We start from the raw sequence: 57,671 nt of genomic DNA, 5'->3' as shown, positions 1-57,671 counted from the left end.
ACGAAGAAATATACTATGACACCAATAAGAATGATGAATGCCCATAGAAGCAGCGTCGATGCCCAGCGTCCGAATCGATCAGACGGCGCTTGTACACTACGTTTCTTCGTACGCATTAGCGGTTCAATTGTTGGCTCTGGTTCCGGCGTTGGGATGTCGTTGCGGTAATACTGCAATACTTCATCAGGATTCAAGCCTACCGTCTCTGCATACGTCTTCACGAAAGCACGTACATAGAACGAACCCGGCAGAACCTTATAGTCCCCTTCTTCAATCGCTTCCAAGTAACGTTTACGTATCTTCGTTGCTTCTTGCACATCATCCAGAGAGAGATTCTTCTCCACTCTTGCTTTTTTCAATAATTGCCCTAATTCTGACACAACTTCACCTCCTGTCCTTAATTCAAGCTGCACTTGCGTACTGCTTTATGTTAAATTTCGTTATAATTTATCGTAAACGATTCATACGTAATTTCCTCATCCGGGTTACTGCGCAATTCAATAATATAATCGAAGAAATCATAACTATAGCCGGTTTCTTGAACAAATATATCTGGATGCTCAATGACCTTCGTGGATGGCATGTTGATAATTTCATCTAGCAATCCAGCATGCTTCTCATTTGAACGAATTGTACTGACAATACCATCGATAATAAAGATATTGTTTGGATTCAATTCTTCATCCGACATTTGGCTGCGTACGGTCTGCCTGAGCAGTGTCGAAGATACAAACGTCCAGCGCTTCATCGCACACACACTTCCAGCAATGATGGACTCTGTCTTGCCAACCCGGGGCATTCCTCGAAGTCCGATCACCTGATGGCCATCCCGCTTGAATATTTCCCCCAGAAAATCAACCAGCAAGCCAAGCTCATCCCTTGTAAAGCGGAACGTCTTCCGATCATCAGAATCGCGTTCAATATATCTGCCATGGCGTACAGCCAGAATATCAACCAACTTCGGCTGCCGTAGTGCGGACACTGTAATATTGTCAACCTTTTTCAGCATCTGTCCCATGATTTCGATCTTCTCATCATCATCGGTTTGCAGAAGCATTCCTCTTGTCTTGTCTTCCACACCATTAATCGTCAAGATATTCACTTCAAGCATACCAAGCAGCGAAGCAATGTCTCCAAGAAGACCAGGTCGGTTCTTATGTATCTTATATTCCATATACCACTGTTTGTACTCCATGACACACCTCATCCACGGTTATCCGCCGTTTTCCATTCTACAATACATGGGACACAAATTCCACCGGAGTATGGCTAAAAAACGAGAAAAAACGCAATACTTTCTTATTTTCTCCGATTAAGTACCATTATAGCAGGTTCTGAGCATGTATTCATGTCGTTCGCGCCTGGTTATGGGTATGAAAAGAAAGAAAGTTCGTACCAGAACTTCCTTTCTTTAGATATATGGACAAAATGACGAATTACCCGTTTTGATCAGCCAATTTTACCATCAAACGAGCAATCGTTTGCCGCTCTTCATCAGAGCCTACATTCCATAACTCCCTTAATGCACTTTCTTCTGCATTTTTAGGATCAACCTTTTCTTCCAGAAATGATCCGATCTCAAAAGCAAGCTTGGAAATCGTTTCTTCAGACATGCCTAGCCCTTTTGCTTGCTTGACACGCTCACCAAGAAACTTTTTCCACGAGTCGAAGTTTTCAAGTACTGATGACATGAGAACGCCCTCCTTGTGGCCTAGTGTGAATTCATCAGTCGTAATATGTGCCTCTGCCACCGGAATTATACGTTCTGTCTGCAAACAGATCGCTTACATCTGCCATCCACCGTTGGGACTAATAATCTGTCCTGTAATATAACCGGATTCCGGCAATGCCAAATAGTAAATAAGGGAGGCTATTTCTTCAGGGGTTCCAAGCCGTCCTAACGGAATATCTTCTTGCAATGCCATTCGCTCTTGTTTATCCAGATGCTTCACCATATCGGTATCCACTGCCCCTGGAGCTACTGCATTTACGGTTACACCAGAAGGAGCCAGCTCTTTGGCCAATGCTTTCGTAAACGCATTAACCCCGCCTTTGGCCATCGAATACATGACTTCACAAGATGCTCCAGTGATTCCCCAAATTGAAGATACGTTGATGATTCGACCGTACTTCTGCGTAATCATGTAAGGAGCGAACCGCTGGGTGCACATAAACATCCCCTTCAGATTGATATCCATGCAGTCCGTCCATTCTTGTTCTGTCACATCCGTGAACAATCCGTAATAGGCAACCCCAGCATTGTTAACCAAGATGTCGGGTGTAAACCCCAGTTCATCAAGCTTGTCCTTCATTCGATCTAGCTGTTCCATATCTCTAAGATCAGCTGAAATCGTCATTACTTGCGCCCCGTGATTGATGCATTTACGGGCTACCTCATTTGCTGCTTCATGTGAATGCAAATAATGAATAACAATTTTCATGCCGACTTGGGCGAAGCGCTCCGCAATCGCAGCTCCAATTCCTCGGCTTGCTCCGGTAATAAGAACAGAAGTATCTGACAATGCTTTCATACATGTTCTCCCCCTATGGACAAGTATTCTCTTTAGATAAAAAAAGAAGACGCACCTATTGATAGGCACGCCTTCGTATGTTACGGTTGTTCGACAATAGATACTGCCAGCCGATTCCAATCAAAATGATCTTTCAACCGTTGATGAACTTGTTCTAACGTTAGCGTCTCGTATACCGAAAGTATATCAAATAAATCGGTATCACGGAACTTATACTTCGTAAATTCATTGGCAATTGCTTCAGGTGAATTAAGCATGCGCAAGTATGAGCCAATCGATTTGTTGCGAATACGCTCAAATGCTACCTGCTCAAAGCCTGACGCCTTGCGTTCATCAATTAGCTCCTGCACCCGCTTCACTAGGCCATCAGGGTCTTTTGATTCACCGCCGATAATGGAGAATGCATAGTCCGGACTGCAGGTATATTCGCTGCCAAATGAATCTGTCGTCAAACCCTCCTCATACAGGGTCTGATACAACTGCGAACTACTGCCCATCATCAAGTCCAGCATGAGGCGGGTTGTCACTTCGTATTCCAAAAGCGCTCTGCCCTCTAAGCCCGGACGCGGTTCCTTGCAGCCAAATAGACAACGCGGCAGAGAAACGGGCAGCTTCGCCACACGTCTTGCTTCCTTAACCTCAACAGGCTCCTCTTCAAAGATCCGGCGAATGTCGCCCTGTGGCTCGAATGATTTGGCCGCTTGATTGCTCCGCACAAGTTCGAAGATGCCCTTCGGATCAACACCGCCTACAACGAACAGCAGCATATTGGAAGGATGATAGAAGGTATGGTAGCACGTATAGAGCGTCTCCTTCGTAATGGTTCCAATCGATTCGATTGTGCCTGCTATGTCGATATGTACAGGATGGATGTGGTACATTGCCTCAATGAGGCCGAAGTACACTCGCCACGCTGCATTGTCGCGATACATGTTAATCTCTTGGCCGATAATGCCCTTTTCTTTTTCTACATTTTCATCTGTAAAATAAGGTCTCTGCACGAAATCAATCAATGTCTGCAGGCTCTCTTCAATGTGTGAAGTGGAAGAGAACAAATAGACCGTACGATCAAATGAAGTGAAGGCATTCGCAGATGCCCCCTGTTCAGCGAACTTCGCGAATATATCCCCTTCTGGCTCTTCGAACATTTTATGTTCTAAAAAATGGGCAATCCCATCGGGGACTTGAACCTCTTCTTGTCCTTCTACTTGAAAGTGATTGTCAATGGAGCCATATTTTGTGGAGAATGTTGCGTATGTTTTCTGGAATCCCGCTTTTGGCAGCACATACACATCTAGACCATTGTCCATCCGCTCATAATATATAGTTTCTTGCAAATTGGAGTATTGACGTTGTTCCATCGATTAGGCCTCCTCCTTATTGCGCAAGAAATAAATGGTATCCAAGTGGAAGGTCTGCGCGACTTCTTGAATATGTGCAGCTTCAATATGCTCTACCTCATCAATGAGCTGGGATGTTGTGCGCTCTCTTCCCGATAACACTCGATTGAAATCAAAGCCAATCATCTCAAACGAAGAATCATCAATCTCCCGCAATTGATTTGCAATCATGGCCTTCGTCTGGCTAATTTCAAGCGATTGCAGCTGCCCAGCCTTCATCGCATCCAGCTGCTCGATAATAATTTGACGGGCTTTGTCGAAGTTCTCGAACTCAATACCTGACTGAATGGTACAAATACCCTTGTGGCCTTCAAAGCGAGAAGCTGCATAGTATGCAAGGCTGTTTTTCTCCCGTACATTTATAAACAGCTTTGAATGCGGGTAACCGCCTAATATGCCATTGTACATAAGCACGGCAGGATAAGCATCGTCCGCATACGTAATCGTAGATCGAAGCCCCATATTCAACTTGCCCTGGCTAACCTCCAAACGTTCAATGACGGTGTTCGGTTCACCAATACGTGGTACTGGAATAGAACGTGCATATGGTGTCTCCACGTTTCGATCGATACGGAATGAAGCCTCGACACAGCGTTCTACTTCTTCATAGGACGTATCTCCAACAACATATACGTCAATCGCCGCATGCTCTAGCAGCCAGCGATACTTATCGGTTAAGGTCGCTGCATCAATTCCATCCAGATCGTCCCGATTACCAAGCGCATGCAGTCGATACGGTTCATTCTTGCACATTTCTTCCACACAGCGTTCTGCTGCGTAGCGAATTTTATCGTTGACAATAGATTCAATCCGCTGACGCACTGTCTGCTTCTCTTCTTCTACATACTTATTGCGCAATGTTCCATTGTCCATAACTGGTGCTGTAATGGCTTCACCCAAAAACTGAAATGCTTGGGCAAGCAAAGACTCAGATGAACTTACAAATGCATCATTAATAACGTCCATGCGGAACTGGATAATCTGATAATCTACTCGCTTGAACACATCGAAGCCGAAGCCTGCTCCATACAGCTCATCAAGTCGCTCGCGGAACCGAATCGTCTCTGGATAAGAAGCCGTCCCTCTCCGTAATACAAAAGGCGTAAGTGCCGTACTCGTTACGGTATCCTCTTGAAGAGGAATGCCCACATACACAGAGATGGCGAACGTTTTGAAGCGCTTTGTCGGCATAACATGAACACGCATGCCTTTAACCTTTCCCCGTTCAAATGTCGGTTTGCTCACCATATCTAACCCCATTTCTTCCGTGATTGTCACGGTGAATTGCAACCATGTTGCATGTTATATTCAGTGATAATCCAATGTATACCTTCTCGCTTCCGTACACATATGATCAATCGTTCAACATCCCTAACATACCGAAATGGAAACAAAGAAGCAAATGGACTGAACGCCATTGCTTCTTCATCCCGCTTCTGTATGTAGCATCCCGTACCGTCTCATCTCAACCGTCGCTTTTCGGTCACTTGATTACATACAGAAGATATGTTTGCCAATTGTTTTGACTTGAGGTCGAGTCCAAATCCACTTCGAAGTTGCCGTCTCAGGGTTGAAATAGTATAGACAGCCACCAGAAGGATCCCAGCCATTGATGGCATCCTTCACCGCTCGTTTGGCATTCTCGTTCGGTTCCAGCCAAATCTGTCCATCCGCTACTGCAGTAAATGCCCCTGGTTGGAAAATTACGCCATACGCTGTCTTCGGAAAGCTTGGTGACTTCACACGGTTCAATATTACCGCGGCTACAGCTACTTGTCCCTCATAAGGCTCACCGCGCGCTTCGCCATACACGGCATTGGCCATAAATTTTAAATCATTCTCCGACAACCCTAAATTGTTGGAGCCGCTAACATTATTATTTGTTGAGTCAGATGGCTTGTTAGGTGCCGTTCCGCCCGAAGTTTCAGGCTTCCAATTTTTCGTAGCTTTTACTAGCATTTCTTTGGTTTTCGATCCAACGATTCCGTCTGACTTCATACCGAACTTCCATTGGAACCATGTCACTGCATTCTTCGTCGCGGGACCAAAGATTCCATCTGTCTTGCCATCATAGTAACCAAGGAATTTCAATCGACCTTGTAACTCCTTCACATCTTGGCCTTGGGAGCCTTGCTGCAGTGTTGCATTGCTAAATGTGGCTTCCGTCTTGCCCATATGCTTGTACTGGAACGCTCCAATTAGCATGAATACAATACATATCGTGATCCAAATCATCCGTTTTCTCATGCCTAACGTCTACCTCTCTCTTGTGAATTTAACAGGATTGGCAACTTTATTATGAGATAACGGATAGAGATCTATGCACTTACAGCCAACACCTACTGCATAAGCAAAAGAGAGCGCAGGGCGCTCTCTTTCTGTATCCTATTTAGGATGAAATTTTGCTTTGTTGATATTGTTCCAATGTGATCAGCACTTCACGCGGCTTACTGCCCTCATGCGCGCCAATCAAGCCCTGCATATGCATATGATCAATCAGACGACTGGCGCGGTTATATCCGATGCGCATCCGGCGCTGCAGTAGCGATGCCGAGGCTTGCTGCGCTTCGAGCACGATTTGAATCGCTTGATCATACAACTCATCGACCGGTTCATCAGAAGCATGTCCGCTCTCATCGATTTCCGGCACCAGCTCTTCGTTGTATTCCGCCTGCGCTTGACCGCTTACGAACCCAACGACTGCCTCGACCTCTTGGTCGGACAGGAATGCGCCCTGCACACGAATCGGCTTGGATGAGCCCATCGGTAGGAATAGCATGTCCCCACGTCCGAGCAGCTTCTCAGCGCCTGCCATATCCAGAATCGTTCGTGAATCCACCTGGGACGATACACCGAACGCGATACGAGACGGAATATTAGCTTTAATAACCCCGGTAATAACGTCAACCGATGGGCGCTGGGTCGCGATAATCAGATGGATACCAGCTGCACGCGCCATTTGAGCTAATCGGCATATTGAATCCTCTACATCATTGGCAGCGACCATCATCAAGTCCGCGAGCTCATCCACAATAATAACGATATAAGGAAGTACCTTATCGGGTTCATCAGCAACCAGCTTGTTATACCCCTCAATATTCCGAGTCGCCGATTTGGAGAACAACTCATAACGCTTTTCCATTTCAACAACGATTTTCTTCAAAGCAAGCGAAGCGCGTCTTGGATCAGTAACAACTGGCGCAAGTAGATGCGGGATGCCATTGTATACATTCAGTTCCACCATTTTCGGGTCGACCATGAGGAACTTCACTTCATCCGGCTTTGCCTTATACAAGATGCTCGTAATAATCCCGTTGATACATACCGATTTCCCCGAACCTGTAGCACCTGCAACGAGCAAGTGAGGCATTCGAGCAAGGTTGCCTACAATCGGCGTTCCGGCAATATCACGGCCTAATGTAATGGACAACCTTGACGGAGCATCAATGAAAGTTGGCGTCTCCATGACCTCTCGCATCGTAACGATTGATACTTCATTGTTCGGAACCTCGATCCCAATCGCGGATTTCCCTGGTATTGGCGCTTCCATCCGAATGTCCTTCGCTGCTAATGCAAGTGCGATATCATCAGACAGGCTGACAATGCGGCTAACCTTAACTCCGATGTCAGGTTGGATTTCATAGCGGGTAACTGCCGGACCTCGAACGACCTCCAGTACCTTCGCCCGAACGCCGAAGCTCTCCAACGTAGCTTCCAGCTTGCGAGCTGTCTGCATGAAGTCGGCTTGATCGCCGCCCTTCCCACTTCCCGGCTGCTTCGCAAGCAGGTTGAATGGAGGCATCTTGTACGGCTTCGGAGGCGGCTTCTGGACAACGACTGCCTGCCCTGAACCTTCACCGTCACTGAGCAATCCATCTGTCTCCAGATGGATATCACCCTTATCACCTATAAGCTCATCCGCATGGCTATGCTCAATCTGTCCACGCTTCACGTCTTCCGACCTAGGTTGATTCTCATTGTTCCAATCATCTTCAATGTCGTCTGCTGCCTCATCAATAGAAGAAGTGTGCGGCTTGGTAAATCCACCGATTGCTACATCCCCTTGGGAATCCGAATTATCAAAATGATCGACGTCAGCAGTTGCTGTAAAATCACGGAACAATGGAGCACGGGATTGTTCGTCATCCTGTTCAATACGAGCAAGGAGTGCGTTCAGCTTCGAAGCTTTGCTTACCGTATTCATTGCAGCGGCTCCAGCCTCTGGCTGCATAGTGTGCTCTTCATTCAATCTAGCTGCGTGCGGCTTGCTTGTATATACAGCAGAACCTTCGTTGTATTCTTCATCATCTTCTTTGGTGGCGAGGAATCGCTTCTTGCTTGCCTCACTAATTTTGCCGAATATCTGCATAAATACAGGTGTGCGGCCTTGTAAATTCTCATCATCTTCTTCATCATCAATCGCATCATCGAGCATGTAATCGTCGTCTGCGTCCTTCTTCGCCGATTTACGCTGCTTGCTTTCCATTCGTTTGCGCTCATTGATACGCGCTTTGCGCTTCTTCTTCATGACAGCCGCGAATTTCTTCACTTGGGTGCGAATCAGCCTCACAAGCTCAACATAGGAAAGCTGTGTAGCCAGCATGAAACCAATGAAGAGCATGACGATGGTGAGCAGTTTTGTTCCTAATGCACCAAATAATACAAATAAGGTACAATAAAGAATTGCACCTATATATCCGCCGCTAATGTCTTTCTGCAGCATCGTTCCAGCCGTGCCTGTATCGGTTGCTTGCACGAGTTCTAAGTTCAAAGCATTATGTATGTCTTTCAATATGTATCCAGCACTTACTTCATCCGTTGCAGTTGGCAAAATACGTTGTTCTACCGCGTGCACGGTACTTATCATCGTCAAAGCAAGAATAATGACCATGATGCCGCTCTTGCGGGAGTTCCAGCCTGAAGGCCACTGGCGTTTAATCATTACCGACAATCCAATATATATGAACACGAGCGGTATGAAAAAGTACCATTTACCAAGCAGCAAGCCTGATATTTTAGATAAGGAGCGCCCGAACGCCGCCCCGCCAGCCAGCGCAATGACGGAACAGGTAATCAGCAATATGCCATAGATTTCGTATTTCAGGCTCTTGCTGAAGGATTGCTTTTTCTTCTTCTTACGGGCCAAAATGCCGTCACCTCCATCCCTCATTATAACACAGAACAACCGTTCTTCCTATGACCATTCCATAACAAGGGAATTGAGAAAAATAAAAAAGACAGAGCCGGGTAGGATCTGTCTAAATGAGAAATATGGATCAGTGTGGATCACGTGACCTCACATCGCACAAGATAACACTTAGCGTAGAGGAATAATCGTACCGGGTGAAAACCCCGGATCCAGAAAATCATGCATACTTGTGTCTTTCAGCAATCGTTCGATACGAACCGTCGTATTGTCAACCTGCTGTACAAGCAAGGTGCGTCCCTGCCACTGCATTTCAAAAAAAGACGGCTCCTTGTCAATCCCTTGCAGCACTTGCTCCATCGGAATAATTGTGTGCAGCATTATCCTCGCTCCTTTGCTGGCACATACATTGCCTGTGTACCAGTATGCTGCGGATTAGTCCCACACTGTCCACCTAATAGCATTGGCTGCTCAGACGTGTTGGCCTGATGTTCACAATGATTCGAATGTGCTCCATGCTGGGCATGCTCATGATGGCCTTGATTATGTTGTGATTGTTCATGCTGGGCATGCTCATGATGACCTTGATTATGTTGTGCTTGTTCAGGCTGGACGTGCTCATGATGACCTTGATTATGATGGCCTTGATCATGGTGCCCCTCCTTCGAACATCTCTCTGCACGCTTCTCTTCAATCAAGCGATTCAAATGCTCCAATGCAGTACCAATTCCGCCGACTTCATCAATTAGGCCATGCTTGACAGCATCCTGTCCGATTACCGTCGTCCCAATGTCGCGCGTCAGCTCGCCAGTTGTGAACATTAAGTCCTTGAATTTGTGTTCCGAAATATTCGAATGAGCTTTAACGAAGCGAACGACACGTTCCTGCATTTTCTCTAAGTACTCAAAGGTTTGCGGAACGCCAATGACAAGACCCGTTAATCGAATCGGATGAATCGTCATCGTCGCTGTCTCCGCGATTACACTCACATTGGCAGACACAGCAATCGGCACTCCTATACTGTGCCCTCCTCCAAGTACCAAGGTCACCGACGGCTTGGACAGGGAGGATATCATCTCTGCGATAGCCAGACCTGCCTCTACATCGCCACCAACCGTGTTCAATACGATAAGTACACCCTCAATTTTATGATTTTGCTCCACTGCGATAAGCTGAGGAATGACATGTTCGTATTTCGTTGTCTTGTTCTGTGGAGGCAATACGATATGCCCCTCAATCTGACCGATGATATTCAAGCAATAAATATTTGACTCACCAGTTGTCGGAATCGATGCCGTCCCCAGCTGTTGGATCGTTTCTACCGTTGGCGGACCCTTGGGTAGCTGCTGCGGCTGTCCCTGTGGATCTAAAGGCTGTTCGTTCATCATGTTCCATTACCTCCAATTGACCGGTACAATGCCGTCATAGCATGCTTCACCCTGCGATGTTTTATACAGCAGCGGGAACGCAAAAAGCCGCCGTCCCTACCTTGCGGCAGGAACGGCGGCTGATAACGTTCGTGAGCGAGAATGACTGGTGACTGGGATTCTCGCTCACTTCGTTCTATACTTCCATAATGATTGGCAAAATCATTGGACGACGGCGCGTTTGCTCGTATAAGAAACGTCCAAGCGCATCCTTCACATTCGTCTTCAGTGATGCCCATTCGTTCACATTTTCATTCATTAGCTTATGCAGTGTTGAAGTGACGATGCGGTTCGCTTCATCAAGCAGTCCTTCCGATTCCCGAACATAGACAAATCCGCGAGAGATGATGTCTGGTCCTGACAAAATCGTACCTTCCTGCTTGCTGAGTGTAACAACAACAACCAAAATTCCGTCTTGGGAAAGCAGCTTCCGATCGCGCAATACGATATTGCCGACATCGCCGACACCAAGACCATCGATAAGTACATAACCGGATTGAACCTTAGAGCCACGACGTGCAACACCATTTGTAATTTCAACAGTATCACCGATATCTGTAATGAAGATATTCTCGCGCTCAATTCCGACTGCTTCCGCCAAATCAGCGTGGTTGCGCAACATACGGTATTCACCGTGAATCGGAATAAAGTACTTCGGTCTCATCAGATTCAACATCAGTTTCAATTCTTCTTGACTGCCGTGACCAGATACATGAACGCCAGTCTTCGATCCGCCATAGATGACATGTGCGCCTAGTCGGCACAATTCATCGACAGTTCTACCTACGTATTTTTCGTTTCCTGGAATTGGTGTAGCTGCGATAACTACGGTATCACCTGGCAGAATATCAACCTTGCGGTGCGTAGAACGCGCCATGCGCGTCAAGGCTGACATCGGCTCGCCTTGGGAGCCTGTGGACAGGATTACTACCCGGTCAGCAGCCATCTTGTTCACTTCTTCAGGTTCGATCAGCATTCCATCAGGTATGTTCAAGTAGCCAAGTTCGGAAGCGATCGTGACGACGTTCACCATGCTCCGACCAATGACTGTTAATTTACGGTTTGTTGCATATGCTGCATCAATGACTTGTTGAATACGGTGAATATTTGAAGCGAATGTCGCAACAACTACACGCTGCTCTGCCTTCCGGAAGATATCTTCCAGAACGACACCCACACTACTTTCTGATGGTGTAAAGCCTGGGCGTTCTGCATTCGTACTGTCGGACAGCAGTGCAAGAACTCCTCTCTGGCCAATTTCCGCCATACGCTGCAGGTCAGCATACTGACCGTTGACCGGCGTATGGTCAAACTTAAAGTCTCCTGTATGAACGACGCATCCTTCGGGTGTATCAAGACATACACCAACCGAATCCGGGATGGAGTGGTTCGTCTTGAAAAAGCTTGCACGAATAGCTCCGAGCTGAATTTCCGAGTCAGCTGTAATTAGAATTCGCTTTGTTTCACCTAGCAAATTCGCTTCCCGCAATTTGCTCTCAATCAATCCGAGCGTTAATCTTGTTCCGTATACTGGAACGTTCAAATGCTTCAGTACATATGGCAACCCGCCAATATGATCTTCATGTCCGTGCGTAATCAAGATTGCTCTTACTTTATCTCGATTCTCCGTGAGGTATGAAATATCCGGGATGACAATATCTATTCCGAGCATGTCTTCTTCCGGGAACTTCAACCCTGCGTCTACGACGACGATATCGTTACCGTATTGGACGACGTACATATTTTTTCCGATTTCACCTACGCCGCCCAATGCGAAGATGGACAATTTATCAACGTTGTTTTTCTTCGACAATTGGATCTTAACCTCCTATATTCAATTGGCCGTCGTACCAATGAACATCCTTCTTTTGAAAAATATACCGCACCCAGTCACTTGATATCCATTATACATGAACAAAAGTAAAAAACACAAGTCGGCGATTTGTCCTCCTATTGTTGCCGAAAAACACAAAACCGATGCTGGATCTCAGCATCGGCTTCGTAAGTGCGCTATTATGCACATTGTAAAAGTTCTATTTTCCTTTTATTGCTTAATGGATTGAACAAGCTCACGGATCGCTGCAGCCTCATCCGAAGTTGCCTCAACAAGCGGCAAACGGACGCTCCCTACCTCGAAACCAACTAGCTGCAGAGCATACTTCACTCCAACTGGATTCGGGCATAAGAATATTCCCTTAAATACGGGGAACAGTTCGAGATGCAGTCTGGCTGCTTCTTCATGTTGACCAGCCAGATAATGTTCAATCATCGCTTTCATCTGTGCACCTACGAGATGGCTAGCAACGCTGACAATCCCATACGCACCAACGGCCAAAGTAGGCAATGTCATAGAATCCTCACCGCTATACACTCTAAAAGAAGCGGGTGCACCAGCAACGATCTGCGATGTTTGCTCAAGACCAGCACACTCCTTCGTAGCAACTACATTCGGCAGTTCAGCCAAACGTAGCGTCATCTCGACAGAAATGCTCGATGCAGTCCGTCCTGGAACGTTGTACAGCATGATTGGCAAAGAGGTAGAGTTCGCAATGGCCTCAAAATGTCGATACATGCCTTCTTGTGTCGGACGATTATAGTAAGGAGTGACAAGGAGGATGCCATCAACGCCCGCTTCCTCTGCTGCCTTCGTCAAATGAATGGAATGAGCTGTATTATTGCTACCTGTACCAGCAATAATGCGTGCACGTCCATTTGCCTTCTGAGCTGCAAAACGGAATAGCGCAATCTTCTCGTCGTCTGTCAATGTAGGAGATTCCCCTGTCGTCCCACACACAACGATACTGTCGCTCTTCTGTTCTACAATCAAAGCATTCAGCAAACGCTCGAACTCAGACCAGTTTACCTCATTATGTTCATTGAACGGCGTCACCATCGCCGTAATTAATCTACCAAAATCCACTAAAGACTCCTCCTCCTGCGACAATATGCACAAGACCCGGACATCCCTAGCGCTGCGTGCTATCGATTCAGATGGAACTTCGCATGCAGCGCTCGCAAAGCCCGAACCATATCTTCCTTGCGTACAAGAACCCAAATCGTTGTATTGGAGTCGGCGGATTGAAGAATCTGGATTTCTTGCTCTGTCAAGGCTTCTACGATGTGTGCCATAATACCTGGCACCCCATTGATGCCTCCACCGATTACAGATACTTTCGCACAACCCGATAACGATTTTGGCTCGAATCCCATCTCTTTGAGCACATGCAGTGCCCGCGGCGCATCGCTATCAAATACTGTATAAACCGCGCCAGAAGGGGTTACATTAATAAAATCAACGCTAATTTGATTTTGTGCCATTGCCTTGAACACTTTTAATTGCAAATCATATACGCCTTCGCGCGATTCCACCGTAATTTGCGTTACATTGCCGACATAGGCAATTCCCGTTACGAAGCGATCAACGATGTCAGGCTGCATATCTCGGAACCCTTCCGGATTCGTAACTAGCGTTCCTTCTTCATCGCTGAATGTAGAACGAACGCGAACAGGCACCTGCGCTTGCATCGCAATTTCCACCGCGCGCGGATGAATAACTTTGGCGCCATGATGTGCCATGTTGCATATTTCTGCATAACTAACGATCGTAAGCGGCCTCGCGTCCTCTACCAGTCGAGGATCTGCCGTTAGGATGCCGTTAACATCCGTATAAATATCGACAATTTCTGCGTGCAGCGCCGCACCCAATGCTGTTGCAGATGTATCACTGCCACCACGGCCAAGAGTCGTAAAGTCACCTGTTTCTGTTTGGCCTTGGAATCCTGTTACAATTACAACCTGTACATCTTTCCACGCATCAACGACCCGATCCGGAGTAACATCCAGAATACGGGCATTATTGAAGTGGCTATCTGTCTTGAAACCAGCTTGAGCACCTGTTAGCACAGTAGATGTAATCCCCTCACTGTTCAACAAGCTGCACAGGGTTGTAGCCGAGATAATCTCGCCGCAGCACAATAGCATATCCTTCTCACGTGCTGGCAAACTGTCCCCGTTCTGACCGGCCCAATCAAGTAATGTATCGGTCGCATATGGCTCTCCTCGTCTTCCCATTGCTGATACAACCACAGCTAATTGGTAACCCTGCGCCAGTTCCCGACGGATATGGTGTATGACTCTTTCTCTGGCTTCGGGTGTAGACAAGGAAGTTCCACCAAATTTTTGTACTAATATTCGCATATGTTATTTCCCCCAACTAATGAAGACTGACTGCCAGAACGAAATAAAAGGCTATTCAACGAATCACGCAGTGACCAAGCTGAACACACCTTGTCAAGTAAGACAAAAAGGCAGGAGCGGCCTGCCAATTACTGCCGCTCCGAAGCGATGTACTCTGCGATTTGTACCGCGTTCCATGCAGCGCCTTTCATTAAATTGTCGGATACGACCCACATATTCAATGCGCGTGGCTGGGACAGATCACGACGCAAACGGCCAACGAAAACATCTGGCTTGCCTGCAGATTCGGTAGCAAGCGGGTACTTCTGTTCAGAAGGCTCATCGACGAGCGTCAATCCTGGCGCGTTTGCCAACAGCTCGCGCACATCCTCCATTTGGAAGTCGTCCTTCAACTCAACATATACAGATTCAGAGTGGCCATATACGACCGGAATTCGGACGCATGTTGCCGTCACTTGAAGGCTATCATCATTCATGATCTTCTTGGTTTCACGGATCATTTTCATTTCCTCGAGCGTGAATCCATTATCTTGGAACTTATCGATTTGAGGAATAGCATTGAATGCGATTTGATGCTTCACGGGCAAAGAACCAACTGGAAGAATGTCCGGCTCAACTTCATTGCCTGCAAGCACTTCTGTAGATTGACGCAACAGCTCGCTAATCGCTTTGCTGCCAGCGCCTGACACTGCTTGATACGTAGACACGATGATGCGGGAAATACCGTAGCGATCATAGAGCGGCTTCAAGGCTGCTACCATTTGAATCGTGGAACAGTTCGGATTGGCAATAATGCCTTGGTGTTCCTTCACTTTCTCGATGTTCACTTCTGGAACTACGAGTGGTGTGTTGGGATCCATACGGAATGCATTGGTATTGTCAATACATACCGCTCCGCGTTCTACAGCTGCTGGAGCCAACTCTTTACTAACGTCGCCGCCTGCGCTGAACAGGGCAATATCAACGCCTTCGAAGCTCTCCGGTTTCGCTTCCTCAACCGTAATTTCTTGACCGTCAAATACGATCTTCTTACCGGCTGAACGTGCCGAAGACAACAACTTCAAAGATTGAATGGGGAATTGACGTTGTTCCAATAATGCAATGATTTGTTCCCCTACTGCACCCGTAGCACCGACTACAGCAACATTATACCGCTTCTGATTCGTCATCTGTCGTTTCTCCCCTCTATACCCACAATCTTTCAAACATCTATATTATGATAATTTGCGTGGTATGCTATGTTCAGTATAAGAACCGTTCAATTAATACCGGTTGAAGCTGCTTGCCTTCTAATGCTGCATAGCATGCCTCTGGTACCAAGTCCATGCGCGCCACCAATGAATTCGGCTTCTGCTGTGGATTATCTTGGCCGAACGGAACGAAGTATATGTTCTTGGCTACAAGGAGTTTGGCTATATTGGCTGCGTTTAAACCGAGTCCATCATTAGTCGAAATCGCAAGCACAAGAGGGCGCTGGTTGCGCATTTGTGCTTTGGCTGCCATTAGGACAGGGCTTTCTGTCAATGCATTTGCCAGCTTACTCGTCGTATTGCCTGTGCAAGGCGCGATCACCATCACATCCAGCAATTTGGATGGCCCGAGCGGTTCTGCGTCCACAATTGTAGAAATGATATCATTACCAGTAATCTCTTTCAACTGTTTCTGCCAGTGATCGGATTCCCCGAAGCGTGTATCGGTCGTCATGACCGAATGTGATGCAATCGGGATAACGCGCGCTCCAGCATCTACGAAGCGTTTCACCTGAGGCATTACTTCTTCTAATGTGCAGTGTGAGCCTGTTAGTGCATAGCCAACTGTCTTCCCCGTGAAGTTCATTGTCCATTCCCCCGATTCCGCATGTCCTCAAGCAACAGCTGCGTGATACTCTGTGCCAATATTCGTCCAGCAGACTTCGGTGCGACAATGCCTGGCAATCCTGGTGCCAGCATAGCCTTGATCCCCCGCTTCTCCGCGAATCGGAAATCCACGCCACCCGGCAGGGAAGCAAGGTCGATAATCACGGCACGGTTAGGGATTTGCGCTATGACCTGCGCTGTGACTATCATAGTCGGTATCGTATTAAAAAGCAAGTCGATATTTGCCGCCTGACGCGCGAGATCTGCTATGAAAAAAGGCTTGAAACCCATTTCTGTCGCTCTGGCAAAATGTTCATCTCTGCGCACCCCAATCCGCACATTAGCCCCTAAGCCAAGAAGGGTGCGTGCCAATGTGAACCCTGTTCTTCCCATCCCAAGAACGACCGATTCAGAACCATGAAGGGTGATATCGGTGTTCTGAATCGCCATCATAATCGCGCCTTCAGCCGTCGGAATGGAATTGTATATTGCAACATCATCCCGATCGAACAATTCAACAAGCGAGAGGCGGTATTTCGCACACAGCTTGCTTAAATATGGTTTGGCCATCCCCGTAAAGACAACACAGTGCTCCGGCAGTACCGCAATATGCTCTTCCGTCAGCACCAATTCATCCGATGTAAAGATGGCATGAACCTTCCCACTGTCATCAGTTCCTACAGCAGGAAGCACAAGAGCATCCGCCTGCTTCAACAGCTCGATAGAGAGGGATTGGCGCTGTACGCCATGATATGGGTTTTGCAGTTGATCGTACCCAACGATCGTGACACTGGCATCTAATTCAGTCAGCTTATGGATGATCTCAAGCTGGCGAGCATCTCCGCCAATAAACACGACCTGAACTCCAGTCAACATCCTCGCTGATCACTCCTTTCACAAACGTGCACACAACGTATAAAACATCTTATGCGCACGCCTAAAAAGGGTGCAGCCATGTGCAAGCCCATCTCAAGACGCAAAAAAAACGCAGCTGATTTACCAAAACGGTAATTCAACTGCGTCCTGTTTGATCATTATTTTACTTCGTTCCGGTATGGCCGAAGCCGCCTTCTCCGCGTTCCGTATCAGTCAACTCGTCTACCTCGACAAGTTGAATAGAAGGAACGAATTGAATCACCATTTGCGCAATACGCTCATTGCGCTCAATCGTGAAGTGAGTCTGTCCAAGGTTGGCAAGCAAGACCTTCACCTCGCCGCGGTAATCGGCATCAATCGTTCCTGGTGAATTCAAGCAAGTAATGCCATGCTTATAGGCAAGTCCGCTGCGTGGACGAATCTGTGCCTCTAAGTATCCAGGCATTGCCATGCAAAATCCAGTAGGCACGAGTGCGCGATGGCCGGGTGCTAATGTAAGCGGCTCTTCTACCGCTGCATATAGATCGAAGCCTGCTGCGAGTTCGGACATTTTTTGAGGGAGCGGTACATCCTCATTGCCTGGCAGGCGTTTAATTTGAACTTGGTGTGATTGTTGTAACAAGTTGATCCCTCCTGAAAGCCGATATTGCTTTATCATTTGCTCCGACCATTGAACCTGCGAATGGATGGGAAAGCATACGGTTCAATACAAAGGTAACGTCTTCTAGTTTAATCGATTCAATTCGAGCGATGATCTCATCCAACGTGAAATGCTTGCCTAGCATCAGCTCATTTTTCCCTAATCGATTCATTCGGCTGCCTGTGCTCTCAAGGCCGAGGATAAGGCTTCCCTTCAACTGCTCCTTGCCTTTGTGAAGTTCTTCCTCAGACAAGCCCTTCACTGCCAGTTCACCTAGCATATCCAAGGTTAAATCAAGCACTTCCTTCGTCTGCTTCGGTGCGGTTCCTGCATAGAGCGTGAATAGACCGCTATCTGCATGTGACGAATGATAGGAGTAAACAGAATAGGCAAGTCCACGCTTCTCGCGAATTTCCTGGAACAGGCGAGAGCTCATGCCGCCACCGATCAAGTTGTTGAGCAATATCATAGCGTAAAGGCGCGGATCTGTCATCGAACAGCCTGGCAGGCTGAGACAAATATGATTCTGTTCTGTCTTCTTCTTATGATATATGAATTCACTATGGAAGCTTGGTTCCGTTAATATGGCCGCAGGCTCATCATTCGTGAATTGTCCGAAGTGCTTCTCCAGCAATTCGATGATCGAGTCATCAAAGTTACCTGCTACTGCAATGACCGTATTCGAGACCGTATAATGATTCTTCATATATGCGCGGAGATGATCAGGCCCCATTGGTGTCAGGCGTTCCTTCGTTCCTAATATCGGATATGCGAGCGGGTGTGCGCCAAAGGCAGCACGAGTAACCAGATCATGCACCGTATCATCCGGTGTATCCTCATACATCGCAATTTCTTCAAGGATTACATTTTTCTCTTTCTGCAATTCCTCGTCCAGCATGGATGACCGGAAAAACATATCGGACAGCACATCAACCGCTATAGGCAAATGCTCATCCAATACTTTTGCATAATAACAGGTATATTCTTTGGAAGTGAACGCATTAACACTTCCTCCGATCGCATCGAAGGAGTCTGCGATTGCTTTCGCATCAAACCGTTCTGTTCCTTTGAACATCATATGTTCGATAAAATGGGAAATCCCGTTGGTCGTTTCATCCTCATTGCGTGAACCTGTCTTAACCCATATCCCAAATGAAACGGAACGGCAGGTTGGTATTTTCTCCATCACGACACGAAGGCCGTTAGACAGCTGCACTTTTTCCACCGGCAATTCCTCCTCGTCCAAGTACATTCCAAGTATGCCTTTCTAATCCTACCAGAAATCTGATCACCTCTCAACTTCAATCGGAGGCACCCGCTTCTCAGAAAGTGTTTCTCCTACCGTACCTGGTACAATGCCCTTTTGCTTCAATATCCGAATCATTTCCTTCAAGGCTGTACTGGATGGCTCCGTTGGATGCATGAGGATCAGTGATCCCGGTTCTGTCTTCTCTTGAAATCTACGCAGTATCGTAGCCACAGAGGGCTTCATCCAGTCTCTCGTATCAAAGGTCCACAGCACTGTCTTCAATCCGAGTGCATGTGCTGTACGTACCGTCAACATATTGAAGTCTCCTGATGGTGGAGCGAACCATTTATTCTCTACGCCAAGCGTTTGCTTCAGCAATTGCTTCGTCTTCTCAATTTGCTGCGTCTGGTGCCCCTCGCTTAGCTCGCTCATATTCGGATGAGAGTATGCATGATTCTCCATCTCATGTCCCGCCGCCTGAATCCGCTTCGCAATGTCAGGATTTTTCTTCAACCAGCTGCCGTCTAAGAAAAATGTCGCATGCACCTTCTCATCTGCTAGCACTTTCAGCATTGGATCGATGTACTCGTTCCCCCAAGCGACATTGATCATAAGCGCTGCCATCGGCTTATTCGGATTCCCTCGATAGATCGGCTGTGGATCTAGACTCGTCAAGGAGACCTCCGGCTTCACCTCGCGCATGACCATTTTCAATTCAGCCGAACGATCTTTCCCCGAATTGGCAGTGTACGTTCGCTCAATATCTACTTCCTGCCCATTGTATCCGGGTATTGCCTTCCACACCCGATCAATGCGGGCATTAATTGGAGCAATATATCGTTTGGCTGCTTCCTCCTTAATTCGAGCCATTAATGGATCATTCGCAGCCTTATCCTCTACCCCCGATTGGTAAGCATAGCTCACGGCGAGCTCTGCCTTCTTCTCCTGCAAATAGCTTCTCACATCGGGCTGCGCTACTGCTGCCAGCACGATGACAACTCCTGCTGTTACGGCGAACCATTTCTTTAACATTGGCTGCATCCAGTCCATTCCCTTCCAAGATAGTCCTTTTGATTCTATGCGATTTCGGGACGAGTTATTCGGTCTGGAAGCAATCAATGCCTATCATGCAATCAATACCTATTTTTTGCATCAAAAAAAGAGCCAGAAACCAGTCTGCCTCTTTCCTTGCTACGTATGTTGCCTTCTCAGGCTTGTCTTGCTCGCTGTATCCGACTTAGCTTTGCGGCTTAGACGGACGCGGTCCGCGAGGTGGACGATTGCCGCCCCCTTGTGGTGGTCTGCTGCTGCGTGGACGTTCTGTAGTTGCAGCTTCGGAGCTTGCAGTTCCTTCTGTCTGTGCAGGCTGAAGCAGCACTTTGTGGGACAAATTGATGCGTCCCTGTTGGTCGATCTCGACAACCTTAACCTCAAGCTTATCGCCAATTTTCACGACATCTTCGACTTTCTCTACACGCTCAGTTGACAATTGAGAAATATGCACAAGACCTTCCTTGCCTGGAAGCACTTCAACAAATGCACCGAACTTCTCAACGCGTTTCACTGTTCCTGTGTATACTTCACCAACGACAACTTCCTTCACGATACCCTCGATAATTTCACGGGCACGCTCATTGGACTCTGCATTTGTAGATGCGATGAAGATGCGGCCATCCTGCTCGATGTCAATTTTGACACCTGTTTCCTCGATGATTTTGTTGACGACTTTACCGCCGGCACCAATAACATCACGGATCTTATCTGGATTAATATGCATCGTCAAGATCTTAGGCGCATACTGTGACAAGGATTCACGTGGAGTTTGGATAACTTCATTCATTTTACCCAAGATGTGCATACGTCCTGCACGTGCTTGATCCAACGCTTGTGTCAAGATGCTGCGGTCGATACCATCAATTTTGATATCCATTTGAATGGCTGTAACACCTTCAGCTGTACCAGCAACCTTGAAGTCCATGTCGCCGAGGTGGTCTTCCATACCTTGAATATCGGACAAGATGGAGAAGTGTTCCCCGTCTTTGATCAGACCCATTGCAATACCTGCAACCGGTGCCTTGATCGGAACCCCTGCATCCATCATCGCAAGTGTGCTTGCACAAATACTTGCTTGGGAAGTAGAACCGTTAGATTCTATGACCTCGGATACAAGTCGGATTGTATACGGGAATTCGCTCTCTGGCGGAATCACCTTGGACAAGGCACGTTCACCGAGTGCACCGTGACCAATCTCGCGGCGTCCAGGAGCACGAAGCGGACGAGCTTCCCCTACGGAGAATGGAGGGAAGTTGTAGTGATGCATGAAGCGTTTCGACTCTTCCAAGCCAAGACCATCCAAAATTTGCACATCTCCAAGCGCGCCTAGCGTACAGATGCTGAGTGCTTGCGTTTGTCCACGTGTGAACAAGCCAGATCCGTGAGTACGAGGCAAGAGTCCTGTATCACAATCGATCGGACGAATCTCCTCAAGCTGTCTGCCGTCTGGACGAACTTTGTCATGTGTAATCAAGCGGCGAACTTCTTCCTTCACGATATCGTACAAGGTCTCGCTCACATCGTTCATATTCTCAGGCGTTTCTACATACAATTGTTCGAAGTGTGCAGTTGCTTCCTGATTGACTGCATCAATCGCATCTTGACGCGCATGCTTCTCAGGAATACGGATCGCCTCAACGAGACGTTCCTTTGCGAACGCACGAACAGCTGCATTCACATCTGCATCAACTGCGTGCAGCTTCACTTCCATCTTCGGTTTAGCTGCGATCGCAGCGAATTCTTCAATCTTCGCAACAATTTTCTTAATTTCATCGTGACCGAACATGATTGCTTCAAGCATAACCGATTCCGGTACCTCGTTCGCTTCTGCTTCAACCATCATGATCGCGTCTTTTGTACCCGATACAACAAGGTGAATATCGCTCTTTTCCTCTTGTTCAACGGTTGGGTTGATAATAAATTGACCGTCAATACGACCTACAATCACGCCGCCGATAGGGCCATTAAATGGCACATCAGATATCGTCAATGCAGCGGATGTTCCGATCATTGCCGCGATTTCTGGTGGGCAGTCTTGATCCACGCTCATAACCAAATCCACGATCTGCACATCATTGCGGAAACCTTCCGGGAACAATGGGCGGATTGGGCGGTCAATAAGGCGGCTGGCAAGAATCGCTTTCTCACTTGGACGACCTTCGCGCTTGATGAATCCTCCAGGAATTTTACCTACAGCATATAATCGTTCTTCGTAATTGACAGTCAATGGGAAGAAATCTAGATCTTTAGGTTCCTTCGATGCGGTAACGGTACACAATACGACTGTATCACCGTACTCGACTTTGACTGCGGCATTTGCTTGCTTAGCCAAACGACCCGTTTCCAGGACAAGCGTTCTGCCGCCAAGTTCCATCTCGATGCGGTTCATCGGATCCCTCCTTAAGTGGTTCAGTTTATATTCTTCGTTACTACTCCCATTATTTCCTGCATTTCATTTGAAATACCGTCCTGATGGAAGCTTGTCTACTATCACAATATGTAGCATCATATGCAATCACTAAAAAGCAACCCGGTTGCATGCCGCGATAAGAAGCGGCAATGAACAACCAGGCTGCTTTGGTTCGTGCTATTAACGGCGAAGACCGAGTTTTGCGATCAATGCGCTGTAGCGTTTAACATCTTTGTTCTTCACATAAGCCAACAACTTACGGCGTTGACCTACCATTTTCATCAAACCACGACGGGAATGATGATCCTTCTTGTGTGTACGAAGATGGTCCGTCAAGTTTACGATGTTTTCAGTAAGGATAGCGACTTGCACCTCCGGAGAACCTGTATCCGTAGCGTGCGTCTTATGTTCTTCAATAAGCTGTTGTTTACGCTCTTGAGTCATAGCCATCCTATTCACCTCCTAAAATATGTGTTAGTTTACGCCATTAGCCTCGTCATCGACGGTGAGATCGAATAACCAAGCTATGGACAGGTCGTTTTTCACGACAACGTTATTAGTATAGCATCTCCATCTACAAAAGTAAAACAAGTCTTAGCAATCAATTGGTACAAAGATAGAAGGCTAAGAATATTGTGCACAATATTAGACGCCAATTGTTACTGCAGGCGCCTTATCCATCGTGCTTAGACGTTGGCGCGCTTCCTCTGAATCCGCAGTAATCTGTGCGATCAGCTCTTGTATGGAGCTGAACTTGCGCTCTGGACGAATGTAGCTCATCAGGGCAACCGTTACGGTCTCCCCGTATATATCTTGATCAAAATCAAACAGATGCGCTTCAACCGATTGAATGGTTTCTCCCGTCTTGAATGTCGGCTTCAAGCCAATATTCAGCACACCATCATGCCACGTCCCGTGAACCAGCACCTTCACTGCATATACGCCATTCGCTGGGATGACATATGCTTCTTCTGCCCGGACATTCGCAGTTGGGAAGCCCATCGTACGACCACGGGCGTCACCGTGAACAACCTCGCCGCGAATGATATACGTTCGGCCTAGCAGTCGATTCGCATTGACAACATCACCTTGCAGCAGACTCTCGCGAATCCGAGTGCTGCTCACCTTCACTGCGGTCTCAACATCATTATGTGCCGGTATGATATCCACAGTAAAGCAGCCCTTGCCCCATTCCTGCAGCAATTGCGCAGTGCCTTCTCCACCATGACCAAAGCGATAGTCGAAGCCGACAACGACGTGTTTTACCTTCATACGGCAGATCGCTTCTGCGAACTGCTGCGCGGTAACCTTAGCGAATGACAAATCAAAATGTACAACATACAAACGGTCAAGCCCAAGCTGACTCAAAATCCGTTTTTTCTCCGACAATGGCGTAATGAATCGTTCATACTCCGGCTTGCCGAATACTCCCTTGGGATGTGGATGGAAAGTCATCAGACTTACGGGCAATTGATGCTGCTTCCCGTAGTCCAACGCATGCCGAATGACCTGTACATGTCCCTCATGAATACCGTCAAAATGTCCTAATATTAATACTTGCGGCTGCTCCTGCAGTCGCCAGCTCGAATCATCGAGCGCTGCATGTAATGCTATCGTTTCCATTGTAATCAGAGCCCCTGCGTATTATCGATTTGTGGTTAAACTCCCAATCCAGTTACACGGACAGTAAACCAAAGTTCCTACCTACTAGTATGTTCTCCCTTTCACAAGAGTGGACAAAAGCTAGCGCAAGCCGAGTCAATTGCCTGCTCGAATCGCGCACAGCATTATATACATTACTCGTTCGGAAGAAATACCTTCACAGGACGCAATACCGATTGCCCCTGTGGAACTTGGAATATCCCATAGAACGTTCCTTGTTCATCATACAATCGAATCGTACCATTCGTCAAAGGTTTCGGCTGTAAAGCGTGCAAAGGAATTGATCGGCCGGTCAATGCATAGTGGGCAAACTTCTCAGAAACCTGAATTCTAGGCATATCTGAGATTGCATCCTCCACAGATAGTAGCATCGTTTCAAATGTTCCATCCGCGACAGCCTGCTCAATCTGATCGAAGGTTACACATTGTGAAGGAACAAACCCGGCAGATACCGTTCGCATCAGCTTCGCCATTGTAGATGGAACGCCAAGCTTACGACCGATATCAACACATAGTGTTCGGATATAAGTTCCTTTGGAGCACTCAACTAGAAAACGTACTTCCGGTTCAGAGGTGCCTAACTGTACATCTAGAAGATCAATGTTATGGATCGTAACTTGGCGCGCTTTACGCTCCACCGTCTTCCCCTCACGCGCTAGATCATACAGTCGCTTTCCGTCTACCTTAACAGCGGAGTACATCGGAGGCACTTGTTCGATATCCCCGATAAAGGATAGAATCGTCTCACGAATCATCTCTTCCGTCAAATGCGAAGCGTCCGAGCGCTCCAGTACCTCTCCACTTAAATCCTCGGTATCTGTTGATACACCGAATCGGAGGGTTGCCTCATACTGCTTAGGCATCTCCTGCAAATACTCAACGATCCGTGTCGCCTTGCCTATACATAGCGGCAGCACTCCAACAACCTTCGGATCCAATGTTCCCGTATGCCCGATACGCTTCTCCCAAATAAGGCGGCGTACTTTGGCAACTACGTCATGGGACGTCCAGTCCTCAGGCTTCCATACGGGTAATACACCATGATAGTTACTCATAAAGCTTGCTTCACCCGTTCTATTACAATGGTAATGACTTCTTCTAAAGTACCAGTAAGCTTGCAGCCTGCTGCACGGACATGACCGCCTCCACTAAAGGATTGAGCAATCTCAGCCACATTAGCAAGCCCTGCGGAACGCATACTCACTTTTACTCCTGTGTCATCCACTTGCTTAAATAAAAGACCAACTTCTACACCATCGATATTGCGTGGATAATTGACCAAGCCTTCCAGATCTTCATTAAGCGCCCCGGTCTCTTGCATATCCTGAGGAGTCACGTACAACCAGGCAATTCGATGATCCTCGCTAAATGCCAATCTCGACAGGCCGCGTTGTATAAGCTGCATCTGTGCCATCGACATCTTCTCAAGCAATCGATCCGCAATGTCATTGCCGTTAACACCCTGCTTAAGCAGCTCAGATGCGATCGTCATCACATGTGGTGTCGTGTTGCTGTACCGGAATCCCCCCGTGTCAGTTAGCAAGCCAGTATACAGTACTGTCGCTACCTCTAAATCGAGTGTAAGCCCGTAGGAAGCAATCATATCGAATAATATCTCAACGGTTGCCGCAGCATCCTCGCGGATGACTGCAACTTCCCCATAGTGGTCATTCGTTGGATGATGATCAATATTTAAAATACGAGCATCCTTATCGATCCATTCTGCTATTTTTCCGATGCGCGCATAGTCCGCACAATCCACACAAATTACGGTATCAAATGGCTTGACAGCAATGTTTTCAAGTTCTGCATGTACGTTGATTTGATTAGAGCCCGGCAAATAATTTAGCTTATTAGGAACTCCATTCTCATTCACCATGACATAGGATTTGTTCCATTGACGAAGCAGCCAGCCTACCGCCAACGTTGAGCTTATCGCATCACCGTCAGGCTGAACATGTGCAACCACAAGAAAATGATTGCCCTCTTGAATAAAGTTTCTAGCTCTCTCGATCTGCTGTGCATAAGATTGCGTCGTTAGTCCAGTCATTAATAACCTCCATACAGACAAGTGAATCGAGCCTTGGCCCGATTCACTTGTGCGTTCTTATGCTGCTGACTTAGTTATTGTCGCGATCGCGAATTTCACCAAGCAGCTTTTCAATATGGCTACCGTATTCGATTGAAGAATCGATCTTGAACAGCAGCTCTGGAGTATGACGAAGACGAATTCGCTTGCCAATCTCGGAACGAAGGAATCCGCTCGCCTTCTCCAATGCTTTCATGGATTGTTCCTTTTGTTCTTCATTGCCCATGACACTCAAGTACACTTTGGCTTGTGACAAATCGTTCGTTACATCAACGCCTGTCACCGTAATGAAGCCGATTCGAGGATCCTTAATCTCGGTTTGGATCAACTGGCTAAGTTCCTTCTTCATCTGCTCGCCAACACGTCCGGAGCGAAAGTTCGCCATGGGAAACACCTCATTTCATATATAGCTTACAACATCATCTGAGTTGAAACCATTCTATTTGCGTTCGATGGTTTCCATGACAAAGGCTTCTATGATGTCGCCTTCCTTCATGTCATTGTACTTCTCAAGCATAATACCGCACTCGTAGCCTTGCGCAACTTCCTTCGCATCATCCTTGAAGCGCTTGAGCGAGTCGATTTTGCCTTCGTGAACAACTATGCCGTCACGAACAAGGCGTACTTCTGCAGAGCGGGAAATCTTACCTTCTGTAACCATACATCCTGCGATTGTACCGACTTTGCTGATTTTGAACGTATTGCGTACTTCAGCATGACCGATCACAACTTCTTTATATTCTGGATCAAGCATACCCTTCATCGCCTGCTCGATTTCTTCAACAATCGAGTAGATGACACGATGCAAGCGAACATCAACCTTCTCTTGATCAGCAGTAATCTTCGCTTGTGCGTCTGGACGAACGTTAAAGCCGATAACGATAGCGTTGGACGCTGTTGCCAAGATGATGTCCGACTCTGTAATTGCACCAGCGCCGGAGTGAATAATCTTAACGCGAACTCCCTCAACTTCAATCTTCTCGAGCGAGCCGCGAAGTGCTTCAACAGAACCTTGAACGTCACCCTTGATGATTACGTTCAATTCTTTCATCTCGCCGTCTTTAATGTGCTTGAACAAGTCATCCAACGTTACACGAGTGTTCGCACCCAATTGGCTCTCTCTATATGTTGTCGAACGCTTCTCAGCAATGGAGCGAGCCTTACGCTCATCATCGAACGCGACGAACATATCGCCAGCTTGTGGAACATCTGTAAGACCTGTAATTTCGATCGGTGTTGATGGGCCTGCTTCTTTCAAGCGACGACCACGGTCATTCACCATTGCACGCACACGGCCGAAGCATGTGCCTGCTACGAATGCATCTCCTACTTTCAGCGTACCTTGTTGAACGAGGATGCGAGCAACTGGTCCACGGCCTTTGTCCAGCTCTGCCTCAAGCACCGTACCGCGAGCATCCTTATTCGGGTTCGCCTTGAACTCGTTCACTTCGGATACGAGCAGGATCATTTCGAGCAATTCTTCTAAGCCCGTACGCTGCTTCGCAGAAACGTTAACGAAGATAGTGTCTCCGCCCCACTCTTCTGGAACCAATTCATATTCAGTCAATTCTTGCTTTACACGATCGACATTGGCTTCTGGTTTATCGACCTTGTTAACAGCTACGATGATTGGGCAGTTCGCTGCCTTTGCGTGGCTGATTGCCTCTACCGTTTGCGGCATAACACCATCGTCAGCAGCAACAACGATAATCGTAATGTCGGTTACTTGTGCACCGCGGGCACGCATCAACGTAAACGCTTCGTGGCCCGGTGTATCCAGGAACGTAATCTTCTTCGAGTTGAACTCAACTTGGTATGCACCAATATGCTGCGTAATACCGCCTGCTTCTCCACCCGTAACGTTCGTCTTGCGGATCGAATCAAGCAATGTCGTTTTACCATGGTCAACGTGACCCATAATCGTAACAACTGCTGGACGTTCAACCAAGTCTGCTGCATCTTCTTCTTTTTCTTCTGTTTCCTCGAACGGATCTTCGGATACAGGCAGCTTCAAATCAACTTCAACCTTGAATTCGTCTGCAATCAACTGGATTGTATCCAAGTCTACTTCTTGGTTGATTGTTGCCATAACGCCCATGAGCAAGAACTTCTTAATAACCTCGGAAGCGTCTTTATGAAGCAATTTTGCCAATTCACCTACTGTCATTGCACCGCGTACAATAATCTTTTTCGGCGTATTGTCAATTTTCTCACGCTGTACCTGCTGTTGATTATTTCTGCCTCTGTTCTTGCCGCCGCGGCCGCGCATGCCTCCGCCATTACGGTTGTCATCGAAGCGTCTCTTATTATTATTATTGTTGTTTCTTGATTGATTTCTTCCACCGGAGAAATCATCGCTACGCTCACCGAAGTTTCTGTTCGGACGTTGCTGAGCGCCTTGCCCCCCCGTACGTGCTTGATCACCTTGACGCTGCTGACCGCCTTGTGCAAAGCGCGCTTGACCGCTGCTTTGTTGGCTGCCTTGACCTGGACGTTGTTGTCCACCTTGGCCTGGGCGCGAGCCGCCGCCTTGACCTGGACGTTGTTGTCCACCTTGGCCTGGGCGTGATCCGCCACCTTGACCTGGACGTTGTTGTCCGCCTTGGCCTGGACGTGATCCGCCACCTTGGCCACCTTGGCGAGGGCCGCCACCTTGACCTGGACGGGATCCGCCCTGTCCTTGACGCGGTCCGCCGCCTTGACGCGGTGCGCCTTGGCCTGATCTTTGCTGGCCGTTAGATCTGTTACCTTGGTTTTGCTGTTGTTCACCTGATCGACGTTGTTCTTGTCCGTTCATATTCCCCTGTTGGTTTCCTTGTCTATTATCCATATTAATGTTTATCTCGCCCTGTCTATTATGGTCTTTTTGACCGTCACGACCTTCACCGCGATTACTGCGATCCTGACGTTCATCACGCCCGCCTCGGTTATCTTCGCGCTGATGGTCGCGACCGTCACGTTGCATTTGCTGCTGTCCAGCACGTGAGTCGCGCTGATCCGACTGGCCCTGACTTGAATTTCCTGCCGATTGGCCAGCTGTTCTATCTGGTACTTCTGTTGTTTTTGACTGGCTGATGTTCACTTTCGGGTGTGGGGTGCTATTGCTTTCCCGCTTCGCCTGCGCATTCTCCTTAATCGTGCGCATGTACGATTCGACTTTCCCCACGGCATCATTCTCCATTACGCTCATATGATTGTTAACTGGTATGTTAAGACGTTTGAGTATCGTAATAATTTCTTTGCTGCTCATATTAAGCGATTTGGCATATTCGTAAACTCTTGTTTTGTCCTTAGTGTTCTCTTGTTTGCTCAATATACTCCACCTCCGACATCGTTTTCAGCCCGTTCGTCATCATGGTCGCAAATCCATCATCCGTTACCGCCAATACTACCCGTTGCAATTTCCCGATGCTCTCACCGAGTTCGGTTCGCGTAAATCCGATAGCAAGTGGCACCCCGTACGACTTACATTTATCTCGAAACTTCTTCTTCGTGTTGTCAGAAGCGTCCGCCGCAACAATCACCAAGCGTGCTTGCTTATTGCGAATCGCCTTGAGGACTATCTCATCACCAGTCGCAAGCTTCCCTGCCCGCTGGGCAAGACCTAGCTGCGACTTGACCTTACTCATGATCGTCCTCCTGCTCCTTCAAGGCGTGGAATTCATCCTCCACCTTGATGAAGTCTTGAGCAAGCTGTTCATAGATGGCAGAGTTCACCTGATGCTTCAAAGCCCGATCAAGCGCACGAGACTTATGTGCAAGTCTGAAGCAGGACAACTTCCCACATAGGTATGCGCCGCGTCCAGACTTCTTCCCTGTCAAATCGATTAGAACCTCATCCTGTGGTGTCTTCACAACACGGATTAGCTCTTTCTTCGGCATCATTTCTTGACATGCGACACACTTGCGAAGTGGAACTTTCCTTGTTCTCATGACTCAATCCCCCCTTACGATTCGGTCATACATCCCTGATTGAAGGAGACGACCGCTTCATATGGCGTTGGTCGCGCCTTCAGTGTTTATTCGCTTACTTCCATGCTGTCATCTGGTGTGTGCTCATCAGAAGACATTGGAAGCCCTTCTTCATCAGCTTGAGTCTCGCTTTTAATATCAATTTTCCAACCAGTCAATTTTGCAGCAAGTCGAGCGTTCTGACCCTTAATCCCAATTGCCAGTGACAACTGATAATCAGGCACGATGACACGAGCCATTTTCTCAGCTTCACGAACTTCCACATCAACAACTTTGGATGGGCTCAGTGCATTCGCTACATACTCACTTACATCTTCTGACCAGCGCACGATATCAATTTTCTCGCCGCGCAGCTCATTAACAATTGTCTGGACACGCATACCTTTAGGGCCAACGCATGAACCAACTGGATCAACTTCCTCGTTGCGGGAGTATACCGCAATTTTAGAACGTTGACCCGCTTCACGAGCTACCGATTTGATTTCAACGACGCCGTCGAAGATTTCAGGAACTTCCAGCTCGAACAAGCGCTTTAGCAGTCCAGGATGCGTGCGGGACAAAATAATTTGCGGCCCCTTGGTCGTGTTCTCCACTTTCGTAATGTATGCTTTGGTGCGATCGCCGTGCTTGAACTTTTCATTCGGCATCAACTCATTCAATGGAAGAACTGCTTCCACTTTACCCAAATCTACATACACATTACGCATGTCCTGACGTTGTACAATACCTGTTACGATATCATCCGACTTGTCGATGAACGCGTTATAGATAAGGCCACGCTCAGCTTCCCGAATACGCTGTGTCACAACTTGTTTGGCTGTTTGCGCAGCGATACGGCCAAAATCACGTGGTGTAACCTCAATCTCACAAATATCATCCATTTGGTAGTTCGGATTATGTTCGCGAGCAGCATGAAGTGAAATTTCAAGACGTGGGTCCAACACCTCGTCCACTACGTTCTTACGTGCATATACTTTAATTACTCCAGTTGCCCGATTGATGTCTACACGTACATTTTGTGCAGTATTGAAGTTGCGCTTATAGCTCGAGATCAGAGCCGCTTCAATCGCATCAATGAGTACTTCCTTGCTAATTCCTTTTTCTCTTTCGATTTCCGACAACGCGTCAATAAAATCCATACTCATTTGGTGAGTTCCCCCTTTCAGCCGAATCCGGCTTCATTCCAATAATGTTACATTCAGCAGAACGATTTCCAATCGTTGATTACAATCGTCCTAAAAAACGATAGCAAGACGTGCGCTCGCTACCTTCTCATACGGAATTGCATGTTCCTTCTTGCCGACTTGAACGACAACCGTCTGTTCATCGAAGGAAGTGAGAACCCCTTCGAACTCCTTCAATGCGCCAATGGGTTCGTATGTAGTCACATACACATGCTTGCCTACTGCCTTAACGAAGTCCTTCGTCTTCTTCAGCGGGCGTTCCGCGCCTGGAGACGATACTTCCAAGAAGTACGCGTCTGTAATCGGATCGTTTTCGTCCAGCTTCTGGCTTAATACTTCACTAATACGGCCGCAATCCTCAATGTCAATGCCGCCTTCCTTGTCCACAAATACGCGAAGAAACCAACTGCTGCCTTCCTTCACATATTCCACATCGACAAGTTCGAAGTTGTTCTCTTCCAAATAGGGTGTGATCATATTCTCAACTGTCGATTTGATATTGGCTGAGCTCAAATTCAAGAACCTCCTGAATGTTAGGAATAATGATGTTCCTCTATGTTAGAACCCGATACTAAACATGAAAGAGTGGGTTTCCCCACTCTTTACGTAACGGATTTATCCACATGATTACCAAAAAAATTATATCATAGCCATCTACAATATGGCAAGGGTGTCTCCGATCATGCACTAAAACAGAGACAATTGGTTCGTCTCCGGCAGTCCCCGGAAGCACCCCATCTGATTCAGGAGCTCGACAATCGTCTTCGTTGCCTTGGAACGCATCTGGAAATCCTCGATGGACAAGTACTCCACCCCATCGCGAGAAGCCGCAATATTGCGTGCCGCATTATCCCCGATCCCTTGTACTGCAGAGAATGGCGGGATGAGCGAGTTGCCATCGACAAGGAATTTCGTTGCATCTGATCGATATAGATCGATTGGCTTGAATGAGAACCCACGGGCTGTCATTTCAACCGCCATCTCCAAGATCGAGATCATGGCCTTCTCTTTCGTTGTTGCTTGGAAGCCCTTCGCCTCGATCTCATCAATCTTCTTATTGATCGCATCATAACCTTGGCAGCATAGTTCGATATCGAAGTCCTCCGCACGAACAGTAAAGTAAGTCGCATAGAACTCGATTGGATGGTACAGCTTGAAGTAAGCTGTACGTACCGCGGAAATAACATAAGCAGCAGCATGGGCTTTCGGGAACATGTATTGAATCTTCAAGCAGGAATCAATGTACCATTGCGGCACATTGCAGTTTTTCATCTCTTGAATCCATTCATCACTAAGACCTCGGCCCTTACGAACGCTCTCCGTAATTTTAAATGCAAGCCCAGCGTCCATACCGGCTTTGTAGATTAAGTACAACATGATCTCGTCACGACAACCGATTACGGTCTTAATCGTACAGATCCCATTCTTAATCAGTTCCTGTGCATTACCGAGCCATACGCCCGTGCCATGGGACAATCCAGAGATCTGCAGCAAATCGGCGAACGTGCTTGGCTGTGCTTCCACAAGCATCTGGCGCACGAAACGTGTTCCCATCTCCGGTACGCCAAAGGTCGCAACCGGTGTCCGGATCTGCTGCGGCGTTACGCCGAGTGCGTCAACGGAGTTGAACATACTCATGACCTTCGGATCATTCATCGGAATCGTCGTCGGATCAACGCCTGTCAAATCCTGCAGCATCCGCATCATCGTCGGATCATCGTGACCCAGAATATCAAGCTTCAACAGGTTATCTTCGAAGGCATGATAATCGAAGTGCGTCGTCTTCCATTCAGCCGTTGTATCATCCGCCGGATATTGAACGGGTGTTACGTCTTCCACTTCAATATAGTCTGGCACAACGACGATACCGCCCGGATGCTGACCTGTGCTGCGTTTTACGCCGGTACATCCTGCTGCTAGACGGTTAAGCTCTGCTCCGCGCCATCGCTTGCCGTGATCTTCTTCATATTTCTTCGCGAATCCATAAGCCGTCTTCTCCGCTACCGTACCAATCGTTCCCGCACGAAATACACTCTTTTCACCGAACAGTACCTTCGTGTAGTTGTGTGCGACAGGCTGATAGTCCCCCGAGAAGTTCAAGTCGATATCGGGAACCTTATCCCCCTTAAATCCAAGGAACGTCTCGAACGGAATATCTTGTCCATCGCCCTTCATTGGCTGGCCACACTCCGGACAATCCTTGTTCGGCAGGTCAAATCCACTCGGCACACTGCCGTCCGTGAACCATTCGCTGTGCTTGCATTCCGAATTGCGACACGAATAATGCGGTGGCAGCGGATTAACTTCTGAGATACCAAGGAACATCGCAACGACGGAAGAGCCTACGGATCCCCGTGAACCAACCAGGTAACCATCTTCATTGGACTTCTTCACAAGACGCTCTGAGATCAGATAGTTCGCGGAGAATCCGAATTTAATGATTGGTACCAGTTCCTTCTCCAGACGCTGCACAATAATATCGTTCAACGGTTCCCCGTAAATGCTCATTGCCTTATTGTAGCACTTATCACGAATTTCCTGATCTGCACCCTCGATGTTCGGTGTGAATAATTCCTTCGGGAACAGGTCGAAATCTTCAAATCGTTCCAACAACGTGTTCGTATTCTCCACAACAAACTTGTAAGCTTGTTCCTTACCCAAAAATTCAAATTCTTGAAGCATTTCATTCGTCGTGCGGAAATGCGCATCCGGTTTGCGAATATCCTTCAGTGGACTGAAGCCCGTAATTCCATGAATGGTAATATCACGGAACATCTTGTCTCGTGGATGCAGGTAATGCACATTGCCTGTTGCGACGACGAGCTTATTCTGCTTTTCGCCAATCTGAACAATTTTGCGAATAGCGCCTTCGATCTCGGCCGTCGATCCAACCAAACCCTTCTCTACCAAATGCATATACATCGTCAAAGGCTGAATTTCAAGGACGTCATAAAACTCTGCTACTTGCTCGGCCTCCTCCACCGACTTGTTAAGTACGGTCTCGAAGAATTCGCCTTTCTCACAGCCGGACATAATGAGCAAGCCTTCGCGCATCCCCACCAGTTTACTCTTCGGAATGCAGGCTACCCGCTTGAAATATTCTGTATGAGACATGGACACAAGCTTATACAGATTTTTCTTGCCTACTGCATTAAGCGCATAAATGCCGCAGTGAAATGGACGGGCATTTTGTAGGTTCTGACCTACATAATCATTCATGCGTTCCAGCGTCTCGATTCCGATAAGCTGCTGAGCGTCCTGAAGTAGTCCCGTAAGAATGCCGCCTAGTGCAATCGTATCGTCAATCGCACGGTGATGGTTCTCAAGTGATACTTTATATTTAGCTGCCAAAGTATTGAGTCGGTGATTTTTGAGTGTCGGATGCAGCAAACGCGCTAGCTCCAAGGTATCGAGTACCGGATTCATCATATCTGGCAGATTCATTAGCTTCAAGTTATGCTGGATAAAGCCAATATCGAACCTCGCGTTATGCGCAACAAGAATGGTATCTTGGGCAAATTCCACAAACTTCGGAAGCACTTCTTCGATATCTGGTGCATCAGCTACCATTTCATCCGTAATATTAGTAAGCTGTTGAATGTTATAAGGAATTCGTACATGCGGATTGACGAAAGTGCTGTACCGATCAATTTCTTTGCCTTCTTGCATTTTGACAGCTGCAATCTCGATGATTTTATTGTTTGTTACAGACAAACCGGTTGTCTCGATATCGAATACGGTATAGATGGCATCTTTCACCGGACGATTGTCCGCATTTAGAACAACTTCCATATTGTCATTCACGACATTCGCTTCTAAGCCATAAAGCATTTTAATGCCATTTTTCTTGGCTGCCTTCGCTGCCTCTGGATAACACTGAACGTTGCCGTGATCCGTTACCGCGATTGCCTTATGGCCCCACTTCGCCGCCTGCTTCACATAATCGCTGATAGACGTAACTGCATCCATTGCACTCATCGTAGAATGAAGATGGAATTCCACGCGCTTCTCCTCAGCAGTATCCTTGCGTTCTGCTGGTGCCTTTACTTCATTCAGATCATTTGGCATCATGACAAGCTCAGGGACTTGCATGAAGCGATCGTACTCAACACGTCCACGAGCTTTGAGCCATTGACCATTCGAGATGAGGCTCAGCATTTTAACGTCTTCCTTCGTCTTCGCGAACATTTTCATCGCCATAGAGTCAGAAAAATCAGTTAGGTTGAATGTGAATAAGGTACTGCCATTGCGAAGTTCCTTCATCTCAACGCCAAATACTGCACCTTGAATCGTGACACGCTTCTCTTCATCCTGTACATTCATGATTGGAGTCGGCTCATCCTTAATGTCGTATCCGACATGCAGACGCTCTGGCGCTTCTCCTTCTTCTTCCTCGATTTCACGTGCTGATTCTTCCATCATTTGCTGAATAACTTGGCGCTCTTCTTCCATCAGCTTCTGCTGGAATGCTTCATAGGCTTCCGTATCATGGCTGCCCTGCTGCATCGTTACACGAAGTGTGCGTGTGAAATACGTCTCAAAGAACGTCGTGCAATATTTATCAATCTGCTTCTTCTTCGCCAGCTCTAATGATGTCGCATCCGGCAAAAAAAGCTTGATCAAATCTTTCTCAACTTCATACTGCCCTTTGTGCAGCCAACCGTTAACTGAAGCAACCTCTCGCTTGACCCATTCCATGAACAAACTCCAATAGGCATCTACGATCTCCTTATTTGGAAGCTGCTCTTCATAGTGGAATATGATCTTAATCTTGGCAATGTGGGACAACTTGTCCTGTACACGCAGGCAAAACGTACGGTAAGCTTCTGCCGGAACGACAGTTGACTTGCCTATATAAATCGTCCACTCCTTATTGGAGCGGCTGCACTCCACTCTATCAATCCATCCATCATGGAAAAAGCTATCTAACAGTTCAACAGGAACCTCCGCCTGTCTCATCAACAATTCAAATCGCTTCCGTTTATCTGTCATATAGACTGAAGCACCTCCCAACCCCATACTGCTGCCGTACCTAATGGCAAAGTGGCAGTGTGTGAACAAAGAGAAGCCCCCCTCAATCGAGCCATCGTCCGGTGTTCCGTTGGATGTTCCAATGATGGAAGCTTCCCTTCATTGCGCCCCTGCTTCGAGGAGCATGTATCTAATTAATACGCTCGTGCAAATACGACCGTATGCTTGGCATCTTCTCCGCAGACAAGGCATTTCGTCTTTGTCGTTTGCGGTTCGAATGGAATGTTGCGGCTTGTTGCACCAGTCTCATCCTTAACATGCTTCTCGCACGCTTCCGATCCACACCAGCCAGCAAGTGTAAATCCACGTTTTTCTTCCATTTGTGCCTTCATCTCGTCAATTGTCTCTACCGAGTAGAAGTGCTCATCACGGAAGGAACGTGCACGCTCGAACATTTCTTGATGGACGTCAGCAAGCATGCGGTTCACTTCTTCAACCAAATCCGCCTGCTGTACAATGCGCTTCTCGCCTGTTACGCGGGATACCAATACGCAAACACCATTCTCCATATCACGCGGGCCAATTTCAAGGCGAACAGGCACGCCGCGCATTTCATACTCATTGAATTTCCAACCTGGGCTAATATCAGAGCGATCATCCATGCGAACACGTACGCCTGCTTGCTTCAATTCGCTAAACAACTCGTTAGCTCGTCCCACAACTTGCTCGCGCATCTTCGCTGGCCCAATTGGAATCATAATAACCTGTGTAGGAGCTACCTTCGGAGGCAATACAAGACCTCTGTCATCACCGTGCACCATAATCATGGAACCGATTAGGCGGGTGCTGACCCCCCAAGAAGTAGTATGAACAAATTCCTGTTCATTTTCACGCCCCAAGAATTTAATATCAAAAGCAACCGCAAAATTCGTTCCCAAGTAGTGCGATGTTCCGGCTTGAACGGCTCTGCCGTCTTTCATCATCGCTTCAATGGAGAACGTATCTACTGCGCCGGCAAATTTTTCAGAAGGAGTCTTCTGACCTTCAATGACCGGAATTGCGAGATAATCCTCTACGAATTCACGATATGTTTTCAACATGAGCATCGTTTCTTCGCGTGCTTCCTGCTCAGTCTCGTGCGCAGTATGGCCCTCCTGCCACAAGAACTCACTTGTACGCAAGAACGGCAATGTGCGCTTCTCCCAACGAACTACGTTCGCCCATTGGTTAATCAACACAGGCAGGTCACGGTACGATTGAATCCATTTGGAGTACATATGGCCAATCATTGTCTCGGATGTCGGACGAATCGCCAGCTTCTCCTCTAATTGTTCGCCGCCTGCTTCGGTTACCCAAGGCAGCTCAGGATTGAAGCCTTCGACGTGTTCTTTTTCCTTCTGGAAAAAGCTCTCTGGTATGAACATAGGGAAGTAAGCGTTACGATGGCCAGTAGCCTTGAAGCGGCGATCCAGCTCGTCACGAATATGTTCCCAGATTTCGTATCCATCTGGGCGGAATACGATACATCCCCGGACTGGAGAATAATCCATCAAATCCGCCTTCTTAATCACATCAATATACCAACGGGAGAAGTCCTCCTGCTGTGGGGTAATCTCCGTAACAAACTGCTTCTCTTTCGACATAACGGTATACGTTCCTCCCGATAAACACGGTTATTCGTATTCTAGTATAAATGAAATGAACCGTGATATAAATGTTAACCTTTAACCAATCGTAATATATCATTGTAGGTTACAGCAAGCATCAATAGCATGAGCATTGCAAAACCTACAAAATGAACCATGCTCTCCCTGCTCGGATCAACAGGCTTACCTCTGACAGCCTCCAGCCCAAGGAATACGAGACGGCTTCCATCCAACGCCGGGATTGGAAGCAAATTGAAGATTCCCAAATACAAGCTCAAAATCGCCGTCCATAATGTAAGCTGTTCGATCCCTTTCTTCGCAATCTGTCCTGTTACTTCGAACGTCCGAACCGGACCGCCCAAGTCGTCCAGTTTAAATTGACCAAAGATAAGCATGCGGAATCCTTCAAAAATCTTCTCCGTCGTATTCACCATTGATGTTGAGGCGAACGATAGCGTCTCTCCGAATGAAGCCGTTCGTGTTGGCAGTACCGGTACGATACCAACCTTGCCGCCTTCTTGACCTTCTACCTTCTGCGGAGTCAGTGTCGTAGTGAAGCGTTCTTCACCGCGCACAATAAGGAATGTCATCGGCTTGCCTTCGGATTCAGCAATCAGCTTAATTAATTTGTCACGATCGCCGCCAATCTGCTTGCCATTCACTTCCTCGATAATATCTCCCTTTTGCAGTTGTGCCTGTGCAGCAGGAAGTCCTGGCGATACGTCCCCAATCTTCACAGACGTCGGGTTCTCGACTGGAACGCCCGAAATGGCTACCGAAACGCCAAACAAAATAAATGCGAGCACAAAGTTCATAAATGGGCCTGCAAAAATAGCAAGCGCCCGTTGGCCCACTGTCTTGCTGCCAAACTGACGATCATGAGGCGCGATCTGAATTTCGTCGCCCTTCACAATCATTTTAGCTTGCGGATGAATATCGTACGTAACTTCTTCATCCTCAACATCCAGCGTCAGCTTCAACGTATGCTCCAGATCAATCGTCTTCACTTCGCCACGCACAACCTGCTTGCGCATGTCTAATTGATCCAGATACAGCTTCGTCACCTTGTTATCACTGGACACACGTATCGCTATCGTCTGCCCTGGACTGACCTCTACAATTTCAGGATCTTCGCCTGCCATCCGTACAAAGCCGCCCACTGGCAATAACCGGAGTGTATATTTGGTTTCCCCACGAGTATAGGAGAATACTTTCGGCCCGAATCCGATAGCGAACTCTCTAACGAGGATCCCTGCCCGTTTCGCGAAAATAAAATGTCCCCATTCATGAATCGTTACGATAACGAAAAAGACGAGCACGGTTAAAAATACGATTTGCACCATCTGCACTGCGTAGAATCCTCCTTTGTGTGCGTGTTCAATCGTCCTAGCACAACACTAGGCTTCAAGAACGGCCCAATAACAATCGGACAGCGGTTTGTCTATATAGATTATCATTATTCTCCAATCCCGCACAAGAGAATCCATATCTAGTGAATGGCGATTATAAAATGGACAGAGCCTCCGAACGCGTTCGCATATCTGTCTCCTGAATAGCTTCCAAGGACGGATGCGGAATCGCAGTATGTTTCGATATTAAGGTACTCACGATACGTTCAATATCCAAGAAGGAAATTTCACCGCGCAGGAATCTTGCTACAGCCACTTCGTTCGCAGCATTAAACACGGTAGTAGCTGTACCTCCTGTTCTGCCGCATTCATAAGCATAACGAACCATAGGGAATCTCTCTGTATCCATCTCACGGAAATGAAGCTTCGCCACCTCAGCTAAATTAAGCGAAGCCGATGTATTCGGAAGTCTTTCCGGATACGCCAATGCATACTGGATAGGTACGCGCATATCAGGAACCCCCAATTGCGCAATAATGCTTCCATCCAAATATTCGACAAAAGAATGAATAATACTTTCAGGATGGATAAGTACATGAATTTGATCATAAGGCAAATCGAACAGCCAGCGAGCTTCAATCACTTCAAGCCCTTTATTAGCCATTGTTGCTGAATCGATCGTCACCTTCGCGCCCATAGACCAATTCGGATGCTTAAGTGCATCCTCAACGGTAACATTCGCCAGCTCGTCCCTCGTACGATCGCGGAAGCTGCCGCCTGATGCTGTCAATGTAATGGCACGAACTCCGCGCATTGGCTCTCCGTTCAAGCATTGGAAGATAGCGGAGTGCTCACTGTCAACTGGCATCAGCTTGACGCCTTTCGCTTGAGCACGTTCTGTTACCAAATGACCAGCTGTTACCAGCGTTTCTTTGTTCGCAATGGCAATCGTCTTGCCTTCATCGATAGCCGCGAGCGTTGACTTCAGACCGACACTTCCTACAACAGCTGTAACGACCGTATCGGCGTCAGTACCCGCTGCCACTTCGACCAATCCATCTTCACCATAATACAGTTCAACACCCTGGGGCAGTTGTTCCCGCAGGCGATCTGCTGCAGCCTTATCGTGAACCGATACAATGCTGGGGTTGAACTCTCGTATCTGCTCAAGCAGCAATGTTGTATTGTTCCCAGCTGCTAACGCTTCTACCTTAAACTGCTCAGGATGCTGTCTGACGATGTCGAGTGTCTGTGTCCCGATGGAGCCGGTCGATCCAAGTATGGATATCCGCTTCATGACCTCACCTCTTCATCCTATTCATAGCTATATCTATTACATGATAACATCATCGCTGTTCTGCCGATGACGTTCAATTTACAACGTTAATAATCCGATCAAATGCACAAATGGAAATACGACAAGCCAGCTGTCGCATCGATCCAGAACACCGCCATGCCCAGGCAGCAATGTACCTGAGTCCTTCACACCACGGACTCGCTTATATGCCGATTGAATCAAATCACCGAACTGACCGACAACAGCAGCAGATACCCCAATGCCAAATGCAAGCGGCAAGCTGACAATATCCGGTCGTCCGACAGCAAATAATAGCGCCACAATAATTGATGTCAGTACACCGCCAATTGCTCCTTCAATCGTCTTATTAGGACTAATCGACGGCCAGAGCTTGTTCTTGCCGATCGCACGCCCAATGAAGTAAGCACCAATGTCCGATGACCAAATGGCTGCAAACAGCATAAGCGTCCAGAATAAGCCGTCATCTCCCATTGAAGTACGCGTTAGCATCATATATTTGAAGCCAATGCCAATATAGAATGCTCCCAGCCACAACTGCGATACTGCTTCAATGGACACTTTGTTTTTGGATAATACGGTCACACCCAGCATCAGCAGCAGGCTGATCCATACAATAGCCTCCAATGACAGATTCCATCCAATTGATAAGCTTGTCCACGGAATCACAATCAAGGACATCGTTGCGTAGCCAATCAACGATGCCAGATCGAACGGTGATACATGATGCATTCGAGCAAATTCATAATAGCCTACAAAGGCAAGTGCGAGGAGCAGCAGTTCATATGGCAGACCGCCAATTATGCATAATGCGCCGAACAATAGTCCTGCTATAAGCCCTGTAACGATGCGCTGTTTCATATAGACTGTTCCTCCAACTTATTGTAATCCACCGTATCTTCGCGTTCTGCGCTGATACTCTATAACGGCCTCCATTAGATGTCGCTCAGTGAACTCTGGCCAGTAATCATTGGTGAACCACAATTCGCTGTACGCGATTTGCCAGAGCATGAAGTTACTTAATCTCATTTCTCCGCTTGTACGAATGAGCAGATCAGGATCAGGCAAGCTGCTGGATAAGAGATGATCATGGATCATGCTCTCATCAATCGAACCAACTTCAATTTCACCTGTTTTCACTTTACGTACAATATCACGAACACCTTCTACGATTTCACGCTGACTACCATAATTCAAAGCAAAATTCAAAATAAGTCCTGTATTGTGCTTCGTCTTTTCAATGGCTTCCTCAAGTGCCAGAATCGTATGTTTAGGCAATCGGTCACGATAGCCCATCATACGCACTTGAACATTTTTCTCAATCAATTCTTCGAGTTCGATCGCCAAAAATTCCTGTGGCAATTTCATGAGAAAATCGACTTCGTCCTTTGGGCGTTTCCAGTTTTCGGTCGAAAAAGCGTACATCGTAAGCACTTTTACGCCCATATCATTCGCTGCGATGGTTACGCGCTTAACGGCTTTCATTCCTGAATGGTGGCCGGCAACGCGTGGCAAGCCCCTTTTTTTAGCCCAGCGACCGTTACCGTCCATAATGATCGCCACATGTTGTGGGATATTATCCGGCATCAGTTCCAGCTGCTTGTGGCCTCCACGCTGCTGTAACCATGTTTGGAATCGCTTAATCATTCGGTCTCCTCCAACCCGGTGATGAAAAAAAGACAATAAACCCCACCGTTCGGAGGGGCATGAAGAACAAAAAGAATAGGTTCTATCGTGTCTAACTTTTATACTTCCATAATTTCTTTTTCTTTAGCAACTAATACTTTATCAACTTCAGCGATGTATTTGTCAGTCGTCTTCTGGATATCTTCTTGATGACGACGGGACTCATCTTCTGAAATGTCCGTTTTCTCAAGCTTCTTGATGTCATCATTCGCATCACGACGAATGTTGCGGACAGCAACTTTCGCTTCTTCACCGAACTTCTTCGTGTGCTTCACGAGCTCTGCACGACGTTCTTCTGTCAACGCTGGAATCGCAAGACGAATCATTGATCCATCGTTAGCTGGAGTCAGTCCAAGATCCGACTTCATAATTGCACGCTCAATATCAGACAATGAGGATTTGTCCCAAGGCTGGATCATAAGCGTGCGCGGATCTGGCGTGCTGATGTTCGCCAATTGGTTTACCGGCGTCATCGCGCCATAGTATTCTACTTGAACACGATCAAGCAATGCAGGTGTTGCGCGTCCAGCGCGCAATGTTGCCAGTTCCCGTTTTAGAGCGGCAATCGCCTTTTCCATGCGTTCTTCTGCGTTTTTCTTCACTGCTTGTGGCACTATTCTACACTCCCTTTTACAATCGTTCCAATCTTCTCGCCGAGCACGACGCGCTTGATATTGCCAGACTCCGTAATTGCAAATACAATAAGCGGAATGTTATTGTCCATGCACAGCGAGGATGCCGTTGAATCCATTACACCCAAGTTGCGGTTCAATACTTCCATATATGTCAATTGCTCAAACTTCTCAGCTGTCTCATCCTTGAATGGGTCAGCCGAGTATACACCATCGACTTTATTCTTCGCCATCAAGATCACATCAGCTTCGATTTCAGCGGCACGAAGCGCAGCTGTCGTATCCGTCGAGAAGAATGGATTCCCGGTTCCTGCTGCAAAAATAACAACACGTCCCTTTTCCAAATGACGTATTGCACGACGGCGAATATATGGTTCTGCGATTTGTTGCATCGCAATCGAAGTTTGTACACGAGTCGGCACGCCAATTTGTTCGAGGGCATCCTGTAAGGCAAGCGAGTTCATAACCGTTGCAAGCATCCCCATGTAGTCTGCTGTTCCGCGGTCGATTCCTTTTTCACTTCCCGCAATACCGCGCCAAATGTTGCCGCCTCCGCAGACGATTGCGACCTCTACGCCAAGCTCTACAACTTCTTTCACTTGCTCGGCAATGGAGTTGATCATTTCGGATTCGATGCCGTATCCAGCTTGCCCGGACAACGACTCTCCGCTTACTTTAAGTACGATACGTTTATAAACCGGTTGTTTCAATGTATACCCTCCACTTTTCCATAACGGCCGCTAAAAAAGAAGGAACACGATGTGTTCCAACTTTTAAGCGCGTCTGTTGATTACGTAGTAGCCGCGTTCGAATGCTCTCTTTTCAAAAAGAAAAGATTACTTCAGGTTCGCTTGAGCCATAACTTCTTCAACAAAATTATCTTCTTTTTTCTCCAAGCCTTCACCAAGCTCAAAACGAGCGAAGCGACGGATAGAAATGTTTTCACCGATTGTTGCGATTTTTTCTTTCAGCAACGTTTCGATTGTTTTATCTGGGTCTTTAATGAAGGATTGCTCCATCAAGCAATACTCTTCATAGTATTTACCGATGCGGCCTTCAACCATTTTTTCAACGATTTTTTCAGGCTTGCCTTCGTTCAATGCTTGTGCTTTCAAGATTTCTTTTTCTTTCTCGATTTCCTCTTGAGAAACTTCTTCGCGGCGAACATATTTTGGAGCAGTCGCTGCGATTTGCATAGCTACATCACGAGCGAAATCCTTGAAGTTGTCCGTTTTTGCTACGAAGTCTGTTTCGCAGTTGATTTCAACCAATACGCCGATACGTCCGCCAGCGTGGATGTAAGACTCAACCACACCTTCCGTTGCGATACGGTCGGATTTCTTTGCTGCTGCTGCAAGGCCTTTCTCACGAAGCAATTCAGCTGCTTTCGTCAAATCGCCGTTAGCCTCTTCCAATGCTTTTTTGCAATCCAGCATACCTGCGCCTGTTTTTTCGCGCAATTCTTTTACTGCACTCGCATTTACTGCCATGTCGTATTTCCCTCCATCAATAAATTGGTACCCACGTATATGTACGATTAACGGCACCGAACGTTATAAAGCTTAAAAAAAGGGCGGCGAGAGGTGAACCACCTGCCAACCACCCTTTTGTTCATCCAATTAGTATTCCAAAATTACGCTGTTGTTTCTTCGCCTTGATGAGCTTCAACAATTGCGTCAGCCATCTTAGCAGTCAACAATTTAACTGCACGGATTGCATCGTCGTTACCAGGGATAACGTAGTCGATTTCGTCCGGATCACAGTTTGTATCAACGATACCTACGATTGGGATACCCAGTTTACGAGCTTCCGCAACTGCGATACGCTCTTTGCGTGGATCGATTACGAACAACGCGCTAGGCAAACCTTTCATATTTTTGATACCGCCCAAGAACTTCTCGAGACGATCTTTTTCTTTGCGAAGAATGATAACTTCTTTCTTCGGAAGAACTTCGAATGTTCCATCTTCTTCCATTGTTTCGAGTAGCTTCAAGCGATCGATACGTTTTTGGATTGTTTCGAAGTTAGTCAATGTACCACCCAACCAACGTTGGTTGATGTAGTACATGCCGCAACGCTCAGCTTCTTCCTTAACGGAATCTTGAGCTTGCTTTTTCGTACCTACGAACAAGATTGTTCCATTTTCTTCGCCGACGGATTTTACAAAATTGTAAGCTTCCTCGACCTTTTTCACTGTCTTTTGCAAGTCAATGATGTAAATACCGTTACGTTCTGTGAAGATATATCTGTCCATCTTCGGATTCCAACGACGTGTTTGGTGACCGAAGTGTACCCCAGCTTCCAAAAGCTGTTTCATGGAGATAACTGCCATCTTCACTACACCTCCTAATATGGTTATTTATCCTCCGCCAGTATCCTCTTTCGTTGAGACTTCCCGCAGTCAACCCGACAGAAAGCACCCTCACTGAAATACACTGACGTGTGTTCTTAACACCGTCATTTAATATACCATAACGCCTACCCAGTTGCAACCACTTTATCCACTGTTCGGGTCAAGCTATACTACTTGTTATTCGAACTTGCAGGCTGCTGCGGTACAAGCTTATATCCAGCCTGCTCGGCAGCTCGATGAAGCTCCGTATCCGACATCGGTTCTATCGAACGCTGACCGATAAGACATAGCTGAAGAAGGAGACTCCCTAGCACAATTCCGGCGCCTAACCCGATAAGAAAGCGGCGATCCTTAATCATGTGATCCCTCCTGCTGCCCCAACCGGATAATTAACTGGAGCTCACCAATTGGCATTCCCAGATGGTCTGCAATAGCCTGCTCTGTCCATCCGTTCTGAAAGAGTCTGAAGATCTCCGCGTATCGTGTTTGAATGGGAGCGCTAGACTGTTCTTCATGAAGTTCTTCATGAGAATCAGCTTCATCTGCAGCATGAAGTTCTTCCTTACGAGACGAGGCAGATCTATGTCCGCTCGGAACGGATAACGATGCCATCTGCGAGGGAACCGTCTCTTGTAATTCTGAGTCTTGCGTATTGGCTGTGCGCTGCAGAAGCTCCTGCTCGCGTTCAGACAGTGCGGAGGGATGTCCTGCTTCTAATTCCGTATATACAGGTTGTGCAGTTACCTGCTCTAAGCTGCTCCATTTGCTCTCCCATGCTTGTTCAAGCTTGTCCATTCGCTTGCGCAGGGCCTCATCCCGGTACTCTCCCTCTTGCTTCATCCGCTCAATGACTTTTAAGAGCTTCTCATTTTCTTCTTCAAGTTCTGTCATATAATGCTCAAGTGTCTCTTCCATATTACGTCGTATTTCTGTGGTGTCCATTGTTGCCTGAGTGCGAGGACGAAGCCATCCAATGACAGCGATGACACCACCTAACAGCACAATGTAGATCCAAGGTTCCATGTATGCACCTCCTTATGTTGTCACGCTTCCTAAATGCAAGCGCCGCGATCCTCACGTTATGCGGGAACCCGGCGCCACCATTTAACACATGAAATCGATATGCTTTCCTTTGAAAGGATGTTGAGCCGGAACCATGACCTGCTCAGTTTCATCTTGTTTTTGCTCCGAATGGCTGTTATCGCTTCCATCCCGTTCTGCATGGTTCCCACCTTCATGATGTTGATTGCGAATGCGAGCATCCTGTGATGACTCCACCTGTGCATTTCGTTCCCGCGACTTTTCCATCAGCCTTTGGGCTTGGTCGTTCAGTATCGCTTGTTCTGTTACAGGACGCTGTTGCTGTTGATGCTGCAATGTCGATGACTCTTGCGTTCGTGGTATCGCGATTTGCATTTCTACAGGCTTCCAATTCATCGAATCACCCCGGTTAGGCTATTGTACTTCACCTTAACGGTAAGTTGTCATCATGATATCGCCGTCAACGATCCGGAAGGAAATACGCTGTGCCATGTCTTTGATGAAACGAACATTGCGGCCAATAACCAGCTTAGCTCCACCGTATATCGTATGAGACACATCTATGGAAGACACAGCTGTGTCCTCAAGCAACTTCTCAATCTCCAGCATACGCTCTCGCATTTCAGTCTGCTCTCCAACAAGCTGCTTTTTCGTAGAATTCAGCTTAATGCGCATGCCTAGCTTCTCCCCTGTCAACTGCCCAGTAGCGGCAAGCTGATCGAGTATGCGAAGTGCCTTTTCGGTTTTTTCTACGTTCTCAATATTATATTTAAGCTTAGTCCGTAAATCCGTCAATTCATTGCGCAAATCCGGCAGCACCCCTACTTCAATTACGGTGGCCGTGGACATCGTATTGCCAATTGTACGTGCAATCACTCGCTCACCTGCTTGTACAATCCCGCCCACAATAAGTCCCTTGGTGCCTTGGCATACAACCCGCTTGCCTGCTCGAATATTGGAGTGCATAATACTCTGCGATACATTGACCTCAGTGCCCGCAACGACGGTCGCCTCCTGAATGAACGAACATTTCACATGGGTTCCGGCCTTGACCATCCCTTTATTGCCGGCAATAATGCCTCCGCTTACCTCAATGCAGCCTTCCGCAGTAAGCGTTGCACCTTCTACGCCACCATATACGCGAATATCTCCTGAAGCTTTCACAGTAAAGCCTGTCAGCACATTGCCGCGAATGACAATCGTACCGACAAAATCAATATTACCAGTGCGATAGTCCACATCTCCGTTTACTTCATACACAGGGAACACACTGATTCGTTCCGGCTCAATACGGGATATGAGTCCGTCAATCGCCGAATAAAGCGCATTTTCCGCCTCATCTAAAACAACATTCTTCCCTTGCTTGAATCGTGCCTCACGCCCAGTGATGGCCTTCATCTCCTCACCAAGAACGGACATGCCGGGTATCCCTTCTTGGCTCGGAATTCGCTTGGCTATCATTTGACCCTTCTTCACATTGTCCAACTGCTTCACTTCACGGAAATTAACCGTTCCGTCTTCCCGTTCAGCCGGCTTGGACTCCTTCCCGTTCTGCGGAAGCAGAAGCTCTATTCGACCATCTACACCGTGTACGGGTGCTTTTCCATGAGCGACCATCGTCGCACCTCGAGCAAAATTGTTCGGATTCGCAGCGATATCCTTCAATACCTGAGACTGTACTCCATATCGAATGCCGTAGGAACGCAGCAATTCGTCCAGCTCTTCAATCGTGCACGTGAGCCCTTCAACAGCCTTCTTAAAATGGAGATGCGCCTGCAATTTATCTTCAGATACGGTTACTTCCAAATACTCTTCCAATGCCAATGTCATACTCACGAAAAACCCCCCTTTCTTTTTCTCTTTATTCAGCGTAGTTTCTTCTCAACTATTCCGTATCCCATCAATTTTCCATCAGCATTGGCTTCTGCTTCTCCAATACGGTTCGAAGTCTCAGTATCGCCTTAGAGTGCAGCTGCGAAATTCGAGATGGTGATAGTGACATCACTTCCGCTATCTCACTTAGTGACAAATCCTCATAATAGAACAAGGAGATCACTGTTCTCTCTTTATCGGTTAATTTATCAATTCCCTGAACAAGTGCTTCCTTTAAATAGTACTCATTTACCTTATACTCCGGATTCTTCGCCGTCTCATCGATAAGAAGCGATATTCGCGTCTCAGAGTCGTCCTCACGAATCGGATCTTCCAATGAACAAATCGACATGATCGATACGTCTTGAAGCATTCCTTGGAAGTCCTTCTCACTGACTTGCAAATAGGAGCTCATCTCTTCATCCGTAACTGTACGCAAGTATTGCTGCTCCAATTGCTGATAAGCCTCTTCAATTTTCTTCGCCTTCTCTCTTACCGAGCGAGGTACCCAATCTCCAGAACGCAGTCCGTCTAGGATGGCTCCACGAACCCGCCATGAGGCATAGGTTTCAAATTGCAGCCCTCTGTGGTAATCGAATTTCTCAACAGCATCTATCAGGCCAATCACACCATGGCTTGCCAGATCGTCCTTACTTACATTGCGAGGCAGACCTGCAGCAAGTCGATTCGATACGAAGTCGACGATCGATAGATGATTTTCTATCAATTGCCGCTTCGCATCCTGATCACCATGATCCTTCCAGCGTTCCCACAGTCCCTCTTGCGAGCCAGGTTGTAATTTCTGTACGCTCACCGACAGTCAACCTCCTTACTTTTGTACGAAGTGACGAACAGCCTGTGCCAATTCCTCCGCATCTGGTTGCGCTTTGGTCACGAGCTTGGGTGGTTGCAGCGGTTGGAACGAGCCGCCTTCATCTTCTACCGGATTTGACTTCGAATCTGCACCGTTCGGCCGCAGTAAATCTCGAAGAACATCCTCTTCATCCGGAGTTGTCATGTCCAACATCGTCCCTGCGTTTGGATTCTTAGATGCGCCGGCCTCAGGCTGCTTGCCTTCATCGTCAGATAGCAGCACGCCCAAGGCAAATCTGACCCCATATGCGAGTCCGAACCATATTACAAACGCAATAATTGCTCGGAGCAGACTCGTCGTCCATACATTATTGCTCCATGACACCATTAAGGCAAAGATAGATCCAACAGCACCGAATATGTAATTCCAACGTATTGTTCCTCTCATGCTATATATCCTTTTCACCCATCTGCACGCTGCGAATGTGAAGTCTCCCGTCATCACAGAACAGTTCTATCGTTCTCCCATAATTGGCGCCTGTGTCTTCGGCATGAAGCGGGATACTGTATTGCTCCAACATCGATTTGCAGGAATCTACATTCCGTGGTCCGATACGCATCATATCGTTATTCGAAGCAAAAGCAAACATCTGGGCGCCTCCTGCCATCTTCGCATGAACCCGGGACAGAGAAGCACCCGCTTCTGTCATACGACGTATCAATTCTGGAATGGCAGTATCCGCATACTTGGCGATGTTGCGATTCCCCTCTCTAGCAATATCCGATGACGGCAGCATAACATGCGCCATTCCGGCAATTTTGGCAACCGGGTCATATAACGTCAATCCAACGCACGATCCGAGACCGGTCGTTCGTAAGGAACCGAAACGGCATACCTGCAAATCAGCCATTCCGACTTTTACAACCGTCGACTCTTCTATCATTCGAATGGCACTCCCAATGCAGCAAATATTTTGTCAAAAGAGTCCGGGTCAGGTATTAAGAAAAAGGTTCCTTGCACTTCATCACAGTCTTGCAAAAACTTCGTATCGATTAGCAACGCACTGTCTCCCATTTCCCCGTATTGCAGTATTCCGTAGTTGAGCACTGCGCCCGCCATATCGATAGCAAGCTGAGGAACCGTTGGCGACATCGCCATATGAGTGAAATCTGCCAAGGAAGACAAGTAAGAACCTGCTAAAATGTTGCCGATCTCCGACAAGGCAGACAATTCCATGTCATTGAAACATTGACTCGTATCTGAAGGCAATGCTTCCAAGTGCGACAAAAGACGCTTAGCGGCATCCGTATCGAACATAAAGAACAAATGACTTGGCGCATCTCCTTCGACACGAAAATATATTGCAATCACAACATGTTCTGCGCCACCAACCTCGTCCGCAATTTCCTCGAACGGCAGAAGCCGCACCTTCGGTACAGCCATGTCAATCGGTCGGTTGAGCAGCCGGGATAGTGCCGTTGCGGCGTTGCCAGCACCAATATTCCCGACTTCCTTCAGAACATCCAGCTTGAACTCTCCGAGTCGTTCGAATAAGTGCACGCTGTTATGCCTCAAGCTGTTCTAATCGAATAATTTCACTCTTATTCAGCACCTCGGCCAAATGGAGCATAATAAGTAAACGCTCATCCCCAATCTTAGCTACGCCGCGCAAGTATTTGGCTTGAATGCCGCCCACAACCTCTGGGGCCGGTTCGATATCTTCGTCCATAATATCAATAACATCATTGGCACTATCCACGATAAAGCCAACTTCCAAATCTTCATAAGCTACGATAATAATACGAGATTGTTCCGTCACTTCCGCAGACGGCAATCCGAATCGACCACGAAGCTCGATGACCGGAACAACAACCCCGCGCAAGTTAATAACACCTTTAATGAAGTCGTAAGTTTTCGGAACCCGTGTGATAGGGAGCATACGCTCTATCGTTTTTACCTTTTCAACTTCGATTCCGTATTCTTCTTCCCCTAACGTAAAGACAACGACCTTTAACTCTTCTGCCATGTCACGTCCTCCTTCATTTGAATATGACTATTTTGCAATCATAAATAGACATTGAGGATTACTTTAGCAACGCATTCGGATCAATGATCAATGCAACTTGTCCATCACCGAGAATCGTTGCTCCTGAGAAGCCTGGCGCATTTTTTAAATAGCTTCCTAATGGCTTCAAAACAATTTCGCTTTGACCGATAAAGTCATCGATAGCCAATGCTGCTATACGTTCACCTTTGCGTACGATGATGATCTCAACCTCTTCTTCCTCCATATCCGAGTAATTCGGGCAATCGAAAAGTGTGCTGAGTGATAGAAGAGGGATTACACTGTCTCGGTAATCAACCATCCGGATACCACCATGAACCCGGCGTATTTTTTCTTTCTTGACCATGCTTGTCTCCACAATAGAGCTAAGCGGAATCGCATACTTCTCACTTCCCAAACGGAAGAGCATTGCCGATAATATGGACAATGTAAGCGGGAGCTGAACGATAAACTTCGTTCCTTGTCCTAGCTTAGACTCAACAATGACGTGTCCACCTAAAGATGTAATCTTGGATCTTACTACATCCAGTCCAACACCCCTGCCAGATATATCCGAGACCTTCTCTGCCGTACTGAATCCAGATGCGAATAGCAGCATATATACCTGCTCATCACTCATTTGAGCTGCTCTCTCCGCAGTGACAACGCCATTCTTGATGGCTTTCTTCAATACCATCGCACGGTCGATTCCGTGGCCATCTTCTTCGATTTCGATGAAGACATGATTGCCGCTGTGGAAAGCCCGCAAATGAACAGTCCCTGTTTCTGGCTTGCCGGCTGCGATACGATCCTCAATAGATTCAATACCGTGGTCAACTGCATTGCGCAGCAAGTGAACAAGTGGATCTCCGATCTCATCAATTACGGTGCGGTCAAGTTCTGTCTCAGCACCGGTTATAATAAAGTCTATCTTCTTATCAAGTGATTTGGCTAAGTCACGCATCATCCGCGGGAATCTGCTGAATACCGTATCAACAGGAACCATGCGCAGCTTAAGCACAATATTTTGCAAATCAGAGCTTACTCGTGACAAATGCTCCACCGTATCTGTCAAATCATGATGCTTGAGATCACCTGACAATTGCTCGAGCCGTACGCGATCAATGAGCATTTCGCTTAGTAGATTCATCAGTACATCGAGCCGTTCAATATCTACGCGAATCGTCCGGTTTCCAACTGCTTTTCCAGTTGCTGGCGTGCTGCTTGGTTTGCGTGCAGGCGCAGACGAAGCTTCGGATGCCGCTGGCTGCTCTGTCTTCACTTCTGGCTTGGCTGGCGCTACAGTTGCTGCTGCTTCTTGTCTGCCTGCTTGTACTTCTTCGATTTGACTATTCCAATTGCGGATGTCTTCAAGCGTGAATGGCTGTACTTGTACGCTGTCCAGCTCTGAGACTTGTCCGATCTCTTGCTGCAATCGCTCGGCATCTTCCCCGCTGACAAAGAATACGGTAAAGCCATTGTCGAACTTATCCTGCTCTATGTCCTGTGCAGGAGGATTCGACTTCACTACTTCACCGTACTGCCCAAGCACCTGAAATACCATATAGGCTCTAGCTGCCTTTAGTACGCAATCTTCACGCAATTGGATGTGGATGTAGTACACATGCATGCCTGCTTCCACCGATTGTTCCAAGATACTTCTCTGGAATTCATCAAGCCGCTCATTTTGCTCTTCAGCATCATCTGCGGAGCTTCCGTCTGCGGAAGAAGCTTCCTTCTTGTAATCGCCTTTGACAATCGATTGGAGAGCTGCAACAATTGCCGTCACATCTGCCTTGCCTTCTCCACCGTTAGTAATATCGGAGACCATAGCTTCCAAAGCATCCAAGCTTCGGAATAACGTATCAAAAATGAAGGAGTCCATCGCGAGCTGTTGGTTTCTTACAAGATCCAATACGTTTTCCATCTGGTGTGTTAATGAGGCCAAATCCTCAAACCCCATTGTCGCCGACATCCCTTTTAAGGTGTGGGCCGACCTGAAAATGACTTGCACGATCCCAACATCGTCTGGCTGGTTCTCCAACTCTAGCATGTGCTCGTTCAACGCTTGCAAATGGTCGTTCGCTTCGTCAATAAACATGGACAAATATTGATTCAAATCCATGCTCGAACACCTCCTTTAACGATTTGCACAACAGTATCTGATCATTTCATTGCATGTGTAATGGACTTTGCCATCTGATGTAGTGGAATGACTTGCGATACGCATCCCAACTCGATTGCCGCGCGCGGCATGCCGAAGACGACGCAGCTTTCTTCACTTTCGACAAAGGTTGAAGTTACGCCCTCGTCGGCCAACCGTTTCATCATTTTCGCACCGTCACTGCCCATTCCCGTCAACAGCACGATATGCCGTTTCAGTCCCTTCAACGGCAGTAGTGATTCGAACAGGGAATCTACTGATGGACGATGTCCGTTGCGGGGCTCACCTTTGGATAAAGCAATCGAATAATTCCCCTCTGCATTGCGCACGGCCATCATATGCATGCCACCTGGTGCAATGTAAGCTACCCCAGTCTGCAGCACATCGCCATGCTGCGCTTCCCTTACTTCAATATCACTGTAATTGTTCAAACGTTCAGCTAATGATTTTGTGAAATTAGGCGGCATATGCTGAACCACCAATATTGGTGCGGGAATATGTTTAGGTAATGCTGACAACAGCTCTTTCAATGCACGCGGACCGCCCGTCGATGTCCCAATGGCAACAATTTGCTCAAATCTCGTTGAGTTGGCTGCATTCGCTGTTCCAACGAATTCTGAGGCATTCAGATGCGTGACATCTAGGCGCTCTTCGTGATTAGGATGCAATTCCTCGTTCGCATTCGGAGCAACTGGCTTCCCGGCACGAGTACGGCCAATAATCGGCGTATCCTCCATGCTGCGCTGTGTCTGCATTTCCTTCGCTGCCAATTTTGCAGCCGCTCTAGAAGTAATCGGGCTCTTCGCTCTCAGCTTATTCCCATCATCTGTACGAGACTTTAAACCGGATTGATGCGGAGGCCTTGGGACGAGCTCTTCTGTCGGTAAAGCAGCTGCGTACTCCCGCTTTAGCCGCTCCCCTTGTTCCCGCAGTCGTTCCAGCTGACGCTTTCTTTCTTGAGAAGCAATTGCAGTATGCAGCTTCTCCCGCAGCATTTCTCCAACCTTATGTATATCTTTCGTCCCACCCGCAGGGCTTGGTTTACATACGAAGTCAAAAGCTCCATATTCAAGTGCGGATAATGTCTCCGAGCGCCCTTCTTCTGTTAAACTTGACAGCATAATGACCGGGGTAGGGCAATCTGTCATTATGCTCTGAAGTGCTACGAGGCCATTCTGAATCGGCATCTCAACATCCAGCGTCACTGCATCTGGCTTCAGTTCCATCACTTTGTGTACAGCATCTACGCCATTAGAGGCAGTACCGATAATCTCAAAGGAATGATCCTGGATAATTAAATCAGATATAATCGTTCGCATGAAGGCCGAGTCGTCCACGACAAGCACTTTCTTGGTTGTCAATTTCTCATCACGCTCCCTAAGCAGCCATTTGTGAATGCTGCGTCCTCCATTTCTTCATGCCTTACATTTAGGAGGACCATCTGCCCAGCCATTTCCGCAAAAATTGCTTAACCCCTCCAGCTTGTCCAGTCTGCCCGATTCCGTGAATGTAAGCATTGGCTAGTTCACGAAGCTGCTTGGCAACTATACATTGTGGATACAAAATAGCGAATGGAATTTGCCTCTTTACGGCCTGCATCACATGGGGATCATCATATAAAATCCCCAGCGTCGGAATCGGATGATTCAAGAATCGTTCCGCTACCGTTGATAATCGCTCAGCCGTCTGGCTTCCCTCTTTCCAATCTGAAGCTCGGTTGATGACAAGACGGAACGAATGATCAGGTCTCGCAGCGGAAACGACCTTAATCAGTGCATAGGCATCCGCAATGGACGTTGGCTCAGGTGTGGTTACAACAAGCGTCTCATCCGCTGCTGAGAGAAATTGCATCGTCTCCTTACTCAGGCCCGCTCCCGTATCAAACAAGATGACATCATACTGTGATGACCATTTCTCCATTTCTTGGATGAAGTGTTCAATATGAACGGAAGGCATATCCAATAATTCTTGGAACCCGGAGCCCCCTGGAATGTAGTGCATTCCTCGAGGACCTACCTGAATAATATCCTGCAGGGAGTGCCCGTCTCGCAAGACGTGCATGAGGCTCACACCTGATGTCGCACCGAGCAGAACATCAATGTTCCCCATGCCGATATCCGCATCGAATACAAGTGTTCGATACCCCGCATCTTGGAGGGAGAGCGCGAAGTTCAACGTAAAATTGGATTTTCCCACGCCGCCCTTACCGCTCGTAACGGCAATAATACGTGCAGATCGAACTTCAGAGCTTCCCTGCGCCATCCGAGATGACACCGTGGAACCAACTCTTTCATGACGGGATTCTACCAACTGTCTTAGTCCTTCTGCTTGATCGTAGCTCATTTCGTCATGCACCTACTATTCGTCTTACCGCTTCATCCACCTGGAACGGCTCGATATCGTCCGGGACATTCTGTCCTGTAGTTATATAACTGAACGGAATCGTCGTTCGATCTGCAAGTTCAAGCACTGAACCGAATGTATCTGTCTCATCCGCCTTCGTGAATATGATCCGATCGATGCGCTGTCTTGAGAAACGCTCCAGTATAGCGATCATATCTTCCGTCTTGGAAGTTAAACTCAAAACGAGGAATGTCTCACTGTCTGGGAACGGCTTAAGCATCGTATTCAACTCATTCACATACATATCGTTGCGGAAATTGCGCCCTGCTGTATCCATAATGATCAGATCACAGCCTTGAAGCGCCCGCAATGCCCGTTCCGTGTCATTGGGCGAGGTTACAACCTCCATCGGAACGTTCAATATCGATGCATATGTTCTGAGTTGTTCAACAGCTGCAATTCGATAGGTGTCAGAAGCAATTAGACCTACCTTGCGTTGATGATGGAACATTTGATCTGCAGCCAGCTTCGCAATCGTCGTCGTCTTACCCACACCAGTCGGCCCAACGACATACAAAATGCGGGTAGCAGGTGTCAATCCATGGACAACATGCGACTGAAGCTTCTCTTCTACGATATCTTTCACATAGCCCCTCAGCACATCAGAATCAGGCTCTTCCTCACGGTTCAACTTGCATTGCTCCCAAGCCTGCTGCACGTATCCATATGCAGCCTCTTGCGACAGTCCTTGAAGCCTGAGATGACGCTCTACCTCCTGTGCACTCTCTGACCATGAATCATAGTTGACGCGCTCCATTACTTTACGCATCATCCGTTTCATTTCAGCCAATTCTTTCTGTAAATGCGGGTCAGTCGGATCTTGTTCAATCGATGTCATCGGCATAACGGCCCGTTCAGACCGTGCAAATGGAAGCTGCGTCCAAGGCACAGCAGTACTCTCTTCTTCTAAATCAGCCGACATCGTCTGCATGGAATTTGGAGGCTGAACCGCCCTATTAGAGCTCATTGACTGCGACATGCGACCAGCTGCATCTGCCTGCGGTTGGGCGGTTCCACGTTCCACATTTATTGCAGACTGACCATTGCTGCCGCCTCCCCCATACATGGAGCGAGCAACCGATGAAGGAACATACGATTGCATCGCCCCATTGAAAGGAGGAGTATTGGGTTCTGTGGAAGACTTGGCTGTAGGCTTAGCTTGTTCGTCGACCGCCGCCACTACTTCAATAGCTCGCTTACGGAACATGCCAAGAATACCGCCTGTCTTAACTTCTTTGGTACTGACAATGACCGCATCTTTTCCAAGTTCTTGCCTGATTTGACTCATGGCCTCCGGCATCGTTTCGACGAGGTATTTTTTCACCCTCATACATTCACCACTCCGACGCTTTGAATTTCAACATTTGGTTCAAGCTCATTGTAGGACAGAACCGGAACATCCTGCATCGCTCGCTCCATAAGCTGCCGCAAGTACATGCGAATGTTCGGAGATGCCAGCATGATCGGCGAATGTCCGGTCTGTAGCAGCTTCTGAATCTGTTCACTCATGCGCTGATATACCTGCTGTGTCGTATTCGGATCTAGAACAAGGTAAGAACCATGCTCGTTCTGCTGCACATTGTCCGAAATTTTCTTTTCCAAGCTAGGTCCAATTGTGATCACACGCAGCGTCTCGCCTGGAGTTGAATATTGCTGTGTAATCTGGCGAGCAAGCGCTTGACGCACATA

The 57,671-nt window shown here is 47.4% G+C and carries 53 protein-coding genes and 1 pseudogene (2 of these 54 cut by a window edge); all 54 read right to left on the bottom strand.

Going from position 1 to position 57,671, the window contains the following annotated elements; genetic code table 11:
* On the bottom strand, nt 1–380 hold the 5' portion of the coding sequence (locus ABN764_RS25520; protein ID WP_174810626.1) for a helix-turn-helix domain-containing protein. 586 nt of this gene lie to the left of the window's left edge; the window shows 380 of its 966 coding nt (coding positions 1–380); it begins with the start codon at nt 378–380; the stop codon falls past the left edge of the window.
* A 50-nt stretch (nt 381–430) separates the two neighbouring features.
* On the bottom strand, nt 431–1,195 hold the full coding sequence (locus tag ABN764_RS25515) for a DUF3388 domain-containing protein (protein ID WP_021256487.1): 765 nt from the start codon (nt 1,193–1,195) through the stop codon (nt 431–433).
* A gap of 241 nt (nt 1,196–1,436) precedes the next feature.
* The gene (locus ABN764_RS25510; RefSeq protein WP_021256488.1) at nt 1,437–1,691 is read right to left on the bottom strand and encodes a DUF3243 domain-containing protein; all 255 of its coding nucleotides are present in this window, start codon (nt 1,689–1,691) and stop codon (nt 1,437–1,439) included.
* Nucleotides 1,692–1,784: 93 nt separating this feature from the next.
* Nucleotides 1,785–2,531, bottom strand: a complete 747-nt coding sequence (gene ymfI / locus ABN764_RS25505) for an elongation factor P 5-aminopentanone reductase (protein ID WP_446673459.1) — start codon at nt 2,529–2,531, stop codon at nt 1,785–1,787.
* Nucleotides 2,532–2,611: 80 nt separating this feature from the next.
* Nucleotides 2,612–3,892 carry an EF-P 5-aminopentanol modification-associated protein YfmH gene (gene yfmH, locus ABN764_RS25500; RefSeq protein ID WP_268624419.1) on the bottom strand — a complete coding sequence of 427 codons (1,281 nt, stop codon included), beginning with the start codon at nt 3,890–3,892 and terminating at the stop codon, nt 2,612–2,614.
* Between the two features lie 3 nt (nt 3,893–3,895).
* Nucleotides 3,896–5,176: an EF-P 5-aminopentanol modification-associated protein YfmF gene (gene yfmF, locus ABN764_RS25495; protein ID WP_446673467.1), complete on the bottom strand. Its 1,281-nt coding sequence runs from the start codon at nt 5,174–5,176 to the stop codon at nt 3,896–3,898.
* Between the two features lie 246 nt (nt 5,177–5,422).
* The gene (gene sleB, locus ABN764_RS25490) at nt 5,423–6,178 is read right to left on the bottom strand and encodes a spore cortex-lytic enzyme (RefSeq protein ID WP_174810608.1); all 756 of its coding nucleotides are present in this window, start codon (nt 6,176–6,178) and stop codon (nt 5,423–5,425) included.
* A 142-nt stretch (nt 6,179–6,320) separates the two neighbouring features.
* Nucleotides 6,321–9,077: an FtsK/SpoIIIE family DNA translocase gene (locus ABN764_RS25485; RefSeq protein ID WP_446673458.1), complete on the bottom strand. Its 2,757-nt coding sequence runs from the start codon at nt 9,075–9,077 to the stop codon at nt 6,321–6,323.
* A 171-nt stretch (nt 9,078–9,248) separates the two neighbouring features.
* Nucleotides 9,249–9,458, bottom strand: a complete 210-nt coding sequence (locus ABN764_RS25480) for a YlzJ-like family protein (protein WP_021256494.1) — start codon at nt 9,456–9,458, stop codon at nt 9,249–9,251.
* Between the two features lie 296 nt (nt 9,459–9,754).
* A pseudogene (locus ABN764_RS25475) lies at nt 9,755–10,465 on the bottom strand (ClpP family protease); the annotation flags it as partial.
* A gap of 175 nt (nt 10,466–10,640) precedes the next feature.
* A complete protein-coding gene (locus ABN764_RS25470; protein WP_021256496.1) occupies nt 10,641–12,317 on the bottom strand; it encodes a ribonuclease J in 1,677 nt (558 codons plus the stop codon).
* Between the two features lie 231 nt (nt 12,318–12,548).
* On the bottom strand, nt 12,549–13,424 hold the full coding sequence (dapA, locus tag ABN764_RS25465; protein WP_446673457.1) for a 4-hydroxy-tetrahydrodipicolinate synthase: 876 nt from the start codon (nt 13,422–13,424) through the stop codon (nt 12,549–12,551).
* 59 nt (nt 13,425–13,483) lie between these two features.
* Entirely contained in the window at nt 13,484–14,701 is a 1,218-nt protein-coding gene (dapG, locus tag ABN764_RS25460; RefSeq protein WP_446673456.1) for an aspartate kinase, read from the bottom strand.
* A gap of 128 nt (nt 14,702–14,829) precedes the next feature.
* Nucleotides 14,830–15,870, bottom strand: coding sequence for an aspartate-semialdehyde dehydrogenase (locus ABN764_RS25455; RefSeq protein WP_021256499.1), 1,041 nt, complete (start codon nt 15,868–15,870; stop codon nt 14,830–14,832).
* A gap of 73 nt (nt 15,871–15,943) precedes the next feature.
* A complete protein-coding gene (locus tag ABN764_RS25450) occupies nt 15,944–16,537 on the bottom strand; it encodes a dipicolinate synthase subunit B (protein WP_021256500.1) in 594 nt (197 codons plus the stop codon).
* Complete coding sequence (gene dpsA, locus ABN764_RS25445; protein ID WP_021256501.1) at nt 16,534–17,433, bottom strand: dipicolinate synthase subunit DpsA; 900 nt, start codon at nt 17,431–17,433, stop codon at nt 16,534–16,536. Before dpsA ends, ABN764_RS25450 begins: the two co-directional genes overlap by 4 nt.
* Before the next feature lie 163 nt (nt 17,434–17,596).
* The gene (gene dut / locus ABN764_RS25440; RefSeq protein ID WP_172619420.1) at nt 17,597–18,091 is read right to left on the bottom strand and encodes a dUTP diphosphatase; all 495 of its coding nucleotides are present in this window, start codon (nt 18,089–18,091) and stop codon (nt 17,597–17,599) included.
* Complete coding sequence (locus tag ABN764_RS25435; protein ID WP_174811037.1) at nt 18,024–19,298, bottom strand: M16 family metallopeptidase; 1,275 nt, start codon at nt 19,296–19,298, stop codon at nt 18,024–18,026. The genes dut and ABN764_RS25435 overlap by 68 nt, the downstream gene beginning before the upstream one ends.
* A gap of 63 nt (nt 19,299–19,361) precedes the next feature.
* The gene (locus ABN764_RS25430) at nt 19,362–20,372 is read right to left on the bottom strand and encodes a polysaccharide deacetylase family protein (protein ID WP_028531188.1); all 1,011 of its coding nucleotides are present in this window, start codon (nt 20,370–20,372) and stop codon (nt 19,362–19,364) included.
* A 187-nt stretch (nt 20,373–20,559) separates the two neighbouring features.
* A complete protein-coding gene (gene pnp, locus ABN764_RS25425) occupies nt 20,560–22,764 on the bottom strand; it encodes a polyribonucleotide nucleotidyltransferase (RefSeq protein ID WP_446673455.1) in 2,205 nt (734 codons plus the stop codon).
* A 201-nt stretch (nt 22,765–22,965) separates the two neighbouring features.
* Nucleotides 22,966–23,235 (bottom strand): 30S ribosomal protein S15, encoded by a 270-nt coding sequence (rpsO, locus tag ABN764_RS25420; RefSeq protein WP_065292596.1) that lies wholly within the window; start codon nt 23,233–23,235, stop codon nt 22,966–22,968.
* A 195-nt stretch (nt 23,236–23,430) separates the two neighbouring features.
* Nucleotides 23,431–24,408: a bifunctional riboflavin kinase/FAD synthetase gene (locus tag ABN764_RS25415; RefSeq protein WP_446673454.1), complete on the bottom strand. Its 978-nt coding sequence runs from the start codon at nt 24,406–24,408 to the stop codon at nt 23,431–23,433.
* Nucleotides 24,409–24,581: 173 nt separating this feature from the next.
* Complete coding sequence (gene truB / locus ABN764_RS25410; protein ID WP_021256508.1) at nt 24,582–25,502, bottom strand: tRNA pseudouridine(55) synthase TruB; 921 nt, start codon at nt 25,500–25,502, stop codon at nt 24,582–24,584.
* Nucleotides 25,499–26,497, bottom strand: a complete 999-nt coding sequence (locus tag ABN764_RS25405) for a DHH family phosphoesterase (RefSeq protein WP_446673453.1) — start codon at nt 26,495–26,497, stop codon at nt 25,499–25,501. The genes truB and ABN764_RS25405 overlap by 4 nt, the downstream gene beginning before the upstream one ends.
* Nucleotides 26,498–26,567: 70 nt before the next feature.
* A complete protein-coding gene (gene rbfA, locus ABN764_RS25400; protein WP_005550538.1) occupies nt 26,568–26,921 on the bottom strand; it encodes a 30S ribosome-binding factor RbfA in 354 nt (117 codons plus the stop codon).
* 54 nt (nt 26,922–26,975) lie between these two features.
* On the bottom strand, nt 26,976–29,849 hold the full coding sequence (infB, locus tag ABN764_RS25395; protein ID WP_174809438.1) for a translation initiation factor IF-2: 2,874 nt from the start codon (nt 29,847–29,849) through the stop codon (nt 26,976–26,978).
* Nucleotides 29,827–30,165, bottom strand: coding sequence for a L7Ae/L30e/S12e/Gadd45 family ribosomal protein (locus ABN764_RS25390; protein WP_021256512.1), 339 nt, complete (start codon nt 30,163–30,165; stop codon nt 29,827–29,829). The genes infB and ABN764_RS25390 overlap by 23 nt, the downstream gene beginning before the upstream one ends.
* Nucleotides 30,158–30,469: an RNase P modulator RnpM gene (gene rnpM, locus ABN764_RS25385; protein WP_021256513.1), complete on the bottom strand. Its 312-nt coding sequence runs from the start codon at nt 30,467–30,469 to the stop codon at nt 30,158–30,160. The genes ABN764_RS25390 and rnpM overlap by 8 nt, the downstream gene beginning before the upstream one ends.
* A gap of 86 nt (nt 30,470–30,555) precedes the next feature.
* Nucleotides 30,556–31,653 carry a transcription termination factor NusA gene (gene nusA, locus ABN764_RS25380; RefSeq protein WP_021256514.1) on the bottom strand — a complete coding sequence of 366 codons (1,098 nt, stop codon included), beginning with the start codon at nt 31,651–31,653 and terminating at the stop codon, nt 30,556–30,558.
* A 90-nt stretch (nt 31,654–31,743) separates the two neighbouring features.
* Complete coding sequence (rimP, locus tag ABN764_RS25375; RefSeq protein WP_021256515.1) at nt 31,744–32,205, bottom strand: ribosome maturation factor RimP; 462 nt, start codon at nt 32,203–32,205, stop codon at nt 31,744–31,746.
* A gap of 174 nt (nt 32,206–32,379) precedes the next feature.
* On the bottom strand, nt 32,380–36,705 hold the full coding sequence (locus tag ABN764_RS25370; protein ID WP_446673466.1) for a PolC-type DNA polymerase III: 4,326 nt from the start codon (nt 36,703–36,705) through the stop codon (nt 32,380–32,382).
* Nucleotides 36,706–36,857: 152 nt separating this feature from the next.
* Entirely contained in the window at nt 36,858–38,306 is a 1,449-nt protein-coding gene (proS, locus tag ABN764_RS25365) for a proline--tRNA ligase (protein WP_028531191.1), read from the bottom strand.
* A 74-nt stretch (nt 38,307–38,380) separates the two neighbouring features.
* Nucleotides 38,381–39,658, bottom strand: a complete 1,278-nt coding sequence (rseP, locus tag ABN764_RS25360; protein ID WP_174809509.1) for an RIP metalloprotease RseP — start codon at nt 39,656–39,658, stop codon at nt 38,381–38,383.
* Nucleotides 39,659–39,812: 154 nt separating this feature from the next.
* A complete protein-coding gene (locus ABN764_RS25355; protein ID WP_174809510.1) occupies nt 39,813–40,955 on the bottom strand; it encodes a 1-deoxy-D-xylulose-5-phosphate reductoisomerase in 1,143 nt (380 codons plus the stop codon).
* Nucleotides 40,956–41,033: 78 nt separating this feature from the next.
* On the bottom strand, nt 41,034–41,834 hold the full coding sequence (locus ABN764_RS25350; protein WP_072728760.1) for a phosphatidate cytidylyltransferase: 801 nt from the start codon (nt 41,832–41,834) through the stop codon (nt 41,034–41,036).
* Between the two features lie 18 nt (nt 41,835–41,852).
* The gene (gene uppS / locus ABN764_RS25345; RefSeq protein ID WP_142543627.1) at nt 41,853–42,620 is read right to left on the bottom strand and encodes an undecaprenyl pyrophosphate synthase; all 768 of its coding nucleotides are present in this window, start codon (nt 42,618–42,620) and stop codon (nt 41,853–41,855) included.
* Between the two features lie 98 nt (nt 42,621–42,718).
* Nucleotides 42,719–43,273, bottom strand: coding sequence for a ribosome recycling factor (gene frr / locus ABN764_RS25340; RefSeq protein WP_021256522.1), 555 nt, complete (start codon nt 43,271–43,273; stop codon nt 42,719–42,721).
* Nucleotides 43,273–44,001, bottom strand: a complete 729-nt coding sequence (gene pyrH / locus ABN764_RS25335; protein WP_021256523.1) for a UMP kinase — start codon at nt 43,999–44,001, stop codon at nt 43,273–43,275. Before pyrH ends, frr begins: the two co-directional genes overlap by 1 nt.
* Before the next feature lie 126 nt (nt 44,002–44,127).
* Complete coding sequence (gene tsf / locus ABN764_RS25330; protein WP_021256524.1) at nt 44,128–44,781, bottom strand: translation elongation factor Ts; 654 nt, start codon at nt 44,779–44,781, stop codon at nt 44,128–44,130.
* Between the two features lie 143 nt (nt 44,782–44,924).
* A complete protein-coding gene (rpsB, locus tag ABN764_RS25325) occupies nt 44,925–45,623 on the bottom strand; it encodes a 30S ribosomal protein S2 (protein WP_065291886.1) in 699 nt (232 codons plus the stop codon).
* A gap of 191 nt (nt 45,624–45,814) precedes the next feature.
* Nucleotides 45,815–46,003, bottom strand: coding sequence for a hypothetical protein (locus ABN764_RS25320; RefSeq protein ID WP_021256526.1), 189 nt, complete (start codon nt 46,001–46,003; stop codon nt 45,815–45,817).
* Nucleotides 45,996–46,667, bottom strand: a complete 672-nt coding sequence (locus ABN764_RS25315) for a DUF6115 domain-containing protein (RefSeq protein WP_446673452.1) — start codon at nt 46,665–46,667, stop codon at nt 45,996–45,998. The genes ABN764_RS25320 and ABN764_RS25315 overlap by 8 nt, the downstream gene beginning before the upstream one ends.
* Before the next feature lie 81 nt (nt 46,668–46,748).
* Nucleotides 46,749–47,081 carry a hypothetical protein gene (locus ABN764_RS25310; protein ID WP_065291889.1) on the bottom strand — a complete coding sequence of 111 codons (333 nt, stop codon included), beginning with the start codon at nt 47,079–47,081 and terminating at the stop codon, nt 46,749–46,751.
* Between the two features lie 33 nt (nt 47,082–47,114).
* Nucleotides 47,115–48,521, bottom strand: a complete 1,407-nt coding sequence (locus tag ABN764_RS25305) for a flagellar assembly protein A (RefSeq protein ID WP_028531193.1) — start codon at nt 48,519–48,521, stop codon at nt 47,115–47,117.
* A 64-nt stretch (nt 48,522–48,585) separates the two neighbouring features.
* Nucleotides 48,586–49,371 carry a FliA/WhiG family RNA polymerase sigma factor gene (locus ABN764_RS25300; protein WP_021256530.1) on the bottom strand — a complete coding sequence of 262 codons (786 nt, stop codon included), beginning with the start codon at nt 49,369–49,371 and terminating at the stop codon, nt 48,586–48,588.
* Between the two features lie 15 nt (nt 49,372–49,386).
* Nucleotides 49,387–49,818 carry a hypothetical protein gene (locus tag ABN764_RS25295; protein ID WP_021256531.1) on the bottom strand — a complete coding sequence of 144 codons (432 nt, stop codon included), beginning with the start codon at nt 49,816–49,818 and terminating at the stop codon, nt 49,387–49,389.
* Nucleotide 49,819: 1 nt separating this feature from the next.
* Nucleotides 49,820–50,314, bottom strand: coding sequence for a chemotaxis protein CheD (locus ABN764_RS25290; RefSeq protein WP_021256532.1), 495 nt, complete (start codon nt 50,312–50,314; stop codon nt 49,820–49,822).
* Complete coding sequence (locus tag ABN764_RS25285) at nt 50,311–50,931, bottom strand: chemotaxis protein CheC (RefSeq protein WP_021256533.1); 621 nt, start codon at nt 50,929–50,931, stop codon at nt 50,311–50,313. The genes ABN764_RS25290 and ABN764_RS25285 overlap by 4 nt, the downstream gene beginning before the upstream one ends.
* Nucleotides 50,932–50,935: 4 nt before the next feature.
* Entirely contained in the window at nt 50,936–51,397 is a 462-nt protein-coding gene (locus ABN764_RS25280; RefSeq protein WP_021256534.1) for a chemotaxis protein CheW, read from the bottom strand.
* A 58-nt stretch (nt 51,398–51,455) separates the two neighbouring features.
* Complete coding sequence (locus ABN764_RS25275) at nt 51,456–53,540, bottom strand: chemotaxis protein CheA (RefSeq protein ID WP_446673451.1); 2,085 nt, start codon at nt 53,538–53,540, stop codon at nt 51,456–51,458.
* 41 nt (nt 53,541–53,581) lie between these two features.
* A complete protein-coding gene (locus tag ABN764_RS25270) occupies nt 53,582–54,940 on the bottom strand; it encodes a protein-glutamate methylesterase/protein-glutamine glutaminase (protein ID WP_268624432.1) in 1,359 nt (452 codons plus the stop codon).
* 67 nt (nt 54,941–55,007) lie between these two features.
* A complete protein-coding gene (locus ABN764_RS25265) occupies nt 55,008–55,922 on the bottom strand; it encodes a MinD/ParA family protein (RefSeq protein WP_021256536.1) in 915 nt (304 codons plus the stop codon).
* 4 nt (nt 55,923–55,926) lie between these two features.
* Nucleotides 55,927–57,312 (bottom strand): flagellar biosynthesis GTPase FlhF, encoded by a 1,386-nt coding sequence (gene flhF / locus ABN764_RS25260; protein ID WP_446673450.1) that lies wholly within the window; start codon nt 57,310–57,312, stop codon nt 55,927–55,929.
* Nucleotides 57,309–57,671 carry the final stretch of a flagellar biosynthesis protein FlhA gene (gene flhA, locus ABN764_RS25255; RefSeq protein ID WP_021256538.1) on the bottom strand. It continues 1,671 nt past the right edge of the window, so the window shows 363 of its 2,034 coding nt (coding positions 1,672–2,034); the start codon falls outside the window, past its right edge; its stop codon occupies nt 57,309–57,311. The genes flhF and flhA overlap by 4 nt, the downstream gene beginning before the upstream one ends.

It is taken from the genome of Paenibacillus wuxiensis, from assembly GCF_040195695.1.
Taxonomy (GTDB): domain Bacteria; phylum Bacillota; class Bacilli; order Paenibacillales; family Paenibacillaceae; genus Paenibacillus_B; species Paenibacillus_B suaedae.
This window is presented reverse-complemented; position numbering and strand designations above follow the sequence as displayed.

Bases quoted from the DNA above. Each gene is read 5' to 3' on its own strand.
- dut (WP_172619420.1), bottom strand. From the start codon at position 18,091: ATGATAAAGCAATATCGGCTTTCAGGAGGGATCAACTTGTTACAACAA.
- rpsB (WP_065291886.1), bottom strand. From the start codon at position 45,623: ATGGCAGTTATCTCCATGAAACAGCTTTTGGAAGCTGGGGTACACTTC.
- dapG (WP_446673456.1), bottom strand. From the start codon at position 14,701: ATGCGAATATTAGTACAAAAATTTGGTGGAACTTCCTTGTCTACACCC.
- ABN764_RS25295 (WP_021256531.1), bottom strand. From the start codon at position 49,818: ATGAGAGGAACAATACGTTGGAATTACATATTCGGTGCTGTTGGATCT.
- ABN764_RS25275 (WP_446673451.1), bottom strand. From the start codon at position 53,540: ATGGATTTGAATCAATATTTGTCCATGTTTATTGACGAAGCGAACGAC.
- nusA (WP_021256514.1), bottom strand. From the start codon at position 31,653: ATGAGTATGGATTTTATTGACGCGTTGTCGGAAATCGAAAGAGAAAAA.
- ABN764_RS25310 (WP_065291889.1), bottom strand. From the start codon at position 47,081: ATGAATTGGAAGCCTGTAGAAATGCAAATCGCGATACCACGAACGCAA.
- ABN764_RS25515 (WP_021256487.1), bottom strand. From the start codon at position 1,195: ATGGAGTACAAACAGTGGTATATGGAATATAAGATACATAAGAACCGA.
- rnpM (WP_021256513.1), bottom strand. From the start codon at position 30,469: ATGAGAACAAGGAAAGTTCCACTTCGCAAGTGTGTCGCATGTCAAGAA.
- ABN764_RS25450 (WP_021256500.1), bottom strand. From the start codon at position 16,537: ATGAACTTCACGGGGAAGACAGTTGGCTATGCACTAACAGGCTCACAC.
- ABN764_RS25405 (WP_446673453.1), bottom strand. From the start codon at position 26,497: ATGACTGGACTAACGACGCAATCTTATGCACAGCAGATCGAGAGAGCT.
- ABN764_RS25315 (WP_446673452.1), bottom strand. From the start codon at position 46,667: ATGGAACCTTGGATCTACATTGTGCTGTTAGGTGGTGTCATCGCTGTC.
- rbfA (WP_005550538.1), bottom strand. From the start codon at position 26,921: ATGGCGAACTTTCGCTCCGGACGTGTTGGCGAGCAGATGAAGAAGGAA.
- truB (WP_021256508.1), bottom strand. From the start codon at position 25,502: ATGAGTAACTATCATGGTGTATTACCCGTATGGAAGCCTGAGGACTGG.
- ymfI (WP_446673459.1), bottom strand. From the start codon at position 2,531: ATGAAAGCATTGTCAGATACTTCTGTTCTTATTACCGGAGCAAGCCGA.
- dpsA (WP_021256501.1), bottom strand. From the start codon at position 17,433: ATGTTGACTGGAGTTCAGGTCGTGTTTATTGGCGGAGATGCTCGCCAG.
- ABN764_RS25390 (WP_021256512.1), bottom strand. From the start codon at position 30,165: ATGAGTAAGGTCAAGTCGCAGCTAGGTCTTGCCCAGCGGGCAGGGAAG.
- ABN764_RS25455 (WP_021256499.1), bottom strand. From the start codon at position 15,870: ATGACGAATCAGAAGCGGTATAATGTTGCTGTAGTCGGTGCTACGGGT.
- sleB (WP_174810608.1), bottom strand. From the start codon at position 6,178: ATGAGAAAACGGATGATTTGGATCACGATATGTATTGTATTCATGCTA.
- ABN764_RS25265 (WP_021256536.1), bottom strand. From the start codon at position 55,922: ATGAGCTACGATCAAGCAGAAGGACTAAGACAGTTGGTAGAATCCCGT.
- ABN764_RS25415 (WP_446673454.1), bottom strand. From the start codon at position 24,408: ATGGAAACGATAGCATTACATGCAGCGCTCGATGATTCGAGCTGGCGA.
- ABN764_RS25280 (WP_021256534.1), bottom strand. From the start codon at position 51,397: ATGGCAGAAGAGTTAAAGGTCGTTGTCTTTACGTTAGGGGAAGAAGAA.
- ABN764_RS25510 (WP_021256488.1), bottom strand. From the start codon at position 1,691: ATGTCATCAGTACTTGAAAACTTCGACTCGTGGAAAAAGTTTCTTGGT.
- ABN764_RS25355 (WP_174809510.1), bottom strand. From the start codon at position 40,955: ATGAAGCGGATATCCATACTTGGATCGACCGGCTCCATCGGGACACAG.
- pnp (WP_446673455.1), bottom strand. From the start codon at position 22,764: ATGAACCGCATCGAGATGGAACTTGGCGGCAGAACGCTTGTCCTGGAA.
- flhF (WP_446673450.1), bottom strand. From the start codon at position 57,312: ATGAGGGTGAAAAAATACCTCGTCGAAACGATGCCGGAGGCCATGAGT.
- yfmH (WP_268624419.1), bottom strand. From the start codon at position 3,892: ATGGAACAACGTCAATACTCCAATTTGCAAGAAACTATATATTATGAG.
- proS (WP_028531191.1), bottom strand. From the start codon at position 38,306: ATGTCGAAAGAGAAGCAGTTTGTTACGGAGATTACCCCACAGCAGGAG.
- ABN764_RS25480 (WP_021256494.1), bottom strand. From the start codon at position 9,458: ATGCTGCACACAATTATTCCGATGGAGCAAGTGCTGCAAGGGATTGAC.
- ABN764_RS25290 (WP_021256532.1), bottom strand. From the start codon at position 50,314: ATGATAGAAGAGTCGACGGTTGTAAAAGTCGGAATGGCTGATTTGCAG.
- rpsO (WP_065292596.1), bottom strand. From the start codon at position 23,235: ATGGCTATGACTCAAGAGCGTAAACAACAGCTTATTGAAGAACATAAG.
- ABN764_RS25320 (WP_021256526.1), bottom strand. From the start codon at position 46,003: ATGATTAAGGATCGCCGCTTTCTTATCGGGTTAGGCGCCGGAATTGTG.
- ABN764_RS25350 (WP_072728760.1), bottom strand. From the start codon at position 41,834: ATGAAACAGCGCATCGTTACAGGGCTTATAGCAGGACTATTGTTCGGC.
- tsf (WP_021256524.1), bottom strand. From the start codon at position 44,781: ATGGCAGTAAATGCGAGTGCAGTAAAAGAATTGCGCGAAAAAACAGGC.
- ABN764_RS25430 (WP_028531188.1), bottom strand. From the start codon at position 20,372: ATGGACTGGATGCAGCCAATGTTAAAGAAATGGTTCGCCGTAACAGCA.
- uppS (WP_142543627.1), bottom strand. From the start codon at position 42,620: ATGATTAAGCGATTCCAAACATGGTTACAGCAGCGTGGAGGCCACAAG.